52 protein-coding genes and 1 riboswitch (1 of these 53 only partly in view) are annotated in these 56,279 nt (G+C 74.2%); of the genes, 37 read left to right on the top strand and 15 right to left on the bottom strand.

The genetic code is table 11. From position 1 onward, the window contains the following. The 4 genes in view from ACN261_RS26440 to ACN261_RS26425 are tightly spaced (each overlapping or abutting the next) and all read left to right on the top strand, a layout consistent with a single transcriptional unit that may run on beyond the window. Positions 1-585, top strand: the 3' portion of a protein-coding gene (locus ACN261_RS26440; RefSeq protein ID WP_421482362.1) for an ABC transporter permease. It extends 360 nt beyond the left edge of the window; the window shows 585 of its 945 coding nt (coding positions 361-945); the start codon falls outside the window, past its left edge; its stop codon occupies positions 583-585. Next, positions 582-1,532 (top strand): ABC transporter permease, encoded by a 951-nt coding sequence (locus tag ACN261_RS26435; RefSeq protein ID WP_421482360.1) that lies wholly within the window; start codon positions 582-584, stop codon positions 1,530-1,532. Before ACN261_RS26440 ends, ACN261_RS26435 begins: the two co-directional genes overlap by 4 nt. Then, positions 1,529-2,611, top strand: a complete 1,083-nt coding sequence (locus ACN261_RS26430; protein WP_425852691.1) for an ABC transporter ATP-binding protein — start codon at positions 1,529-1,531, stop codon at positions 2,609-2,611. Before ACN261_RS26435 ends, ACN261_RS26430 begins: the two co-directional genes overlap by 4 nt. Further along, positions 2,608-3,645 carry an ABC transporter ATP-binding protein gene (locus tag ACN261_RS26425; protein WP_425852689.1) on the top strand — a complete coding sequence of 346 codons (1,038 nt, stop codon included), beginning with the start codon at positions 2,608-2,610 and terminating at the stop codon, positions 3,643-3,645. The genes ACN261_RS26430 and ACN261_RS26425 overlap by 4 nt, the downstream gene beginning before the upstream one ends. Here the strand turns inward: ACN261_RS26425 and ACN261_RS26420 are convergent. Further along, positions 3,625-6,087 carry an AAA family ATPase gene (locus ACN261_RS26420; RefSeq protein WP_425852687.1) on the bottom strand — a complete coding sequence of 821 codons (2,463 nt, stop codon included), beginning with the start codon at positions 6,085-6,087 and terminating at the stop codon, positions 3,625-3,627. The genes ACN261_RS26425 and ACN261_RS26420 overlap by 21 nt on opposite strands. A 195-nt stretch (positions 6,088-6,282) precedes the next feature. On the opposite strand from ACN261_RS26420, the gene ACN261_RS26415 reads away from it, so the two are divergent. The 5 genes from ACN261_RS26415 to ACN261_RS26395 all read left to right on the top strand — a co-directional run bounded on the left by ACN261_RS26415 (position 6,283) and on the right by ACN261_RS26395 (position 13,672). Further along, the gene (locus ACN261_RS26415; protein WP_421482355.1) at positions 6,283-9,276 is read left to right on the top strand and encodes a helix-turn-helix transcriptional regulator; all 2,994 of its coding nucleotides are present in this window, start codon (positions 6,283-6,285) and stop codon (positions 9,274-9,276) included. A gap of 116 nt (positions 9,277-9,392) precedes the next feature. Beyond that, positions 9,393-10,163, top strand: coding sequence for a DUF5995 family protein (locus ACN261_RS26410; RefSeq protein ID WP_363653681.1), 771 nt, complete (start codon positions 9,393-9,395; stop codon positions 10,161-10,163). A gap of 74 nt (positions 10,164-10,237) precedes the next feature. Next, a complete protein-coding gene (locus ACN261_RS26405) occupies positions 10,238-10,987 on the top strand; it encodes a phosphotransferase (RefSeq protein WP_425852685.1) in 750 nt (249 codons plus the stop codon). A gap of 66 nt (positions 10,988-11,053) precedes the next feature. Further along, entirely contained in the window at positions 11,054-11,464 is a 411-nt protein-coding gene (locus ACN261_RS26400) for a hypothetical protein (RefSeq protein WP_421482353.1), read from the top strand. A 99-nt stretch (positions 11,465-11,563) separates the two neighbouring features. Then, positions 11,564-13,672: an amino acid transporter gene (locus ACN261_RS26395; protein WP_425852682.1), complete on the top strand. Its 2,109-nt coding sequence runs from the start codon at positions 11,564-11,566 to the stop codon at positions 13,670-13,672. Between the two features lie 288 nt (positions 13,673-13,960). Here ACN261_RS26395 and ACN261_RS26390 read toward each other — a convergent pair whose 3' ends face one another. The 4 genes from ACN261_RS26390 to ACN261_RS26375 all read right to left on the bottom strand — a co-directional run bounded on the left by ACN261_RS26390 (position 13,961) and on the right by ACN261_RS26375 (position 17,073). Beyond that, positions 13,961-14,167 carry a hypothetical protein gene (locus tag ACN261_RS26390; RefSeq protein ID WP_145919792.1) on the bottom strand — a complete coding sequence of 69 codons (207 nt, stop codon included), beginning with the start codon at positions 14,165-14,167 and terminating at the stop codon, positions 13,961-13,963. A gap of 194 nt (positions 14,168-14,361) precedes the next feature. After that, positions 14,362-15,645, bottom strand: coding sequence for a hypothetical protein (locus ACN261_RS26385; protein WP_421482350.1), 1,284 nt, complete (start codon positions 15,643-15,645; stop codon positions 14,362-14,364). A 199-nt stretch (positions 15,646-15,844) separates the two neighbouring features. Further along, positions 15,845-16,192, bottom strand: a complete 348-nt coding sequence (locus ACN261_RS26380) for a TcmI family type II polyketide cyclase (RefSeq protein ID WP_421482349.1) — start codon at positions 16,190-16,192, stop codon at positions 15,845-15,847. Beyond that, the gene (locus tag ACN261_RS26375; RefSeq protein ID WP_421482347.1) at positions 16,189-17,073 is read right to left on the bottom strand and encodes an AfsR/SARP family transcriptional regulator; all 885 of its coding nucleotides are present in this window, start codon (positions 17,071-17,073) and stop codon (positions 16,189-16,191) included. The genes ACN261_RS26380 and ACN261_RS26375 overlap by 4 nt, the downstream gene beginning before the upstream one ends. 356 nt (positions 17,074-17,429) lie before the next feature. Here ACN261_RS26375 and ACN261_RS26370 point away from each other — a divergent pair, with 356 nt between their 5' ends. The 17 genes from ACN261_RS26370 to ACN261_RS26290 all read left to right on the top strand — a co-directional run bounded on the left by ACN261_RS26370 (position 17,430) and on the right by ACN261_RS26290 (position 34,386). Beyond that, on the top strand, positions 17,430-18,137 hold the full coding sequence (locus ACN261_RS26370; RefSeq protein WP_421482346.1) for an SRPBCC family protein: 708 nt from the start codon (positions 17,430-17,432) through the stop codon (positions 18,135-18,137). Then, the gene (locus tag ACN261_RS26365) at positions 18,130-18,534 is read left to right on the top strand and encodes a cupin domain-containing protein (RefSeq protein WP_204922925.1); all 405 of its coding nucleotides are present in this window, start codon (positions 18,130-18,132) and stop codon (positions 18,532-18,534) included. The genes ACN261_RS26370 and ACN261_RS26365 overlap by 8 nt, the downstream gene beginning before the upstream one ends. Next, a complete protein-coding gene (locus ACN261_RS26360; protein WP_421482344.1) occupies positions 18,531-19,799 on the top strand; it encodes a beta-ketoacyl-[acyl-carrier-protein] synthase family protein in 1,269 nt (422 codons plus the stop codon). The genes ACN261_RS26365 and ACN261_RS26360 overlap by 4 nt, the downstream gene beginning before the upstream one ends. An 86-nt stretch (positions 19,800-19,885) precedes the next feature. Then, positions 19,886-21,121 (top strand): beta-ketoacyl synthase N-terminal-like domain-containing protein, encoded by a 1,236-nt coding sequence (locus ACN261_RS26355; RefSeq protein ID WP_425853657.1) that lies wholly within the window; start codon positions 19,886-19,888, stop codon positions 21,119-21,121. Between the two features lie 392 nt (positions 21,122-21,513). Continuing rightward, on the top strand, positions 21,514-22,905 hold the full coding sequence (locus ACN261_RS26350; RefSeq protein ID WP_421486835.1) for a class I adenylate-forming enzyme family protein: 1,392 nt from the start codon (positions 21,514-21,516) through the stop codon (positions 22,903-22,905). A 160-nt stretch (positions 22,906-23,065) separates the two neighbouring features. After that, positions 23,066-23,332 (top strand): acyl carrier protein, encoded by a 267-nt coding sequence (locus ACN261_RS26345; protein ID WP_145919799.1) that lies wholly within the window; start codon positions 23,066-23,068, stop codon positions 23,330-23,332. Next, positions 23,332-23,577, top strand: coding sequence for a hypothetical protein (locus tag ACN261_RS26340; protein WP_088647750.1), 246 nt, complete (start codon positions 23,332-23,334; stop codon positions 23,575-23,577). Before ACN261_RS26345 ends, ACN261_RS26340 begins: the two co-directional genes overlap by 1 nt. After that, positions 23,570-24,766: a beta-ketoacyl-[acyl-carrier-protein] synthase family protein gene (locus tag ACN261_RS26335; protein WP_425852677.1), complete on the top strand. Its 1,197-nt coding sequence runs from the start codon at positions 23,570-23,572 to the stop codon at positions 24,764-24,766. The genes ACN261_RS26340 and ACN261_RS26335 overlap by 8 nt, the downstream gene beginning before the upstream one ends. Before the next feature lie 26 nt (positions 24,767-24,792). Next, positions 24,793-25,320 carry a beta-ketoacyl synthase chain length factor gene (locus ACN261_RS26330; RefSeq protein ID WP_425853656.1) on the top strand — a complete coding sequence of 176 codons (528 nt, stop codon included), beginning with the start codon at positions 24,793-24,795 and terminating at the stop codon, positions 25,318-25,320. After that, the gene (locus tag ACN261_RS26325) at positions 25,317-26,933 is read left to right on the top strand and encodes a class I adenylate-forming enzyme family protein (RefSeq protein ID WP_425852674.1); all 1,617 of its coding nucleotides are present in this window, start codon (positions 25,317-25,319) and stop codon (positions 26,931-26,933) included. Before ACN261_RS26330 ends, ACN261_RS26325 begins: the two co-directional genes overlap by 4 nt. Continuing rightward, positions 26,930-28,189 carry a beta-ketoacyl-[acyl-carrier-protein] synthase family protein gene (locus ACN261_RS26320; protein WP_421482339.1) on the top strand — a complete coding sequence of 420 codons (1,260 nt, stop codon included), beginning with the start codon at positions 26,930-26,932 and terminating at the stop codon, positions 28,187-28,189. The genes ACN261_RS26325 and ACN261_RS26320 overlap by 4 nt, the downstream gene beginning before the upstream one ends. 70 nt (positions 28,190-28,259) lie before the next feature. Beyond that, the gene (gene hppD, locus ACN261_RS26315) at positions 28,260-29,369 is read left to right on the top strand and encodes a 4-hydroxyphenylpyruvate dioxygenase (protein ID WP_421482338.1); all 1,110 of its coding nucleotides are present in this window, start codon (positions 28,260-28,262) and stop codon (positions 29,367-29,369) included. Continuing rightward, positions 29,366-30,289 (top strand): phytanoyl-CoA dioxygenase family protein, encoded by a 924-nt coding sequence (locus ACN261_RS26310; protein ID WP_421482337.1) that lies wholly within the window; start codon positions 29,366-29,368, stop codon positions 30,287-30,289. Before hppD ends, ACN261_RS26310 begins: the two co-directional genes overlap by 4 nt. A 3-nt stretch (positions 30,290-30,292) precedes the next feature. Beyond that, positions 30,293-31,090 carry a DUF3050 domain-containing protein gene (locus ACN261_RS26305; RefSeq protein WP_421482336.1) on the top strand — a complete coding sequence of 266 codons (798 nt, stop codon included), beginning with the start codon at positions 30,293-30,295 and terminating at the stop codon, positions 31,088-31,090. Next, positions 31,087-32,055 (top strand): thiamine pyrophosphate-dependent dehydrogenase E1 component subunit alpha, encoded by a 969-nt coding sequence (locus ACN261_RS26300; RefSeq protein ID WP_421482335.1) that lies wholly within the window; start codon positions 31,087-31,089, stop codon positions 32,053-32,055. Before ACN261_RS26305 ends, ACN261_RS26300 begins: the two co-directional genes overlap by 4 nt. Before the next feature lies 1 nt (position 32,056). Beyond that, positions 32,057-33,031 (top strand): alpha-ketoacid dehydrogenase subunit beta, encoded by a 975-nt coding sequence (locus tag ACN261_RS26295; protein ID WP_208566502.1) that lies wholly within the window; start codon positions 32,057-32,059, stop codon positions 33,029-33,031. Further along, entirely contained in the window at positions 33,028-34,386 is a 1,359-nt protein-coding gene (locus ACN261_RS26290; RefSeq protein WP_425852670.1) for a hypothetical protein, read from the top strand. The genes ACN261_RS26295 and ACN261_RS26290 overlap by 4 nt, the downstream gene beginning before the upstream one ends. A 195-nt stretch (positions 34,387-34,581) precedes the next feature. Here ACN261_RS26290 and ACN261_RS26285 read toward each other — a convergent pair whose 3' ends face one another. Then, entirely contained in the window at positions 34,582-35,265 is a 684-nt protein-coding gene (locus tag ACN261_RS26285) for an SGNH/GDSL hydrolase family protein (protein ID WP_363653713.1), read from the bottom strand. Between the two features lie 209 nt (positions 35,266-35,474). After that, on the bottom strand, positions 35,475-36,830 hold the full coding sequence (locus ACN261_RS26280; RefSeq protein WP_425852668.1) for a BTAD domain-containing putative transcriptional regulator: 1,356 nt from the start codon (positions 36,828-36,830) through the stop codon (positions 35,475-35,477). A 276-nt stretch (positions 36,831-37,106) separates the two neighbouring features. Here ACN261_RS26280 and ACN261_RS26275 point away from each other — a divergent pair, with 276 nt between their 5' ends. Beyond that, a complete protein-coding gene (locus ACN261_RS26275; protein ID WP_425852666.1) occupies positions 37,107-37,673 on the top strand; it encodes a hypothetical protein in 567 nt (188 codons plus the stop codon). A 29-nt stretch (positions 37,674-37,702) separates the two neighbouring features. On the opposite strand, the gene ACN261_RS26270 is transcribed toward ACN261_RS26275, so the two are convergent. Both ACN261_RS26270 and ACN261_RS26265 read right to left on the bottom strand, forming a co-directional pair. Further along, the gene (locus tag ACN261_RS26270) at positions 37,703-38,911 is read right to left on the bottom strand and encodes an MFS transporter (protein WP_425853655.1); all 1,209 of its coding nucleotides are present in this window, start codon (positions 38,909-38,911) and stop codon (positions 37,703-37,705) included. 254 nt (positions 38,912-39,165) lie between these two features. Then, positions 39,166-40,719, bottom strand: a complete 1,554-nt coding sequence (locus tag ACN261_RS26265) for a class I adenylate-forming enzyme family protein (protein WP_421482331.1) — start codon at positions 40,717-40,719, stop codon at positions 39,166-39,168. A 357-nt stretch (positions 40,720-41,076) separates the two neighbouring features. On the opposite strand from ACN261_RS26265, the gene ACN261_RS26260 reads away from it, so the two are divergent. The 6 genes from ACN261_RS26260 (at position 41,077) to ACN261_RS26235 (ending at position 47,516) form a co-directional block, all read left to right on the top strand. Next, positions 41,077-42,363 (top strand): SGNH/GDSL hydrolase family protein, encoded by a 1,287-nt coding sequence (locus ACN261_RS26260; protein WP_425853654.1) that lies wholly within the window; start codon positions 41,077-41,079, stop codon positions 42,361-42,363. 61 nt (positions 42,364-42,424) lie between these two features. Further along, a complete protein-coding gene (locus tag ACN261_RS26255; RefSeq protein ID WP_421486831.1) occupies positions 42,425-43,645 on the top strand; it encodes a cytochrome P450 in 1,221 nt (406 codons plus the stop codon). A gap of 12 nt (positions 43,646-43,657) precedes the next feature. Then, positions 43,658-44,641 (top strand): alpha/beta hydrolase, encoded by a 984-nt coding sequence (locus ACN261_RS26250; protein WP_425852664.1) that lies wholly within the window; start codon positions 43,658-43,660, stop codon positions 44,639-44,641. Between the two features lie 119 nt (positions 44,642-44,760). Further along, on the top strand, positions 44,761-45,828 hold the full coding sequence (locus ACN261_RS26245; protein WP_421486830.1) for an alpha-hydroxy acid oxidase: 1,068 nt from the start codon (positions 44,761-44,763) through the stop codon (positions 45,826-45,828). Positions 45,829-45,832: 4 nt separating this feature from the next. Continuing rightward, positions 45,833-47,152, top strand: coding sequence for a PLP-dependent aminotransferase family protein (locus tag ACN261_RS26240; protein WP_421482329.1), 1,320 nt, complete (start codon positions 45,833-45,835; stop codon positions 47,150-47,152). 112 nt (positions 47,153-47,264) lie between these two features. After that, a complete protein-coding gene (locus ACN261_RS26235) occupies positions 47,265-47,516 on the top strand; it encodes a hypothetical protein (protein ID WP_088646644.1) in 252 nt (83 codons plus the stop codon). Positions 47,517-47,594: 78 nt separating this feature from the next. Here the strand turns inward: ACN261_RS26235 and ACN261_RS26230 are convergent, their stop codons facing one another. Next, positions 47,595-49,031, bottom strand: coding sequence for a glycine hydroxymethyltransferase (locus ACN261_RS26230; protein ID WP_421482328.1), 1,437 nt, complete (start codon positions 49,029-49,031; stop codon positions 47,595-47,597). Positions 49,032-49,049: 18 nt separating this feature from the next. Next, positions 49,050-49,139: riboswitch (ZMP/ZTP riboswitch) on the bottom strand. Between the two features lie 131 nt (positions 49,140-49,270). On the opposite strand from ACN261_RS26230, the gene ACN261_RS26225 reads away from it, so the two are divergent. After that, a complete protein-coding gene (locus ACN261_RS26225) occupies positions 49,271-50,077 on the top strand; it encodes an SDR family NAD(P)-dependent oxidoreductase (protein WP_421482327.1) in 807 nt (268 codons plus the stop codon). A gap of 58 nt (positions 50,078-50,135) precedes the next feature. Next, positions 50,136-51,005, top strand: a complete 870-nt coding sequence (locus ACN261_RS26220) for a metallophosphoesterase family protein (protein WP_421482325.1) — start codon at positions 50,136-50,138, stop codon at positions 51,003-51,005. Between the two features lie 9 nt (positions 51,006-51,014). Here the strand turns inward: ACN261_RS26220 and ACN261_RS26215 are convergent, their stop codons facing one another. After that, entirely contained in the window at positions 51,015-51,830 is an 816-nt protein-coding gene (locus tag ACN261_RS26215) for an SDR family NAD(P)-dependent oxidoreductase (RefSeq protein ID WP_425852661.1), read from the bottom strand. A 111-nt stretch (positions 51,831-51,941) separates the two neighbouring features. Between ACN261_RS26215 and ACN261_RS26210 the strand changes: the two genes are divergently transcribed. Continuing rightward, positions 51,942-52,367 (top strand): winged helix-turn-helix transcriptional regulator, encoded by a 426-nt coding sequence (locus ACN261_RS26210; RefSeq protein ID WP_421482323.1) that lies wholly within the window; start codon positions 51,942-51,944, stop codon positions 52,365-52,367. A gap of 116 nt (positions 52,368-52,483) precedes the next feature. Here ACN261_RS26210 and ACN261_RS26205 read toward each other — a convergent pair whose 3' ends face one another. From ACN261_RS26205 to ACN261_RS26195, 3 genes are all read right to left on the bottom strand, one after another. Beyond that, entirely contained in the window at positions 52,484-52,984 is a 501-nt protein-coding gene (locus tag ACN261_RS26205; protein ID WP_421482322.1) for a hemerythrin domain-containing protein, read from the bottom strand. Between the two features lie 89 nt (positions 52,985-53,073). Then, entirely contained in the window at positions 53,074-53,943 is an 870-nt protein-coding gene (locus ACN261_RS26200; protein WP_425852658.1) for an NAD(P)H-hydrate dehydratase, read from the bottom strand. Then, positions 53,927-54,658, bottom strand: a complete 732-nt coding sequence (locus ACN261_RS26195) for a histidine phosphatase family protein (RefSeq protein WP_425852655.1) — start codon at positions 54,656-54,658, stop codon at positions 53,927-53,929. Before ACN261_RS26195 ends, ACN261_RS26200 begins: the two co-directional genes overlap by 17 nt. 228 nt (positions 54,659-54,886) lie before the next feature. On the opposite strand from ACN261_RS26195, the gene ACN261_RS26190 reads away from it, so the two are divergent. Next, complete coding sequence (locus tag ACN261_RS26190; RefSeq protein WP_425852653.1) at positions 54,887-55,429, top strand: hypothetical protein; 543 nt, start codon at positions 54,887-54,889, stop codon at positions 55,427-55,429. 91 nt (positions 55,430-55,520) lie between these two features. Here ACN261_RS26190 and ACN261_RS26185 read toward each other — a convergent pair whose 3' ends face one another. Beyond that, positions 55,521-56,141, bottom strand: a complete 621-nt coding sequence (locus tag ACN261_RS26185) for an L-threonylcarbamoyladenylate synthase (RefSeq protein WP_421482318.1) — start codon at positions 56,139-56,141, stop codon at positions 55,521-55,523. Between the last annotated feature and the right edge of the window lie 138 nt (positions 56,142-56,279).

The raw sequence follows: 56,279 nt of genomic DNA, 5'->3' as shown, positions 1-56,279 counted from the left end.
GCGGTGCGCAGCGGTTCGTTCGTCGACCACGCCGCCCGGGTGTTCAGCCAGTTCGGCGTGTCCGTCCCCGACTTCTGGACGGGCATCATGGGCATCCTGCTCTTCGCCGGGGTGCTCGGCTGGCTGCCCCCGTCGGGGTACGTGGCGCTCACCGACGACCCGGTGGGCTGGGCCTCGCACGTCGCGTTGCCCGCCGCCGCCGTCGGCCTGGTCACCGCCTCCATCCTCACCCGGTTCATCCGTTCCTCGGTGCTGGAGGTGCTCGCCGAGGACTACGTCCGCACCGCCGAGGCCAAGGGGCTGCGCCCCCGGGTGGTGGTCGTGCGGCACGTGCTGCGCAACGCGCTGATCCCGGTGGTCACCGTGGTCGGGGTGCAGTTGGCCAGCCTCGTCGGTGGGGTGATCGTGATCGAGGTGCTGTTCGCCTGGCCGGGCGTCGGCCGGCTCACCTACGACGCCGTCCAGGCCCGGGACTACCCGGTGCTGCAGGGCGCGGTGCTCTTCGTGGCCACCCTGTTCCTGCTGACGAACCTGCTGGTGGACGTCCTCTACGCCCGCCTCGACCCGAGGATCACGCTGCGATGAGCGCCGGGGACCGGGCGACGCCCCCCGCCGCTCCGCCGGTCGACCCGGTCGACGACCGTCCGTCGGTGGCGGCCGTCGAGCCGGGCACCCTGCGCCGTGTGCTGACCGCGCTGTGGCATGACCCGCCGGCCGTCGCCGGCACGGTGGTGCTGCTGGTCCTGCTGGTCGTCGGGCTGGCCGGGCAGTGGCTCGCGCCGGCCGGGACCAACGACGTGGACGTCGAGGAGATGCTGCGCCCGCCCAGCGGCGCGCATCCGTTCGGCACCGACGAGCTGGGCCGTGACGTGCTCAGCCGGGTGCTGGTGGCGGCCCGGGTGTCGTTGCAGGTGGGCCTGGTCAGCGTCGGCATCGCCCTGGCCGTCGGGGTCACCGTCGGCCTGCTCGCCGGCTGGTACGGCGGTTGGACGGACAACGTCCTGATGCGCGGCATGGACGTGCTGTTCGCGTTCCCGGTGCTGCTGCTCGCCGTGGCGATCGTCGCGGTCCTCGGTCCGGGACTGGTCACCGCGATGACCGCCATCGGGGTGGTCTACACCCCGATCTTCGCGCGGGTGACCCGGGCCGGCGTGCTCGCCGTACGGGAGCAGGTGTTCGTCCGGGCCGCCGTCTCCATCGGCACCTCCGACCTGCGTATCCTGCGCCGGCACGTGCTGCCCAACATCGCCGCCCCGCTGATCGTGCAGACCTCGCTGTCGTTGGCCTTCGCGATCCTGTCCGAGGCGGCGCTGTCCTTCCTCGGGCTGGGTGTGCAGCCCCCCGCGCCGGCCTGGGGCCGGATGCTCTACGACGGGCGCGGTTTCGTCACCGACGCCTGGTGGCTGGGGTTCTTCCCCGGCGCGGCGATCTTCCTGACCGTGCTCGCGTTCAACCTGGTGGGTGACGCCCTGCGCGACGTGCTCGACCCCCGTCAGCTCACCGTCAGCGAAGCCCGCAGGAGCATCCGATGAGCGGGCCCGCCGTACCGTCGCCCCGGGTCGGCGGGGACGCGCCGGTGCTGGAGATCAGCGACCTGACGGTCACGCTGGGCACCCGCAACGGCCCGGCCCGCGCGGTCGCGGGCGTCGACTGGTCGGTGGCTCCCGGCGAGACCCTCGCCCTGGTCGGGGAGTCCGGCAGCGGCAAGAGCATGACGGTGCTCGCCGCCACCGGGCTGGCCCCGCGCTTCGCCACCGTCACCGGCCGGGTCCGGCTGCTCGGCCGGGAGCTGACCGGCATGTCGGAGCCGGACCGCCGCCGGTGGCGGGGCCGGCACGTCGGCTTCGTCTTCCAGGACCCGATGACCGCCCTCAATCCGGTGCTGACCGTCGGCCGGCAGGTCGCCGAGGCGTGCGAGGAACACCTCGGGATGAGTCGACGGCAGGCCCGCTCGCGCGCCGTCGAGCTGCTCGACCTGGTCGGGATCCCGGCACCCGGGCGTCGGGTGGACGCCCACCCGCACGAGTTCTCCGGCGGGATGCGGCAACGGGTCGTCATCGCGATGGCCCTGGCCTGCGAACCGGCCCTGCTCATCGCCGACGAGCCGACCACCGCGCTGGACGTCACCACCCAGGCGCAGATCGTCGACCTCGTCGCCGACCTGCGCCGCCGGCTCGGCACCGCGGTCGTCTGGATCACCCACGACCTTCCGGTGGTGGCCGGGATCGCCGACACCGTCGCGGTGATGTACGGGGGCCGGATCGTCGAGCAGGGCCCGGTCGACGCGGTCTTCGTCACCCCGGGGCACCCGTACACCCGGGCCCTGCTGGCGGCCCGGCCCCGGCCCGGCGCGGCGGGGGAGGACCTGGCCGCGATCCCCGGCGCGCCGCCCAGCCCGCTCGACCTGCCGCCCGGGTGCGCGTTCTGGCCCCGCTGCCCGGTGCGCGGGGACGCCCGCTGCGCCCACGAGCTGCCGCCGCTGGTCCCGATCGCCCCCGCCCACCGGGTCCGCACCTTCTGTCCCGCCCCCACCGCCGAGGCCCGGGACGGCGCGGCCGGGACCCGATCCACCGCCGACGACCCGGGCCAGCCCACCCCGGAGGACCGATGAGTACGGGAACGATCGCCGAACTCGACGACCTCACCGTCTGGTTCCCCAGCCCCGGTGGCCCACCGGTGCGGGCGGTGGACGGGGTGTCGCTCACCGTACGGTCGGGCGAGACGCTGGGCCTGGTGGGGGAGTCCGGCAGCGGCAAGTCCACCACCGGCCTGGCGCTGCTGCGGCTGGTGGCCCCGACCGGCGGCCGGGTCGTCGTCGGCGGGCAGGACGTCACCGGCTGGTCGCGTCGCCGCCTGCGCGGGCTGCGCCGCCGGGTGGCCATGGTGTTCCAGGACCCGCAGGCGTCGCTGGACCCGCGCCGCACCGTCGGCGCGAGCATCGCCGAACCGCTCGTCGTGCACCGGCTGGCCCGCTCGGCCGACGCCCGCCGGCACCGGGTCGCCGAACTGCTCGACCTGGTGGGCCTGCGGCCGGAGACGGCCGGCCGGCACCCGCACGAGCTGTCCGGCGGCCAACGCCAGCGGGTCGGCATCGCCCGCGCGTTGGCCGGGGAACCCGACCTGATCGTCCTCGACGAACCGATCGCGTCGCTCGACCTGAGCGTGCAGGCACAGATCATGAACCTGCTGCGACGGCTGCAACGCGACCTCGGACTCACCTACCTGTTCATCGCGCACGACCTGGCCGCGGTGGAGCATCTCAGCGACCGGATCGCGGTGATGTACCTGGGCCGGATCGTGGAGACCGGCACCCCGGCGCAGCTCTGGCGGGAACCGGCGCACCCCTACACGGCGGCGCTGCTGTCGGCGGTTCCGGTGGCCGACCCCCGGGTGGAACGGCACCGGCGGCGGATCATCCTCACCGGTGACGTGCCCAGCCCGACCGGTCCGCCGAGCGGCTGCCGGTTCCGTACCCGCTGCCCCCAGGCCCGTCCCGCCTGCGCCGAGACCGATCCGCCGCCGGTCGAGGTGGGTCCCGGCCACCGGGCCGCGTGCCTGTTCGCCGGGGAGGCGGTACGCGCCATGCGCGCCGACCCGCCCACCCCGGTCACCGACGGCGACGGGTCAGGCGGCGCGCGCCGGTAACGGTACGGCGGGACGCGGCAACCCCTCCCCGCGTCGTCGCCGGCCGGTCACCGGCCCGTGAGCAGCGGCGACACCGGACGGTCGGGCCGGCAGCGGCACGACGACGGCCAGTCGCCGGCCGGCCCCGCCCGGCCGGTCCGGCAGCGCCGCCGGACGTCCGGTCACGGCCGCCGCCCACCCGGGCCGCCCGCCGTTGTCGCCGGACTCCCGGCCCGGCTCGGGGCGCCGGGCGACCCCGGGCAGGGCCGTCGGCTGCCGGAATCCCCGGTCGGGTACCCCGTCACCCGTGGGCAGGCTGCGCAGGAGGTGCCCGCCCACCCCGGCGGCGACAGCAGCCGCCCGACCCGCCCCGGGCCACTGACCGGCGGACCCCACGCGGTGCGTCCCCGCCCGCTGACCGGGCCCGGCGTGGTGGGCCCCGCCGACCCGACCGGCGGACCCGACGCGGTGGACCGGTTCCGCCGCACGGGCGACCCCGGTGTGCCGGCCCGGGGCGGCCCGGTGCCCGGGTGCCACCCGCCCCGGGTCCCCGGCCCGGCGGGGCACCCCGACCGGGCGACGGACCCTGGCCCGTCCGGTCCCGCCGGCCTGCCGGACGGCCCCGGCCCGCGCGGCGGCCACCCCGGCCTGCGCGGCCACCCCGGCCTGTTCAGTAGTCCCGGCCTGCTCGGTACCCCCGGTCAGACCGGCGGATGCGGCCCGGCGGGCGAAGTCGGCGCGGACCGGGCGGGGCAGCCGGTCGGACGCGCAGCGGCGCAGGGCCGGGTCGGCCAACACCAGACCACCCCGGGTCGACGGCTGCAGGAGGCCGGCGTCGGTGAGCCGGCGCAGCGCCCCGGCGACCCGCTCCGGGGCCCAGTCGAGCAGCACCGCCACGGCCGGGGCGGTGACCGGGACGTCGAGCGTCGCGGCGGCCATCAGCACCGCCCGGTGTACGCCGTCGCACCGGTCCAGCCGGGCGGCGGCGCGGCGGCGCAGCGCCTCGGGCAGTGCCGGCTCCGCCCCGGCGTCGGCGGCGGGACCACCGTCCGTGCCGTGGCGGGGCATCGCCTCGACGTAGGCGGTGGCGTGGCCGGGCCGGCCGGCGACCAGCGGCAGCAGCCGGGTGGCTGCCCCGACCGGCTGGCCGGATCGGGCGAGCAGCCGGCGCAGCAACCGGCCGGTGTGGAGGGTGCCCAGCGGGGCCAGTTCGACCAGGTGCCGGCCGGCGGGCGCGGGCAGCGGGTCCGCCCGGTCCGGCCGGTGGGTGGCCAGCACCGCCAGCGGCAGGCCCCGGTCGGTCGCGGCGGCGAACAGCGCGTGCAGGAACCGTCCCAGCTCCGGGGCCGCCCGGTCCAGGTCGTCCACGCCGACCACCACCGGCCGGCGGGCGGCCAGGGCGAGCAGGACCCGGCGTACCGCCGCCGCACCGGCGACCGCCGACCGGTCCGGGGCGTCCAGCAGCGCGGCGAGCGCCGCCACGGTCGGCCCGACCTGGCCCGCCGGGACCAGCCCGTCGACCAGGGCGGCCAGCCGGGGGCGGACCGCGTCCGTCGGGCCGCCGTCGGGCAGCCCCGCCAGGTCCCGCAGCAGCTGCGCGACCGGCCCGAACACCTGCTCCGGGTACGGCGGGCAGTGCGCCACCACCCAGCGCACCGCCCGGCCGTCGACCTCGGGCAGCCGGTGGCGCAGCTCGGCCAGTACCCGGCTGCGGCCGATCCCGTCCGGGCCGGTGAGGGCCACCCACCGTGGACGATGCTCCCGGACCGCCCCGGTGAGCTGGTCCAGGGCGGTGGCGACCTCCCGGCGTCGACCGATCAGCGGGCCGTCGTGGCGGGCCGGCCGGTGGTGGGTCGGGCGGGTGACCCGCCAGACGTCGACAGGCAGCGCCTTGCCGGTGAGGCTGGCCGGGGCGAGGGCGTGCTGGTCGACCAGGCCGGCGGTGGCCCGGTGGGTGGCCGCGCAGACGACCACGCCGCCCGCCGGGGCGTACTCCTGGATGCGGGCGGCGGTGGTGAGGACCGCACCGGAGGCCATGCCGTGCCCGCCGTCACGGGCGGCGGCCAGGTCGACCACGGCCTCGCCGGTGGCGACACCCACCCGGACCCGCAGCGTCACCCCGCCGGGCAACGTCCGCCGGTCCAGCGCGGCCTGGATCTCCAGGGCCGCCCGCACCGCCCGGTAGCCGTCCAACCCGTCGGAGGTACGCGCCCCGAACAGCGCCATCACCGCGTCGCCGACGTACTTCTCCACCGTGCCCTGCCAGCGGCGCAGCACCCCGGCGACGGTGTCGAAGTAGGCGAACTGCACCGCCCGGACATCCTCCGGGTCGAGCCGTTCGGTCACCGCGGTCGACCCGACGATGTCGGCGAAGAGCACGGTCAGCGTGCGTCGTTCCTGCGGCACCGGCCAGGGCGTCGTGGTGGCGTCTTCCCGACCGGTACCGACCGTGGACAGTGGCATCCCACCCACCCCTCTCCCGCGCGGTGCTGCTGTTGTCGACGACGATCGGAGACTGTCACCACCGGGCTGACGGGGGATCTGCCGAACGACGTATGTCGGTCGGTCGCCACCTTTAGTCGCAATATCGACGCGAGAGGTACCAATGCCGGATCCAGCCCGTAGAACGGTGCGGGGACCTGTGACTAGGCTGCGGACATGGCCAGCGATGTGGACACCGCACCGCTCGTCGGCCGCGCCGACCAGCTGGCGGTGCTGCGCGCCGCGCTCCACGACGGGGTCGGCCCCGGGCAGACCGCCGCCGTCTTCGTCACCGGTGAGAGCGGGGTGGGCAAGACCCGGTTGCTCACCGAGGCCGCGGCGCGGCTGCGGGACGCGGGAGCGGTGGTGCTCACCGGCTCCTGCCTGGACATCGGCGACGCCTCTCCGCTGCATCCGGTGCTCCAGGCGTTACGCCGCTTCGACGCCGACCTCACCGCCGGCCAGGCCCGCACCTCCTCGGCGGTGCGTGGTCTGCTGCGGACGTTCGCCGAGGACAGCGGCGGCGCGGACAGCGCCGGGGCGCTGCTGGAACGGGTCTCCCGGGGGCTGAGCCTGATCGCCGAGGGGCGGCCGCTGGTGCTCGTCCTCGACGACCTGCAGTGGGTGGACCGGACCACCCGGCAACTCCTGCTCTATCTGCTCGCCGGCCTGGGCGACCTGCAACTGTCGGTGCTGGCGGCGGTCCGGGCCGAGTCGTTGCAGGGGGCCCACCCGCTGCGCCGGGTGCTCACCGAGCTGCGTCGGCTGCGGTCGGTGCGGGTGCTCGACCTGGGTCCCCTCGACCGCGCCGGCACCGACCTGCTGGCCGCCGAGATCGTCGGCGCGCCGCTCGCGCCGGAGGCCGCCGACCAGGTCTGGCAGCGCAGCGGCGGGAACCCGTTCGTGGTCGAGGAACTGGCCCGTGACCTGCGCGACGGCCGCGACGGGCTGTCCGACACGCTGCGCGAGATCTTCCTGTCCCGGGTGGACGCGCTGCCCCGGCACGCGCACGCCGCGGTGCACGCGGTGGCGGCGGGCGTCGAACCGGTCGAGCACTGGCTGCTGGCCGAGGTGCTCGGCCTGCCCGAGGCGGAACTCATCGACGCGTTGCGGGAGGCGGTCGCCCACCGGTTGCTCGTCGGCGCGGACGACGGCTACCGGCTGCGGCACCGGCTGGTCGCCGAGGTGCTCGCCCACGAGCTGCTGCCGGCGGAACGCGCCGGCCTGCACCGCCGCTACGCCGAGGCGCTCACCCGGGTCCCGGCGGAGCTGCACCAGGCCCGGTTGGCCCACCACTGGCGGCTGGCCGGGGAGCCCGGCCGGGCCCTGCCGGCGGCGATGGCCGCCGCCCGGGAGGCCGAACGGCTGCACGGTTTCGCCGAGGCGCACCGGCACTGGACGGCGGCGTTGCAGTTGGCCGCGACGCCGGTCACCGGGCCGGTGGACGCCCCACCCGAGGTGGACCGGGCGGTGCTGCTGGGGCGGGCCGCCGAGGCCGCCCACAAGAGCGGCGAGCACGCCCGCGCTTTGTCCCTGCTGGCCGAACTGACCGGGGGCGAGCCGCTCGACCCGTCCTGCGCGGTGCGCATCCAACGGGCCCGCTACCTGGCCGCCGCCGGTCGGTCCGCCCCCGCCGAGGCGGAGTACCGCAGCGTGCTGGAGGCCGCCGAGTGCACCGCCCGGGAACGGGCCAACGCCGCCGCCCGGCTGGCCGAGCTGCTGCTGCACCTGGGCCGGTACGCCGACGCCGGGCGACGCGCGCGGGAGGCCCTGGAACTGGCCGCGTCGGTCGACGGCAGCACCACGGAGGTGGTGCTGGCCAGCTCCGCGCTCGGCTTCAGCGAGGCGTTCCTGGAGGACCCGGACGCCGGGTTGGCCGTGGTGCGCCGGGCCCTGGAGACCGCCGAACGCTCCGGCGGCCCGGAGGACGTGGCCTGCGCGTACCTGCACCTGGCGGAGCTGCTGACCGGGCCGCTGAACATCCTGGAGGAGGGGGTGGTGGTGGCCCGCCGGGGTGCCGAGCGGGTCGCCGAGCTGGGCCTGGGCCGCACCTACGAGACCCGGTTGCTGGCGATCGCCACCAACGGGCTGTTCCGGGTCGGCCAGTGGGCGGAGGCGGAGAAGGTCGTCGCGGCGGCGCTGCGGCACCGCCCGTCCGGCGCCGACGCGGTCGAGTTGCTGCTGGCCCGCTGCCGGCTCTCCGTCGGGTACGGCGACGTCGAGGCCTCCGACCGGGACCTGGAGGCGGTGGCGACGATGCTCGCCGGCGGTGGCGCGCCCCGGCACGTCCTGCCGATGCTGATCCTGCGGGCCGGGCTGGCGATGTGGCAGGGCCGGCACGACGTGGCCCGGCAGGCCGTGCAGCGGGGCCTGACCGAGAGCCGCTCCGACGACGTGGTGCTGCTGGGCGCGCTGGCCTGGCACGGGTTGCGCGCGGAGGCGGAGGCGCACGCGAGCCGTACCGTGGCGGTCGACGAGACGGCCGTCCGCCGGCTGCGCGACGCGGTCGACCGGGTGGCGGCCAAGAGCGCGACGGCCGCCGGGCCGGTGCGGGTCAACGCCGACGGTTTCCTGGCGTTGTGCACGGCCGAGCTGAGCCGTCTCGACGGCCGGGGCGACCCGGACGCCTGGGCCCGGTCGGTGGCCGAGTGGGACAAGCGGAACCACCCCTACCCGGCCGCCTACTCCCGCCTGCGGCAGGCCGAGGCGTTGCTGGCCCGGCGCAGCCGCAGCAGCACGGCGACCAGCCTGCTGCGGCAGGCGCACGAGATGGCGTCGAGCCTGGGTGCGGTGCCGCTGACCAGCGAGATCCGGACGCTGGCCGGTCGGGCACGGGTGGAGCTGACCGGTCGGGCCCAGCCCGGCGCGGGGCGGGTCCCGGCGGCCCGCACGGGCGGTTCCCGGTCGTCGGGCACGGGTCGTGGCCGCGTCGTCGCGGCGGCGGAGACCGCCGCCACCCCGCCGGGGGCCGACGAGTTGGCCCTGCTGACCGCGCGGGAACGGGAGGTGCTCGCGGCGGTCGCCGAGGGGCTGACCAACAAGGAGATCGGTCAGCGGCTGTTCATCAGCGAACGCACCATCGGCGTGCACGTGTCGCACATCTTCGACAAGCTCCAGGTGCGGACCAGGGTCCAGGCCAGCGCCATCCACCTGCGTAACCGGGGCGAGTGAGCGTAGGTCCGGCGCGGGCGAATACGTCGTTCTACTGATCCCCGCCGCGGCCGGCGCTGACAGGCTGTGCATCGGAAACGACGGCGCGGCGCTGCCCCGACCACTGTGGAGGAGACATGACGGAACCGGTCTGGGGGCCCGTCCACGCGGACATCGTCGATCTCCTCGCCGACCATCCGGAGGACGTCCCGGCGGTGGTCGATCACCTCACCAAGCTCCAGGACCTGCTGGTGCGGCTGCCGCCGCTGGAGCAGAGCTGCCCGCTCGCCGACTTCAACCGGCTCTACCTGACCATCACCAGCCGGGTGCTGGAGGGGCTCTACGACGACTACTTCGCCGACCCGGTGTTCCTGTCCCGGCTGGACGTGGAGTTCGCCGCCCGCTACTTCGACGCGATGCGGTTGTGGACCGAGTCCAGCCCGACCACCCCGCGCGCCTGGTCGTGCCTGTTCAAGCGGATGCGCGGGCCGGACGCCCGGCCGTTGCCGTCGGCGGCGGCGGGGGTGAACGCGCACATCAACTTCGACCTGCCGTTCGCCCTGGTGACCACGTTCGACCACCTGGAGTCCGAGCCGGTGGACGGCACCGAACAGCACCGCGACTACCTCAAGATCAACGATATCTTCGCCGACAAGATCCCGACGCTGCGGCGGGGTTACCTGGAGCGGTGGCAACTGCTCCTGGACATGCTCAACGGCGACATCGACGACTGGTACCAGGGCGAACTGGTCGAGTACACCAGGGACGTGGCCTGGCGCAACGCGCAGAAGATCTGGCGTTGCCGGCACGACCCGCAGGCCCGAGACTGCGAGCGCACCCGGCTGGACGACAATGCCGCGGCGCTCGGCCGGCTGCTGCTGTCACCGCTGGGGGCGTTCCTGCAGTAGCAGCCGGGACGGGGGGTCCCCGCGCCCCGGGAAACCGGGGCGCGGGGACGCGTCCGTTCCATCAGGATGACCGGATGAGTCCGATCGAGGAGCCGCTGCCCGGCAACGTCACCACCGGCGTGGTGCGGGTCGGTGACACCGTCCGCCGGCCGGTCGGCCCGTGGACCGACGCCGTCGACGCCCTGCTGACCCACCTGCACGCCGTCGGCTTCGACGGCGCGCCCCGGCCGCTGGGCCGCGACGGGCAGGGCCGGCAGGTGCTGGAGTACGTGCCCGGGGAACTGGGCCACCCCTCGGGCCTGTACCCGACCGCGGAGCTGCCCTCGATCGGCCGGCTGCTGGCCGACCTGCACCGCGCCACCGCCGACTTCGTGCCACCCGAGGCGGCCCACTGGCAGGTGCCGATCCGCCCCGACGGCACGGACCTGATCTGCCACCACGACCCGGCGCCGTGGAACCTGGTCCGGGCCCCGCGCGGCTGGGTGCTGATCGACTGGGACGGCGCGGGCCCCGGCACCCGCCGCTGGGAGGTGGCGTACGCCGCGCAGGCCATGGCCGGGATGCGCCCCGACCGGCCGGTGCCCGAGTCGGCCCGCCGGCTGCGCGCCCTGGTAGACGGGTACGACCTGCCGGCGGCGCACCGTCCCGCGCTCGCCGCGACCCTGGGCCCCCGGGCGCGGGCGATGTACGACCTGCTGCGCGACGGCGCCCGGCGCGGCATCCAGCCCTGGGCCCGCATCCACGCCGAGGACGGCCCCTACTGGCGGGCCGTCGCCGAGCACCTGTCGGCCCACGTCGACGACTGGACCCGCGCCCTGGCGTGACCCCGCCGACGGGCGTGCACCCGGCCGAGGGGGTGTCGGACGGCCCGCCCGGGGTACCCGTCGGTCATGCCCGCACACCGGTTCGCGTTCCGCTTCGACCCGGCCTTCCGGGTGCCGTTGGCGCTGCTCGGCATCCGACCGCAGACCTGCGTCGTGCTGCTCGACGACGCGGAACTGGTGATCCGGTTCGGCCGGTGGCGGCTGCGGACCGGCCGGGCGAACGTGGTCGACGCCCAGCGCGGCGGCCCGTACCGCTGGTGGCGGGCCGTCGGGCCGCACCTGTCCCTGGCCGACCGGGGGGTCACCTTCGGCACCGGCACCACGGCCGGGGTGTGCCTGCGGTTCGGTACGCCGGTGCCGGGGCTGGCCCCCGGCCGGTGGCTGCGCCACCCGGCGGCCACCGTGACGGTGACCGACCCGGACGCCCTGCTGGCGGCCCTGCGCCGCACCCCGGCCGACGACCACCGTTTCGGCTGACGCCCGGCTTGCGCTGACGCCCGGCTTCCCCTGTTCCGGCCGGCCGGACCGCCTCCAGCGCCTACCGTCGGGGACAGGGGACACGAGGGCGGTCGGCGGATGGCGGACGGGCGGGACGGGACCCGGGGGCGGCGGACCCGGGAACGACGGGGGAGCGCGCCGCCGCCGGGGCACGGGCGAAAGTTGCGCGAGGCCCGGGACGCCGGCCAGGGGGAGCGCACCCGACCCGGGCCGGTGGGCCTGCCAGAGTGCGTGAACAGTCACGCCCGGCCGGCCCGGCCCGCCGGTGCGCTGCGCCGGTGGCTGTTCGCGTACCGGGTGCAGCCGGTCGGCCCGGAGAGTGAGGAGGGCAGCCAGCGTCGGCACCCCTGGTGGCAGGTGATGTGCCTGACCGGCGTCGACTACTTCTCGACCCTGTCCTACCTGCCGGGCATCGCGGCGCTGGCCGCCGGGGCGCTCTCCCCGTTGGCCACCCTGCTGATCGTGGCGCTGACCCTGCTCGGGATGCTGCCGATGTACCGGCGGGTGGCCCGGGAGAGCCCGCACGGGCAGGGCTCGGTGGCGATGCTGGAGCGGCTGCTGCCGTTCTGGCGGGGCAAGATCTTCGTCCTGGTGCTGCTCGGTTTCGTCGCCACCTCGTGGATCATCACGATCACCCTCTCCGCCGCCGACGCCACGGTGCACCTGCTGGAGAACCCGTACCTGCCGTCGTCGGCGCCGCACGGCGACGGGCTGGCGGTGCTGGTGACGGTGGCGCTGCTGCTCGTCCTCGGCGGGGTGTTCCTGCTCGGGTTCAGCGAGGCGGTGCTGGTGGCCGTACCCCTGGTGGTGGTCTTCCTCGGTCTCAACGCGGTGATCGTGGCCGACGGCCTGGCCGGGATCGCCGCCGACCCGGGCGTCGTGCGGAACTGGACGGCGGCCCTGACCGCCGGGGGGTCCGGGGTGGGCGACCTGCTCGGCCCGGCGGTGCTGGCCTTCCCGCTGCTGGTCCTGGGCCTGTCCGGCTTCGAGACCGGGGTGAGCATGATGCCCCTGGTACGCGGGGCGGGCGAGGACCGCGAGCAGCGGCTGGCCGCGCGGATCCGCAACACCCGCCGACTGCTCACCGCCGCCGCGCTGATCATGTCGGTGTACCTGCTGACCACCGCCTTCGTCACCACCGTGCTGATCCCGCCCCGGGAGTTCCAGCCCGGCGGGGCGGCGAACGGCCGGGCGTTGGCCTGGCTGGCCCACGCCCGGCTGGGGGAGGGGTTCGGCACGCTCTACGACGTCAGCAGCGTGCTGATCCTCTGGTTCGCCGGGGCGTCGGCGATGGCCGGCCTGATCAACATCGTGCCGCGCTACCTGCCGTCGTACGGGATGGCGCCGGAGTGGGGCCGGGCGGTCCGGCCGGTGGTGCTGGTCTACACCCTGATCAGCATCGTCATCACCGTCGCCTTCCGGGCCGACGTCAACGCCCAGGCCGGCGCGTACGCCACCGGCATCCTGGCGATGATGGTCTCCGGCGCGGTGGCGGTGACCATCGCGACCGTCCGGGCCCGGCACCGGTTCGCCGCGTCCGGCTTCGCGGTGCTCACCGCCGTGCTGCTGTACGCGCTGGTCGAGAACGTCATCGAGAAGCCTGACGGGCTCGCCATCTCCGGCATGTTCATCGCCGGCATCGTGGCGGTGTCGCTGGTCTCCCGGATCACCCGGACCACCGAGCTGCGCACCGAACGGATCGAGTTCGACGGGCCGGCCCGCCGGTTCGTCACCGAGTCGCTGGCCCACGACGGCCGGCTGCACCTGATCGCCAACAAACGCGACACCGGCGCGCTCAAGGAGTACCGGGTCAAGGAACGGGCGCAGCGGAGCATGAATCCGGTGCCGGGCGCGTCCGACGTGCTCTTCCTGGAGATCGACGTGGTGGACCCGTCGGAGTTCAGCCAGGTGCTGTGGGTGCACGGGGTCGAGGTGGGCGGCTTCCGGGTGCTGCGGGCCAGCAGCCCGGCGGTGCCGAACGCGATCGCCGCCATCCTGTTGGCGCTGCGCGACGGCACGGGGGTCCGCCCGCACGCCCACTTCGAGTGGTCCGAGGGCAACCCCATCGCCCACCTGCTGCGCTACCTGATCCTCGGCCGGGGCGACACCCCACCCGTGGTCCGCGAGATCATCCGCAAGAGCGAACCCGACCCCTCCCGCCGCCCCGGCATCCACGTAGGCGCCTAACCCACCCCCCAACCCCTCCCACCCCCCTCCCCGCCCCTCCCGCCCCACCCCCGCTCTCCCGCGTGATCAAGAGGTTTGCGTCACCGGAGCGCGCATTTCTGACCACAACCTCTTGATCACCGCACGGCGACCGTCGATGGGTGGGCGGGGGGAGTGCTGCGGGGTGGGTTCCTAGGATGGTTGGGGAGTGTGGGGTGGTGGGCGCGTCGCGGAACGAGGTGGGTGATCTGGAGCGGACATGACGCGGCCCGCGCCCCGAGGGGTGGGCGCGGGCCGGGGAGATGCGGCTTACTTGGACGGCTCGGGGAGCTTGCAGTCGATCTTCGGGTTGGCGCCGATGTAGTTGAGCGGCCCGGCCACGATGGTCACCAGGATGGTGCCGGCCTCGGCACAGTTGGTGTCGTCGTTCCCGTAATAGCCGCGCTGACCAGCGGCGATGGCGCCGATGACCAGCCAGATGACGACGATGACTCCGAGGATCGACGAACCGCGCATGGGGGTGCCTCCCGGCTTGTGTGATGTTCGAGGTGACGCCCATGTACCCAACGGCCGGGACCGGGTAAACGGTATTCCGGAACGGTCAGCGCGATGATGCCCAATTCACCGACGGCCGGCCGCCGCGTACCCCGGACGACGGGGGCCGGCGGCCACGCCTCGCACGTGTCCACCGGCCCCGTCGGTTCCCCAGGTCAGTCCTGACTGTCGCCGCCGGTCGGCGTCGGCAGCACCCGCTCGGCCTCGGCGCCCGCACCGGCCAGCACCTGCGCCTGCTGCGGCCAGGTGGCCAGGCTCGCGGTGGCACGCAGCCCGGCGGCGCGGATCGTCTCCCGCAGGCTCGTCTCGTCCAGCGCGGCGAGCTGCCGGTAGCTGCGGATGCCGGCAGCCTGGAGCGCGGCGGCCATCTTCGGGCCGACCCCCTGGATACGCCGGAAGTCGTCCGCCGGCTCGTCCTGCGCCGCCGCGACCGCCGCGACCGGGGCACCCGCCGAATCCGGGACACCGTCCACGGCCGGGGTGCTGTCCGCGATCGCGGGGCTGTCGGCCTCGGGGGTGCGCTGTGCCGGGATCACCGGCCCGGCGGCGACCGGGGCGTCGTCCACGTCGGCCGTACGCGGGGCGGTGTCCTCGGGCGTCCCGGCCGGCTCCGGGTCCGCCGGGGTCGGTTCCGGCAGGTCGGCCGCCGCGCTGTCCGGGGCGTCCTCGGCGGTGGCCCGCGGCGCGGGGACCGGCGCGGTGGTCTCGTCGGTGACGCTGCTCGCGGGCGCGTCGTCCGGGGTGGTACGGCCGGTCAGGTCGACCGTGGTGGGCTCGTCCGCGAGGTCCGGCAGCGGGACGGTCCGGTCGGCGGCGACCGTGCTGGAGGTGCCGTTGACGGCGACGTCCTCGACGGCGGAACCGCCGGACCCGGAGGTAGCGGAGGAGCCGGCGGCGGACGCGGAGAAGGTGGCTGCCTCGGCGGCAGAGGACTCGGACGAGACAGTCGACTCGGCGGCGACCGAGGACTCGGCGAGGGCAGGGGATTCGGCGAGGGCAGGGGATTCGGCGGAGGCAGGGGACCCGGCGGCAGTGGACCCGGACGAGGCGGACGACTCGGAGAGGGTGGCGGAGTCGGCAGGGACCGTGGTGTCAGGGGCGGCCGTCAGGTCGGGGGCGGCGGAGGATCCGGCCGAGCCGGCAACAGCGGCCGACCCGGTGGTGGCCGGGGCGAGGTGGTCGGGGTCCGGCGCGACGTGCGGGGCGGGTTCGTCGACGACGGCGGCGGGTGCCGGGGAGTCGTCGACCGTGGCGGCCGGACGCGGGGCGTCGATCGTGGCGGCGGCCTTCTCCTCGGGGGTGAGCCCGACGACCGGGTCACCCTCCACGATGGGCGCGGCGGTGGTCGGCTTCTGCCGTCCCCACAGCGCCCAGCCTCCGGCCAGGCCCACCAGCAGGGCCAGGATCACGACGAGCCACTGCCCGACAGTCGACGGCACGGCTACCTCCCTATTGCGTATGTCGTTGAAGTCGCGAGGAAAACGCGAGAACCCGCCGCAGCTTTGCACACGCGAATGTCGGACGACAGGGAGGACCACACCTCGTTGCGCAGGTGGAATGCCCGGTGTCGGGCGGTATCGACGTCACGACAGGGTGTCGTCGTCGGACGCCGGTGACGGCCTGCGCCGCACCGGCGGTTCAGCGCAGCGGCTCCGGGCTGGGCGCGTCGGTGACGTCCCAGCTGTAGAAACAGCCGGCCGGCGCGTCCCGGGGCGACCGCCAGGTGGGCAGGTACGCCGACGTGTGGGCCGACAATCGTTCGTTGGTCCGCTGGTACAGCGGGTGCTGGCGGGCGGTGACCAGGGTGTCGACGTCCACCTCGGTGGTCTCCATCAGGTGTACGCACAGGTCGTGCAGGCGGTACAGGGAGCGGTGGCGCAGCCCGGTGAGTCCGGGTAGTTCGGTCGCGTCGGCTTCGGCGAAGATCTGGGCGACCCGCCCCTCCGCGCCGGGAATGATCCTGCTGACGATCACCAGACGGCTCATCGGACCCCTCTCGCCGGTGGCGCGCCCCGATCCGTCCAGGGCTCACGGTGGGTCCACCCTGGCGGTGGGGATGTCACCTGGTCGTCACGCCGTCCGGCCGGCTCGTGACGGCGGGCGGTCGGGGTGCGGCGGGTGGCCTGCCGGATCGGGGCGAGGGTCTCGTCGACCAGGGCGCACATCGCGGGGGAGGGTTCCAGACGCAGTTCCCGCATGAGCAGGTCCCGGTAGACGTAGAAGGCGTGCACCGCCTCGAACGCGTTGCCCTCGGCGAGGTGGATGCGTACCACCAGGCGGTGCGGGGTCTCCCGCAGCGGTTCGGCGGCCATCGCCTCCAGGGCGGCCTGTAACGCCTCGCCGTGCCGGCCCGCGTCGAGGTGGTCGACGGCGAGTTGTTCGAGCATGTGCAGCCGGAGTTGGCGTAGCCGTTCCCGGTCCAGCAGCACCCAGTCGTCGTACCAGCCGGGGAGCAGGTCGCGGCTGCCGGCGGCGAGCGCGTCGGCGGCGGCGCGCGGGTCGCCCCCGTCGCGGATGCGGGCGGCGGTGGCGACCAGGCCGTCCACGTCGAGCCGGACCGCCGGGTCGAGGCGGACGGTGTCCCCGCTGACCAGCAGCGGGCAGCAGGGGTCCTGGCGCAGCCGCCACAGGGCGGTCCGCAGGGACGACAGCGCCCGTTCCTCGGGCACCTCGGGCCAGAGCAGCCCGGCGAGGTTGCTGCGGGTGGCGCCGGGGCGCAGCCCGATCAGGGCGATGACGCGTTGCAGCCCCCGGGGGACCACCACGGGGGTGTCGCCGTGCAGCAGCCGGAACCCGCCGAGCAGGTGCAGACGTACCGGCGGGTCGGCCGGGACGTCGCTGGTCGGCGTGCTGGCATGACCGGTCACGGGCGCACCCCCCTGCACGGAAACCTGGGTCCAGATCGTCCGGTGTCCCGACGCGGTCCCCCGCGACGCCGTGGCCGGTTCACTGCGCGGCCGAGCCCGGCCGGCCGGCACGAACATTACCAATATGATTACTCTCGGTCAACGAAAGTGTAGGCATGGTGACCGGGGTCGAATCGCCTCTGATCTGCGAACCTCCATCATGATGGACAGCTCGCGCATAGCCGGTACACAGCCTGCGTCAACGCAACGTCACCACGAAGCGGGGCTGTTGCGGGCTGCGGTGTGACGCCCGGGTGACGGGTCCGGCGGAGGGTGGCGGCTACCGGGGTGAGTCGCCCGGTGGAGGAGGACCCGAGATGACCGTCACCCACGGCCGACCGCTGACCAGCGAGATCACCGAGATCCTGGTGACCCGCTGCGGTCTCGACGCCGACGCCGCTGCCCGCGCGCCCGCCGCCAGCCTGGAGGAGCTGGGCATGGACTCGCTGGCGCTGCTGGAACTGTCCGCCGTGGTCGCCGACCGCTGGCGGGTACGCATCCCCGAACAGGCCGGGCAGCTCAGCATCGCCGGCGTCGCCGACCTGGTGGCCGACGCCGGCCCGGCCGGGCACACCGAGAACAGCATCCTCATCGCCGCCCCGCTGGCGCTGGTGTGGGAGATCACCAACGACGTGGCGCGCTGGACGGACCTGTTCACCGAGTACGCGGTGGTGGAGATCCTGCACCGGGAGGGGGACACGGTGCGGTTCCGGCTCACCATGCACCCCGACGAGAACGGCGTGGCGTGGAGCTGGGTCAGCGAACGTACCGCCGACCCGACGACCTGGCAGGTGCGGGCCCGGAGGGTGGAGACCGGCCCGTTCGAGTACATGCGCATCCACTGGTACTACGACACCGAACCGGAGGGCACCCGGATGACCTGGGTGCAGGACTTCGCGATGAAGCCGACCGCCCCGGTGGACGACGTGGCGATGACCGAGCGGATCAACACCAACAGCCGGGTGCAACTGGCCGTGATCAAGGAGCGGATCGAGCGGGCGTACGCGGGAGGCGGCGATGAGTGAGGTCACCACCGGCCTGGTCGCCGCCCGGGACGTACCGGCCGACCGGCGGCGCGGCGGGGAGCTGCGGGTGCTGCTGGGCCCGCGCACCGTCGGCAGCACCTCGGGGTTCATGGGGGTGGTGACGGTGGCCCCCGGTGACCGGGTGGCCGAGCACTACCACCCGTACAGCGAGGAGTTCCTCTATCTCGTGCGCGGCGCGATCACCGTCGACCTGGACGACGAGCCGGTGCCGCTGGCCGCCGGGGAGGCGCTGTTCGTGCCGCGCAACGTGCGGCACCGGTTGCGCAACACCGGCGACGTCGCCGCCGAGGTGGTCTTCCACCTCGGCCCGCTCGCGCCCCGCCCGGAACTCGGCCACGTGGACACCGAACTGGTCGAGCAGCGGGGACCGTCGTGACCGGCCGGCGGGTGGTGGTGACCGGTGTCGGGGTGGTCGCCCCGGGCGGGGTCACCCGGGACAGGTTCTGGAAGACCCTCACCGAGGGGCGGACGGCCACCCGGCGGATCAGCTTCTTCGACCCGTCGCCGTACCGGTCGCAGATCGCCGCCGAGTGCGACTTCGACCCGGACGCCGCCGGGCTCACCCCGGCGCAGCGGCAACGCTCCGACCGGTACGTGCAGTTCGCGCTGGCCTGCGCGGCGGAGGCGCTGGCCGACAGCGGCCTGGAGCTGACCGACGCCGAGCGGGACGTCGCCGGGGTGGTGCTGGGCACCGCCGTCGGCGGCACCACCGCCCTGGAGCAGGAGTACGTCCGGGTCAGCGACGCGGGCCGGCACTGGCTGGTCGACCACGCCCTCGGTGGGCCGTACCTGTACCAGGCGCTGGTGCCGAGCAGCCTGGCCGCCGACGTGGCCTGCCGGCACGGGCTGCGCGGCCCGGCGCAGGTGGTCTCCACCGGCTGCACCTCCGGCATCGACGCCATCGGCTACGCCCACCAGCTCGTCGTCGACGGGGAGGCGGACGTCGTGCTGGCCGGCGCGGCCGACTCGCCGATCTCCCCGGTCACCGTCGCCTCGTTCGACGCGATCCGGGCGACCAGCCCGGACAACGACGACCCGGGGCACGCCAGCCGCCCGTTCGACGCGCACCGGCAGGGTTTCGTGCTCGCCGAGGGGGCGGCGGTGCTGGTGCTGGAGGAGTGGGAGCACGCCCGGCGGCGCGGCGCGCACGTCTACTGCGAGGTCGCCGGCTACGCCGGCCGCAGCAACGGCTTCCACATGACCGGGCTGCGGCCCGACGGGGTGGAGATGGGGTTGGCCATCGCGGCGGCGCTGCGGCAGGCCCGCCTCGACCCGTCGGCGGTCTCCTACGTCAGCGCGCACGGCTCGGGCACCCGGCAGAACGACAGGCACGAGACGGCGGCGTTCAAGCGGTCGCTGGGTCCCACGGCATACCAGGTGCCGGTGAGTTCGATCAAGTCGATGGTCGGGCACTCGTTGGGCGCGATCGGCGCCATCGAGATGGCCGCCTGCGCCCTGGCCATCGAGTACGGCGTGGTGCCGCCGACGGCCAACTGGACCACCCGGGACCCGGAGTGTGACCTGGACTACGTGCCGAACGTGGCCCGGGAGACCCCGGTGGACGTGGCGCTGTCGGTGGGCAGCGGGTTCGGCGGCTTCCAGTCCGCGATGCTGTTCCGTCGGCTGGCGGTGACGCGGTGACGCTCCCCGCCCCTGCCGGCAACCCCGCCCCCGCCGTCACCCCCGCCCCTGCCGGCAACCCCGCCCCCGGTGAGCGGGCGCGGGCGGTGGTGACCGGGATCGGGGTGGTCGCGCCCAGCGGCATCGGCGTCGACGCGCACTGGCGGACGGTGACCGGAGGTATCCGGCGGACCGGGCCGATCACCCTGTTCGACCCGACCGGCTACCCCACCCGGGTCGGTGGCGAGGTTCCCGGCTTCCATCCGGCGGCCTACGTGGACACCCGGCAGCTCGTGCAGACCGACCGCTGGACCCAGCTCGGGTTCGCCGCGACCGCGTTGGCGCTCGCCGACGCCGGCCTGCCCGCCCGCGCCCCCGACCCGTACGCCTGGGCGGTCACCCTGGCCAGCTCGTCGGGGGGGAACCTGTTCGGGCAGCGGGAGCTGCAACGGCTCTGGGGCGGGCCGAGCCGCACCGTCGGGGCGTACCAGTCGATCGCCTGGTTCTATGCGGCCAGCGTCGGGCAGTTGTCCATCCACCACCAGTTCAAGGGGCCGTCGGGGGTGCTGGTCGCCGAGGCCGCCGGAGGGCTGGACAGCCTGGCGCACGCGGTGCGCACCATCCGGCGGGGCACGTCGGTGGTGATCGCCGGGGCGACCGAGTGCCCGCTGAGCCCGTACGCGCTGGCCTGTCAGCTCCGCTCCGGGCTGCTCAGCGCCGTCGACGAGCCGGCGGCGGCGTACCGGCCGTTCGACCGGGCGGCCGGCGGGTACGTGCCCGCCGAGGGCGGTGCGGTCTTCGTGGTGGAGGAACGGGAGCACGCCCTGGCCCGGGGTGCCCGGGTCTACGGGGAGGTGACCGGTTGGGCGGCCACCCACGACGCGGTGCACACCGGCCCGGACACGGCCGGCGACCCGGCGACGTACGCGCGGGCGATGCGGCTGGCGTTGGCCCGCTCCGGCAGCACGCCAGACGAGGTGGACCTGGTCGTGCCCGACGCGCTGGGGGTGCCCCGGTACGACCGCAGCGAGGCGACGGCGCTGCGGACGGTCTTCGGTGACCGGCCGCCGCCGGTGAGCACCCACAAGTCGTTGACCGGCCGGGCCCACCAGGGTGGGTCGGCGCTGGACGTGGCGACCGCGCTGCTCGCCTTCCACCACGACACGCTGCCCGCCTCGGCCGGTCCGGTCGAGCCGGCCCCCGGCTGCGAGTTGGGCTTCCTGCGTGCCCCGCGCCGGCCCGAGCACGGGGTGGCGTTGGTCTGCGCGCGTGGCTTCGACGGCTTCAACAGTGCCCTGGTGCTCCGGGGTGCCGCCCCGACGCCGAGGAGCGCCACCGACTGACCACTGTGCGTGACGCCCGTGTGGTGTGCCCGGCCGGCAGGGAGCTGCCCGCCGGGCACGCCCCTGTCCGCGTCCGGCCGGTCGTGGCGGCAGGGCGTCGACCGTCCATCGTGACCGGTGCTGACCTGGGCCGGGGCCCCGCCGGGTGGCCCGGGTCCCCATCGGAGCGTCGGGCACGGCGAAGCCGCCGGTGGTGTCGCGGACCGGCGTACGCGCCCGATCCTGCCCGGCCGATCGAGCGGCGGCAATCCGGCCGGCCGCCTTTTATGATCTAGCCATTCGCATCTAGTAATGGTCTTCCGGGCTGTCGTAGGGTGCCGTGAGCACGCCAAGAGACAACATTTATGGGCGCATTCGCCCGATTCTATGCTGGACGGTGGCCGGCGGTGACCATGTATCGCCCGACGGAAGATCCTGCGGCGCAAGACCCCGGTTGGGTGGACGACGTGTTGTTCGCCGGCCCTCCGACCGACGTTTGTCTCCGGCTGCCCGAGCCGGTGGACCGGGGCACCCTGCACCGCCTGGTCGTCGCGGCACAGGACCGGCTGCGCGAGGCGGGACTGCGCCCCGGCGGGGCCGTCGCGCTGCGCCTGCCGCCGTCGGTGTCCTATGTGGTCAACCTCCTGGCGACCTGGCGCAGCGGCGGTCAGGCGGTGCTGCTCGACCACCGGCTCACCGACCACGAGGTCGACCGGGCGCTGCGCCGGCTCACCCCGCAGGTGGTCGTCGCCCCGGCCCGGACCGGTGGTGGCGCGCTGAAGGTCTTCCTCGACGTCACCGAGAGCGTCACCCCGTACGCCGACCGACCGGCGGTCAGCGGGCACGCCGTGATCCAGCTCAGCTCCGGCTCCACCGGACCGTCCAAGGTGATCGGACGCACCGCCGCCGACCTGGTCGCCGAGGTGCACCGCTACACCCGCATCGACGGGGTGGCGCTGCCCGGCGAGCGGATCATCCTGCTGCCGTCCATGGTGCACGTGCTCGGCCTCGTCGGCGGACTGCTCTACGGCCTGCACGCCCACGTCGAGCTGGTCCCGCCGGAGCGGCTCGGCGGCGACGCCGTGCTGGCCGCGATCGCCGCCCAGGACACCCCGGCCACCGTGCTCGGCGTCCCGTTCCACATCGGCCTGCTCGCCTTCACCCGACCTGACCGGCCGCTGCCCCAGTTCAAGCGGATGACCACCGGCGGGGAACTGGTCCCGCCGGCCGTCGTGCGGGCGTTCACCGACCGGCACGGCGTGCCCCTGGGCAACATGTACGGGATGACCGAGGTCGGCGTCATCGGCACCGACCTGTACGGGCGGCACCGGCCCGCCATCACCCCCGCCCCCGGCATCGAGGTCCGCGAGTCCGACGGTGAGCTGCTGATCAGCTGCCCCGCGTCGCCGTACGTCGGGCTCAGCGACCCCACCCGCTGGGCCGACGGTTGGCTGCGTACCCGCGACGCCGGCACCGTCGACCCGGACTCCGGTCTGGTCACCGTCCGGGGCCGGCTCGACTCGCAGGTCTCCGTGGGGGGCCTCAAGGTCGACCTCACCGAGGTCGAGGCCACCCTCACCGGCCTGCCCGGGGTGGCCGCCGCCGTGGTCGCCTACGACGACGGGATCACCGCCTACGTACAGCCCGACGGCCCGCTGTCCGAGGAGGAGCTGGACAAGCTGCTCGCGGAGCGGCTGGCCGGCTACAAGCGTCCCCGCACCCTGCACCTGGTGGCGCAACTGCCGCGTACCACCACCGGCAAACTGGTCCGCTCGCTGGACGTGCTGCGGGCGGCGGTGCCATGACCGGTCCGCTCCACCCCGCCCCCGGCCGGTCCCCGTCGACCGCCGCCGGGGCGCCACCACCGCGTCACCACCGGCCGACCGTCGGCGGTACGCCCGAACCACTTCCGCACGGTGCCCCGACCGGGCACCGGCGACCCGCCCATCGAGAGAGGTAACCGTCATGCGAGACGAGGTCCGCACCTTCGTCATCGACCAGCTCCAGGACATGAACTACGACGTCGACGGGATCGACGACGACACCACCCTCGGCCCGTCCGGGGTGGACCTGGAGTCGCTCGCCCTGTCCGACCTGTCCGTCCGGGTGGAGGACCGCTACGGGCTGCGGTTCGCCGACGACGAGTCGGAGAAGCTGGCCCTGATGACGGTGGGGGAGTTCACCACCATGGTCGCCGACCGGGTCGCCGGGGCGACCACCGACAACCGCTGATGTCCGGTCAGCCCGACCTGGGGCGAGCTGACCTGGTGAGCATGCTCGCCGAACTGACCGGCAAACCCGTCGACCAGGTCCCGCACCGGGTCGGCTCGATGGAACTGGCCTGGCTGGTGCACCTCGTCGAACAGCGCTACGACACCCGGATGGACCTCACCGACGACCAGCTCGCCGGCATCCGCACCCTCGACGACGCCCTGGCCGTGTTCCACACCTGCCTCACCGCCTCCGCTGATGGTTGAGCGGAGCACCGTCACGATCTCCGGCACCTACGCCCTCAGCGCCTTCGGCAGGGGCGTGGACGCCCTGCTGGCCGGGGTCCTGTCCGGGGTGCCGGCGTTCCGACCGGTCCGCCGGTTCGACACCACCGGCCGCCGGGTGACCGTCGCGGCCACCCGCCCCGACGTGGCGACCCTGCCGCAGGAGCTGGCCGACGCCGTCGACGCCGCCTGCCGGGCGGCCGGGCTGGACCCGGCGCAGCGCCGGGCGTCGGCACTGCTCCTGGCCACCCACGGCGGGCCGGCGACCCTGCCCGGCCCGTACACCGACGACCGACCGGTCGCCGACACCGCCGACCCGTGGTGGGCCGGTGGCGAACGCGACGACGCCGGCCCCGCCTGGCCGGAGCTGCCCGCCCTGGCCGACCGGCTGGCCCGGCGGTGCGGGCTCGGCGGCCCGACCCGGGTCTACACCACCGCCTGCGTCTCGGCCAGCAACGCGGTCGCCGACGCCGCCGTCATGATCAGCCGGGGGGACACCGAGCGGGTCGTGGTGGCCGCCGGCTACCTGGTGGAACCGGACCAGTACGCGCTCTTCGACGCCGGCCGGGCGCTCGCCGCCGACGGGGCGGTCCGCCCGTTCAGCGCCGGTCGGCAGGGCCTGCTCCTCGGCGACGGGGTGGCCGCGGTGGTGCTGGAGTCCGCCGCCGCGCTGCACGGCCGCGGCGGTGAGCCGGTGGCGACGCTGGCCGGCTGGGGCCGGGCCGGCGACGCCCACCACCCCTGCCAACCCGATCCGCAGGGGGGCGGGCTGGCCCGGGCGATCGGTGCGGCGCTGGGCCGCGCCGGCCTGCCCGCCGGGGCGGTCGGCTACGTCAACGCCAACGCCACCGGCACCGGGTTCAGCGACGCCTCCGAGGCGGCGGCGCTGCGGCTGGCCCTGGGCGAGTGGGCCGGGCAGGTGCCGGTCAGCTCCACCAAGGCGCTGCACGGGCACGCGCTGGAGGCGTCCGGTCTGCTCGAACTGGTGGTCACCGTGGCGGCGCTGGGGCACGGGAAGCTGCCGGTCAACGCCGGCTGGCTCGGCCCCGACCCGGCCTGCCCGCTGGACGTGGTCACCGCCGCGCCCCGCCCGGTGACCAGCCGGTACGCCCTCAGCCTCAACGCCGCCTTCGGCGGTGCGAACACCGCCCTGCTGGTGGGTGCGCCGTGACCGGCACGCGCGGCCCGGGACCCGGGATCGTCCCGGGCCGTCCGGCCGGTCACGGCGCACCCCGGGTGCTGGCGCAGGCACGCTGGCCGGAACCGGGCGACGGGCCGCCATCGCCGCTGCCCGGGTTCCTGCACTCGCCGTTCGCGCCGCTGGTCGCGGCGGTGGCCGGCCGGTGCCTGGACCGCCGGCCCGGCGGTCCGCCGGCGGCCGGCACCCGGTGCGCGGTGGTGCTGGTCAGCGCCGCCGGTGACCGGCCCAGCGCCACGCACGTGCGCTCGACCGTCGCCGCCGGGGGGCGGGTCGGTCCACTGTTCTTCTTCCAGTCGGTGCCCAACAGCGTCGCCGGGCAGGTCGCCGCCCGGTGGGGGCTGACCGGGCCGGTGGTGTGCATGAGCCCGACGGGTGACCCCCGGGCCGACGCCGTCGCCGAAGGGGAACTGCTGCTGTACGACGGCGACGCCGACGAGGCGTTGCTGGTCCTGATCGACGAGGCACCCGACGCGACGCCCACCGGCGCGGTCGCGGTGCTGCTGGGGGGAGGAGACAGTCAATGAGGACGAAGGGACTGCGGGGGGTGCTCGCCGCCGATGCGCAGCTCGGCGCGGGAAACGTGCTGGCCCGGGTGCTGGCCCACGGCGCTGACCCACAGGGGCCGGGGCTGACCTTCGACACCCCGGTCGACGGGCACCCCGCCGAGCAGCCGCTCACCCTGGGGCAGCTCGACGAGCGGGTCGCCGCGCGGGCGGCCTGGCTGCACGCCCGGGGGGTGCAGCCCCGCGACCCGGTGGCCGTCTGGGCCACCGCCGCCGCCGACATGGTGCTGAGCTTCCTGGCGCTGACCCGGCTCGGCGCGATCCCCGCGCTGATGAACGGCAAGCTGCGCCCCGAGATCGCCGCCGAGTACATCCGCCGGCTGCGCGGCGTCGGGGTGCTCGCCGACGCCGCGCACACCGACCTGCTGGCCGGGCACGACCTGGGCGTACCCCTGCTCGGCACCCCGGCGGAGGGCGGCACCGGCGACCCGGCGCAGGCCCCGGCCGACTACCGGCACCACCCCGACGACCCGATCGTCATCACCCACACCTCCGGCACCACCGGGGTGCCCAAGGCGGTGCTGCACTCGCACGCCAGCCTCTTCGCCGCCACCCGGCACCTGCTGTCCATGCCGCAGGCGCAGGGCACCCGCCGCATCCTCAACGCGCTGCCCGCCCCGCACACCGCGACGGTGCTCATGGTCAACCAGGCGCTCGGCAACCGGGCGGAGATGTTCCTGCTCTCCGAGCAGGGCGGCGAACGGGTCCTCGACGCCATCCAGCGGTGGCGGCCCGACGGGGTCTTCGGCTTCTCGATGACCTGGGCCGAGCTGGCCCGCTTCGACCTCAGCGGGTACGACCTGGACTCGGTGCGGTTGTGGTTCAACACCGGCGACTGCTCGCACGAGCCGCACGTCCGCCGGCTCGTCGCGGTCGGCTCACGGGACGTGGTCACCCGGCAGGGCGTCACCCGGGTCCCCGGTTCCGTCTTCATCGACGGCCTCGGCTCCAGCGAGATGGGGCACTCGATGTTCCACATCACGCACACCACCGACACCGACCGGTACGGCCGCTGCGTTGGCCGGCCCTACCATTTCGCCAGGGTGGCCGTCCTCGACGCCGAGGGCAACGAACTGCCCCCCGGCCAGGTGGGTCTCCTCGGCATCGACTCGCCGTCGCTGTTCCGGGGCTACTGGAACGACTCGGTGACCAGCTACCGGTTCCGGCTGCGCGGCTGGTACCTCACCGGTGACCTGGTCCACGCCGACGCCGACGGCCGCTACTACCACCTGGACCGGGCGGTCGACGCGGTGACGCTGCCCGACGGGCGGCGCTACTTCACCGCGTTGTCCGAGGAACGCGTCCTCGCCGCCTGCCCCGACGTCACCGACTGCACGGTGCTGATCGTCGCCGACGGTGACACGGTCACCACCGACGTGCTGCTGGAGCTGGCCGCCGGGGCCGACCCGACGGTCGACCGCACCGACACGATCCGGGCCGCCCTCGGCGCGGACGTGGGGGCGACCCTGCGCCGGGTGGTGCCGGTGAGCGCCGACGACATCCCGGTCACCGTCACCGGCAAGGTCCGCAAGGTGGCGCTGCGGGAACGCTACCTCGCCGAGTCGTCGTCATGACCGTCGTCATCACCGGCATGGGCCTGTTCAGCCCCGTCGGGCGGGGCGTAGCCGACACCTTCACCGCGTTGACCACCGGCCGGTCCGGGCTGGGTCGCCCGCCCGAGGGGCACCCGGCCCGGGAGTCGCTGGAGGTCGCCGGGGTGCTCCCGCCGATCGACCCGCGGACGGTCGCCACCGGCCCGGAGACCAAGGTGCTCGACCGGGTCGTGCTGTTCGCCCTGCTCACCGCCGCCGACGCGCTCGCCGACGCGGGCATCACGGTGGGTCGGGACGTCGACCCGGCGCGGATCGGCGTCGTCGTCGGCGGGGTCGGTGGCATGTCCACCCTGGAGCAGCAGGTGATCGCCCGCACCGAGCGGGGCCGGGCGGCGGTCAGCCCGTACCTGCTGACCGGCATCCTGCCGAACATGGCCTCGGCGCGGATCGCCATCGCCCACGGCATCCGCGGCTACAGCTCCTCGGTCGGCACGGCCTGCGCCTCCGGGGCCCAGGCGGTCGCCGACGCGGCCCGGCTGATCCGGGCCGGCGAGGCCGACGTGGTGCTCTGCGGGGCCAGCGAGGCGCCGCTCTTCCCGACCTTCGCCGACACCTTCGGCAACGCCCGCGCACTGGCCCGGGGCTGGGCCGACCCGACCGAGGCGAGCCGCCCGTTCGACAGGCGACGCAACGGGTTCGTGCTCGCCGAGGGTGCCGCCCTGCTGGTGCTGGAACGGGCGGAGCACGCCGCCGCCCGCGGCGTGCGCACCTACGCGGAGGTGGCCGGCTACGGCAGCACCACCGACGCGCACCACCCGACGATGCCCCGGCCCGACGGGGAGGGGGCGGCCGACTGCATGCGCGCCGCCCTCGCCCGGGCCGACGTCCCGCCGGCCGAGGTCGGCTACGTCAACGCCCACGGCACCGGCACCAAACTCGGTGACATCGCCGAGAGCACCGCGCTGGGCAAGGTCTTCGGGGTCGGCGGGGTGCCGGTCAGCTCCACCAAGGCGCTCACCGGGCACCTGCTCGGCGCGTCCGGCGTGGTGGAGGCGGCGGCCTGCGCGTTGGCACTGCGGGCCGGCCTGCTGCCGCCGACGTACCACCTGGACGACCCGGACCCGGACTGCCCGGCGGACCACGTCCGCGACGTGCCCCGGGCGAGCCGGGCCGAATTCGCGCTCACCAACTCCTTCGGATTCGGCGGGCAGAACGTCAGCCTGCTGCTGCGGCGCACCACCGGGGCTGGCGCCCGGCCCGCCGAGCCGGGGAGGTGATCGACGCTGCGACCCGGGCCGCACGCGCCCGGACGGCAGTCACGGGGGGACATGGGGAAGGGCTGGAGAGATGGATATTCGTGGAATAGACCACATTGAAATGTACGTGGGGGACGCCCGGCAGGCGGCCTTCTACTTCGGTACCGCCGTCGGTTTCACCCTGCTCGGGCAGGGCGGGCCGGAGACCGGGCTGGTCGGGCAGCGGTCCCTGCTGCTGGGGCAGGCCGACATCCGGATGGTGCTGACCACCGGCCTCACCGCCGAGCATCCGGCCTCGGGGTACGTGGCCCGGCACGGTGACGGGATCGCGGTCGTGGCGGTGGAGGTCGGCGACGCCGCCGGGGCGTACGCGGAGCTGGTCGCCCGGGGTGCGACGCCGGTGACCCCGCCGCGCACCTGGACCGGGGCGGACGCCGAGGTGGTGACCGCCGAGGTGGGCGGCTTCGGTGACGTGCTGCACCGGCTGGTGGAACGCCGGGGCGACCGGGCCGACTTCCTGCCCGGTGCGATCGAGGCGACCCCGGCCGGCGGGACCGACGACCGGCTGCTCGCCGAGATCGACCACCTGGCGGTCTGCGTGCCGCCCGGTCAGCTCGACGACACCGTGACGCTCTACGAGCGGGTCTTCGGCTTCGCGCAGATCTTCGAGGAGCACATCGAGGTCGCCGGTCAGGCGATGAACTCCAAGGTGGTGCAGGACGCCTCCGGGCGGGTCACCCTGGTGCTGCTGGAACCGGACGCCGGGCGGCGTCCCGGCCAGATCGACAAGTTCCTCAGTGAGCACCACGGGGCCGGGGTGCAGCACCTGGGGCTGCGCACCGACGACATCGTCGGCGCGGTCGGCGCGCTCGGCGCCCGCGGGGTGCGCTTCGCCGGCACCCCGGCGGCCTACTACGACGACCTGGAGCAGCGGGTCGGCAAGATCGACGCGCCGCTGGACCGGCTGCGGGACCTCAGCATCCTGGTCGACGCCGACCACGGCGGGCAGCTGCTGCAGATCTTCACCGAGTCGATGCACGTGCGGCGCACCCTCTTCCTCGAACTCATCGAGCGGCGAGGGGCACGCACCTTCGGCAGCGGCAACATCCGGGCCCTCTACGAGGCCAAGGAACGGGAGCTGGCCGTGGCGGGGGCGACCCCCGCCGTCGCGGCCGGCACGGCACGAGGAGCAGGTGCATGACCACGACACATCCGACGTTGACCGCCGAGGAGGAGGCGCTGCTCCCCTCGGCGGAGGACGTGCGCCACTACGCCGAGCACGGCTGGTACCTGTCCAAGAAGCTGCTCACCGACGACGAGGTGGACGCCCTGACCGCGGCCACCGACCGCTACTACGACGGCGAGCGGGACCGCACCCTGCCGGTGCGCCCGCCGAAGCTCGCCTACTGGGACCCGTCGAAGGGGCCGGTGCAGCGACACAACGACTACGTCCACTACGAGCACGACGGGATCGCCGCGATCCTGCGCAAGCCGCTGATCGGCGCGGTCGCCGCCCGGCTGGCCCGGGCCGACGAGATCCGGATCTTCCAGTCCACGCTGATCTACAAGCCGCCGATCTCCGGTGAGCCGTCCAACATCGTGCCCTGGCACTTCGACAAGCACTACTGGTCGTCCTCGTCGTCGGAGCGGATGCTGACCGCGTTCATCCCGTTCCACGACTGCGGCGAGGAGATGGGCACCATCACCATGGTCGACGGCTCCCACCGGTGGTCGGAGATCGGCGCGGACGACACCGTCGTACGGCACTTCGCCGAGCGGGACCGCGACCAGCTCGAGGAGATGCTGGCCGAGAACGCGGCGCACAACGGCGCACAGATCCGCAAGATCCCCATGGTGATCCCCAAGGGGCACATGAGTTTCCACCACTGCCGCACCTACCACGGCAGCGGTGCCAACGTCAGCGGACGCCCGCGCCGGGCGATCTCGCTGCACCTGCAGGACGGCGACAACGCCCACCGGGAGTTCCCGCTCTCGGACGGCAGCCTCGCCGCCTACAACCACGACGTGCTGGTCCGCCGCACCCCCGAGGGTCGGCCGGACTACGCCGACCCCGACTACTGCCCGGTCATCTGGCGCGACCGCGCCCAGCAGGAAGGCTAGAACATGTCACGGTACGACTGGGGCAAGACACACCCGGGCATCGAGCGGTTGGAGCAGGCGGTGACCGACCGCCGCGACGTGGTGGTCAAGCACCCCCTCTACGCCAACCTGGACACCCACGAGGCGCTGGTCACCTTCATGGAGCACCACGTCTTCGCGGTCTGGGACTTCATGTCCCTGCTGAAGTCGCTGCAGCGGCAGCTGACCTGCGTGACGGTGCCGTGGATCCCCACCGGGCCGACCGGCAGCCGCCGGCTGATCAACGACATCGTCATGGTCGAGGAGAGCGACGAACTCGGCGAGGGCTACATCAGCCACTTCGAGCTGTACGTGCGGGGGATGGGCGAGGCGGGCGCGGACACCACCGCCGTCGACCGGCTGGTCGACCTGTTGCGCGGCGGCACGTCGGTGACCGACGCACTGGTCGAGGCCGGGGTGCCCGAGGCGTCGCGGGCCTTCGCCGCCACCACCTGGAAGATCATCGAGTCGACCCCGGTGCACTGCCAGGCCGCCGCGTTCGCCTTCGGTCGGGAGGACCTGATCCCCGACATGTTCACCCAGGTCGTCGCGGTCAACGAGCGCAGCAACCGGCTGCACACCTTCGTCGACTACCTGGAGCGGCACATCGAGGTCGACGGCGAGCAGCACACCCCGATGGCGATGCAGATGCTCGCCGACCTGTGCGGCGACGACGACGTCAAGTGGCAGGAGTGCGCCGACACGGTCAACCTGGCGCTGGCCGCCCGTGCCCAGCTCTGGGACGACATCCTCGCCGCCGTCAAGGAGGGCCGCGACCGGTGACCGACGCCGACCCGGCCCGGCTCTACCGCACCGTACGGCTCATCCGCCGGTTCGAGGAGCGGGCCATCGCCCTGGTCCGCTCCGGGCACATCGTCGGCGGCATCCACCCCTACCTCGGTCAGGAGGGGATCGCCGCCGGCGTGTGCGCCGCGCTCGACGCGGGGGACCTGGTCACCGGCACCCACCGGGGGCACGGCCACGTGCTCGCCAAGGGTGCCGACCCGGCCCGGATGATGGCCGAACTGTGCGGCCGGGAAACCGGACTGAACCGGGGCCGGGGCGGCTCGATGCACGCCGCGGACCTCTCCCTCGGGGTGCTCGGCGCCAACGCGATCGTCGGGGCGTCCCCGGCGATCCTCACCGGCGCGGTGTGGGCCCACCGGCAGCGCGGGAACCCCGTGCTGGGGGCGAGCTTCTTCGGTGACGGTGCCGTCAACGAGGGGATGCTGCTGGAGGCGTTCAACCTGGCCGCGCTCTGGCGGGTGCCGGTGCTGCTGGTCTGCGAGAACAACGGCTACGCCACCACCATGCCGGTGGCCGGTGCGGTCGCCGGCACCATCACCGGGCGGGCCGAGGCGTTCGGCATCCGGGCCACCGTCGTCGACGGGCAGGACCCGGAGGCGGTCCGGCAGGTCACCGCCGCCGCCGTCGCGCGGATGCGCGACGGCGGCGGGCCGGAGCTGGTCGAGGCCCGCACCTACCGGTTCGACGCCCACCACACCTTCGAACACGCGGTACGCCTGCAGTACCGCACACCGCAGGAGGTGGCCGACGGCCGGTCCCGGGACCCGGTGGAGATCCAGGGTGCCCGGCTGTCCCCGGCCGACCGGGAGACGGTCGACGCCGAGGTGGAGGCGACCCTCGACGCGGCCGTCGCGTTCGCCCTGGCCGGCCCCGAACCGGACCCGGCCGGTGCGCTGGACCACCTGTACGCCAGTGGGCTGACCGCCCGGGGAGGCTCCTGAGATGCCGCGGCTGTCGTACCGCAAGGCGCTGACCCGGGCGCTGACCGACGAGATGACCCGGGACGAGTCGGTGTTCCTGCTCGGCGAGGACATCCGGGTGGGCGCGTCCAACGTCACCCCGGGCCTGCTCAAGCGGTTCGGGCCGGACCGGGTGCTGGACACCCCGCTGTCGGAGCAGGCGTTCACCAGCTTCGCCACCGGGGCGGCGCTGGCCGGGCTGCGGCCGGTGGTGGAGTTCCAGATCCCGTCCCTGCTGTTCCTGGTCTTCGAGCAGATCGTCAACCACGCGCACAAGTTCCCGATGATGACCGGCGGGCAGTGCTCGGTGCCGGTCACCTACCTGGTGCCCGGCTCCGGTTCCCGCACCGGCTGGGCGGGGCAGCACTCCGACCACCCGTACTCGCTGTTCGCGCACGTCGGGATCGTCACCGTGGTGCCGGCCACCCCGGCCGACGCGTACGGGCTGCTGGCCTCGGCGATCCGGCACGACGACCCGGTGGTGGTCTTCGCCCCGGCCGCCGCGCTGGAGGTCCGCGACGACGTCGACTTCGCCACCCTCGCCCCGGTGCCGCTGGGGCGTGGGGTGGTCCGCCGGGCCGGCGACGACGTCACCGTGGTCGCCGTCGGGCACCTGGTGCACGACGCGCTGGCCGTCGCCGAGGAGTTGGCCGACCAGGTGTCGGTGGAGGTGTTCGACCCGCGCACGATCTACCCGTTCGACCTCGACGGCCTGCTCGACTCGGTGTCCCGCACCGGCCGGCTGGTGGTCGTCGACGACTCCAACCGGTCCTGCGGCATCGCCGCCGAGATCATCACCTCGGTGCTGGAGCGGGTGCCGCTGGTCGCGCCGCCGCGCCGGGTCACCCGGCCGGACGGCGCGGTGCTGCCCTTCGCGCCGGTGCTCGACCGGGCCGTTCAGCCGGGCCGGGAGCAACTCACCGCCGCCATCCAACTGACCATGAAGGACAGATCATGACCGATCCGAACTACCCCTGGCCCGAGCCCGGTCAGGCGTGGCGCGAGCTGCCGGAGACGGCCCGTACGGCGATGGTGTCCAGCGGGGCCGCCGCCTGGCGGGAGATCTTCTACGGTTGCGCGACGTACAACAAGCAGTGGCGGCTGGCCCGGCCCCCGGTCATGCCGGCGGACGCGTTCCGCGAGCTGAACGAGGTCTGCGACCGGATCGCCCAGCTCATCCTGGACGCCTGCCGGCGGCGGGCCCGCACCGCCGGGGAACTGCGCGGGCTGCTCGGGGTGCCCGAGGGGGCGACCCGGCTGCTCGACGAGTCCGAGGAGCTGTCCGAGGAGCTGCTCGCCGCCTACCGGCCCGACGTGCTGATCTCCGGTGGGGTGCCGAGGATCGTCGAGTACAACATCGACAGCAGCCTGGGCGGCGGTTTCGACGCCGACACGGTGGTCCGCCGGTACGCGGCGCTCTACCGGGAGCAGGGCATCCTCGACGGGCTGCCGGTGCGGCCGGCCCCGTCCCTGCTGGACCAGCGGTTCGTGGCGATCCGCGACGGGCTGTCCCTGCCCGACGGGGCCCGGGTGGCGCTGCTGCTCGACTTCGACGCCGACTACCCCGGCCTGGAGACCCCTGACGACTTCATCAAGATCCTCTCTCCGCTGGTCGACCAGGCCCGCCGGTTCGGCATCGACCTGGTGATCGCCCCGGTCAGCACGGCCACCCTGGACGACGCGAAGCGGCTGGTCGTCGGCGGCGCGCCGGTCGACGCGCTGTTCCGCCTCTTCGTGCCCAACCGGGTCACCCCGAGCAGCGGCCTGGACGCGGTGGCCGGGGCGCTGCACGCCGGCACCCTGCCGATGTTCGTCAGCACCGCCGCCTGGCTGCTCGGCAACAAGATCAACTTTGCCTGGCTCTACGAGGACCTGGACCTGCTCTCCGCCGACGACCAGGCCCTGATCCGCCGGTACGTGCCGCACACCGTGGCGTTCACCGCCGCCGAACTGGACCGGGCCCTGGCCGACCGGGAGAACCTGGTGGTCAAGCCGGCCGACGGCTCGGCCGGCCACGGGGTGCTCATCGGCCGCGAGATGGGCGACGCGGAGTGGGCCGAGGGCCTGCGCGCCGCCCTCGACCGGGGTGGCGACATCCTGCAGCGGTACTGGCCCGCCGACCGGGTGGAGATGGACTTCGTCCAGATCGAGACCGGCGAGACGGTCACCGCCGAGGTGCCCTACAGCATCGCCCCGTACCTGTTCGGCCGTACCGGCTCGGGGGCGCTGGCCCGGGTCGGCTTCCCCGGGTGCGACGAGGTCCTCAACCTGGCCCGGGGCGTCCTGCTCACCGGCATCCTCCTCACCGACTGACCCCGCCCCGCCCTCCCGCCCCCGCCTCCCGCCCTCCCCGCTCCCGCCTCCCGCCCGCCCCGGTGATCAAGAGGTTCGCGTCAACATTCCGCTGGCGGATGACGCGAACCTCTTGATCACCCGGCTCCGGGCGGGTGGCCGGCCACCCGGCCGGAGCCGGGTGGGTGGGCGCAGGGCCGGCCGGTGGGGTGGGTGTCAGGGGTGGTTGCCGAGGTGGACGCCGAGGCGGCGGATGGTCTCGGCGGCGGCGATGGCGTCGCTGCGGGCGCTGCCGTGCCGGCCGTCGCTGCTGTACATCGACGGGTCGGTGCCGGCCGGATGATCGGTCAGGTGCACGTGCAGCGCCCCCAACCGGTCGGCCAGCCGGCCGGTACGCGAGGAGAGCAGCCGCATCCGGGCGCCCAGTCCGGGCCGCAGCGCCGCCGGGACCGCCGGGCTGTGCGACACGTCGAACATGCCCACTGTGATCACGTCGGCCCCGGCGTCGCGCAGTGCCCCGACGATCGCGGTCAACTCGGTGTCCACCGCGTCCGGGTCGAACGCCGTCCGGAAGGCGTCGTTGCCGCCGCAGACCACCAGCGCCAGATCGGGGGAGAAGGCCAACGCCCGATCGAGCTGCCCGGCCCGGACCTGTTGCGCCCGCAGCCCGCGCCGACCCAGGTTCAGGTACGCCAAGCCGGGCCGTACCGCCGACAGTTCGGCGGCGATCCGGTCGGCCCACTGCACGTCCGGGTAGCCCTCGACCGGCTCGCACATGCCCTCGGCGACGCTGTCGCCGACCACCACGAACCGGTGCCACGGATGGTCACGGAGCAGCGCGGCACTCTCCCCCTCGCGCAGGCAGTACGGATCGGTGGCCTCGGTCAACGTCGATGACATGGCCGGGAATGTAGCCGACCGTGCGGATGTCGTCGATCACACCGACCCCTCGGATCGCCTGGTGGTCGTCCAGCTGCGCCGACCAGCGCCGGCACCGCATCGGCCGGGATCCCCGCCGTCGCCTCCCACGACGATCCACGCTGGTGCGGACCCGGGTGTCCGGCAACGCAGTGGCGACGCGGATGACACCAGCGCCGACCCGGGGCGTCTCAGCTGCCCCGGCAGGGCGCCTCGGCGGCCGTCCGGCCACAGGTGGCCAGGCTGCACCAGCGCCGCATCCCGGTGTCGTCGAGAAAGAGCCATCCGCAGCGTGGGTCCGGGCAGGCCCGGACGGTGAGCCGGCGCGGATCGGCGAGCAGTTCCGCGGCGCTCCACGCCGCCGCGTGCACCGGCAGCCGCAACCCGGTCGCCGGACCGGGCCACCACCGTCCCCGTCCGTCGGTCTCCCGGCGGAACACCAGCGTCCGGGCGGCCTGCTCGGCGTACCGGGCCACCGCGTCGAAGGCCGGTCCGTCGGCCGGGTCGGTGAGGCAGGCGTACAGCCGGGCCCGCAGCGTACGCACCTCGTCCAGGACCACCGCCGCGCCGGCCGGATCACGGCGGCCCAGCTCGATCAGCCGGCCCACGGTCGGGTCGTCGACCAGGCCGGCGTGCCCGGTCCACACCGCGAGCGTGCGGTAGCCGCGCAGCCATTCGGCCCCCGGCACCGGCGGTTCGTGTCGCCAACCGGCGAACGTGTTGCAGAGCTCCAGCGCCGGGTGCCCGCCGACGCCCCACGGCAACGCCTCGCCGCGCACCCGTACCTCGTAGACCGGCCGGTCCGCCCGGTCCAGCCGGTGGTCGGCCCGGAGGATTCCCCGGTGCACCTCCCGCAGCCGGGCCCCCGGTTCGACCCCGATCTCCTCGACCAGGGTGCGCCGGGTGTGCCGGTACAGCACCAACGCGTCCGTCTGTCGGCCACCGCGGTACAGCGCGGTCATCAACGTCGCCACCAGTTCCTCCCGGCTCGGATGCCGGGCCACCAGCGGGGTCAGCTCGATGACCACCCGGGTGTGCTGGCCGAGCGCGAGCCGGGCCGCCGCCCGCAGTTCGACGCCGGTCAGCCGCAGGTCCTCGATCGGACCGGCCAGCCGGTCGCGTAGCTCGTCGTCGGCGGTGTCGGCGAGCAACGGCCCGTGCGGCAGGGCCAGCGCCCGGTCGAGCAGTCGCACCCGCTCGGCCGGGTCGGTGCTGCCACCTGCCCGGTGCACCAGCCGGGCGAGTTCGGCCACGTCCACGGTGTGCCCGTCGTCGTGCACCAGGTAGCCGTCACCGCCGGTGGCGATCCGCACCCGGTACGGCCTCAGCGCGGCCCGCAACCGTCCGATGTAGGTGTGCACCGCGCTGCGGGCCGAGGCCGGCGGCCGGTCCGGCCAGAGCAGGTCGATGAGACGGTCGGTGCCGACCAGGTGTCCCGCGTCGAGCAGGAGGAGCCCGAGGAGGCACCGCTCCTGGCGGCGGACCCCGAGATCGACGACGATGCCCTCCTGGCGGGCCTGGAACGGGCCGAGCAGACGGAACTCCATGCCGCTGAGACCACCTGGCCGGCCCGATCGGTTGCCGCCGCCGTGGTCACCGACGCCCGGGACGACCACCGGTCACGGATCGTCCCCGGTGTTCCCGCCGTCGGCGTCGGCGACGTCGCCCGCCATCCGCGCACCGGGAGCGGTTCGGTGATCGTCCGGCTCGTCGGGGCAACCGTGGACGGTGTCCGGTGAGCCCGTGGTCAGCGGCCCGGCAGAAGGGGATCGTGCTCCTCCGCCGCCCCTGCCGGACAGGTCAGCCGGTGGTGAGGACGGTCGGTGACCCTGGACCGGACGACGACGAGGAGAACGGGAGTGCCCATGCGCTGGACGACGAGACTCGGTGCCGCCCTGACCGCGGTGACGCTGGCGGGGACCGTGCCGACCGCTGCGGCGGCGGCCGGCGGTCGCCCCACCGGGGGCTGGGTGCCGGCCCCGCAGGAGGAGTTCACCCTGCCGGCCGGGGCCCGCTGCGCGTTCGGCATCCGGGTGGCGGCCGAGGTCGACGAGGTCCGCAAGCTGGTGCTGACGACCGACCCGGACGGTTCGCCACGCCGGGAGCTGTACACCGGCGCGCTGATCGAGACGGTGACCAACACCGACACCGGGGCCGTCACCCGGGTGGACGCCAGCGGCACCTCCCTGGTCAGCTACGCCGTCGACGGCGCGATGACCTGGTACGTGACCGGCCCGGTGCTGCTCGGGTTCCGGGACGACGCCGGCTCGTTGCCGAAGGGGTTGTGGCTGATCGACGGTCAGTTCGTCGTCCGGTTCACCGCCGACTACGACAAGACCGTCACCATGCTGCACGGCACCACCCACAACGTCTGCGACGACCTGGACTGACGGTGGGGCTGGCCGTGGCGACCTGACCGTCAGACCTTGTCGACGGCCGTCGGTGGGGGTGCCGGCCGGCCCATCCGCAACGGCCCGGCGACCAGCGGCGTCACGGTCAGCACCGCGCACACCACCGCCATCACCAGCAGCGCCGGTCGCAGCCCGAGGGCCGCCACCGACCAGCCGCCGACCAGCGCCCCCACCGGCAACCCGACGAACGCCAGCGAGCCGGAGATCCCCAGCACCCGGGTCTGCAACGCGTCCGGTACCCGTTCGTAGAGGGCCGCGCCGAGCAGCGGGTTGACCGCCGCGATGCCGATCCCGGACAGGAACGTCACCACCAGCACCACCGCCAGGTGGTCGGTCAGCGCGAGCACCAGCAGCCGGGGCGCACCGCTCAGCGCCGCCCCGGCCGCGAAGATCAGGGTCCGGGGCAGCCGGGGGCCGAGCATCGTGAAGACCACGTTGCCGAGCAGCGCGCCACCGCCGAACACCCCGAGCACCAGCCCGAACCCGGCCGGGTCGCCGAACTCGTCGCGGACCCACAGCGGCACCCACACGGCCGTGTTGGCGGCGGCGAACATGTTCAACGCGGAGACCACCACCAGCATGGTCAGCAGCACCCGGTCGGTGCGCAGGTAGCCGAAGCCGGTGCGCAACGCCTGGAAGTAGCCCTCTCGGGGCGCGGCGGGCGCGCCGCTCACGGGCGGGCGTACCAGCATCCCGACCAGCAGCGCGCAGACCGCGAAGGTGCCCGCGTCGATCCAGATCGCCCGGGTCACCCCGACCCAGTCGATGAGCAGACCGCCGATGACCGTGCCGAACAGCGCCACCCCGCGCGCCAGCCCGTCGTAGGCGGAGGTGAGGCGGATCAGCTCCACCCCGGCGCGCTGCGCGGCGGGCCGGAACATGACGTGCTTGACCCGGTCGCCGATGCCACGCAGTCCGCCGGCCACCGCGACGAGGGCGACTAGGGCCCCGAAGCCGAGCCACGGGGCCAGCGCCACCACCGCGATCACGGCTGCGCTCGCCGCGTCCACCGTGATCGAGGTACGCCGGACCCCGAACCGGTCCGCCCACGGCGTCGCCAACGAGCTGGACAGCATGTACGGCAGGAACTCGGCCGCCGCGACGATGCCCATCTTGGCCGGGCTGCCGGTGGTGGTGAGCACCAGCCAGGGGATCGCGATCACCGAGATCCGGCTGCCCAGGTTGGAGATCAGGTCGGCGGCGACCAGGGTGACCAGTTCCCGCCGGGCGGCCCGCCGCTCGGGACCCGGCGGTGCGGCGAGCGACCCGCCTTCACCTGCCCCGGCACCTCCCGCTCCGGTGTCACCCGAAGCGGCGTCGGCCTGACCGGTGGCCGGTCCGGCACCGGGCGGGCCGCCGGCCGGCTGCCGGCCGGACACCCCGCCGGGAGCCCCGGTGGCGGCGTCGGGGCCGTCGGCCGGCCACCCGTCGGCGCCGGTGGCTGTCCGGGGGCCGGTGTCGGCGTCGGCGGTCACGACGGGCTGCCGACCGGATCGGCGGCAGCGCCGGCGGCGTACCGTTCGCGCAGCGCCCGCTTGTCCACCTTCGCCGACCGGTTCAGTGGCAGCGCGTCGACGAACTCCACCGCACCCGGCGCCCAGGTGTCGCTCAGTTCGGTGGTGACCAGGTCGATCAGCTCCGCCCCGGTCACCGTCGCCCCCGGCGTCGGCACCACGTACGCGTACGGCAGCTCCCCGGCGACCGGGTCGGGCACCCCGATCACCGCCGCCGCGCGGACCTGCGGATGCCCGGCGAGGACGTCCTCGATCGGCCGGGAGTAGATCGGCCAGCTGCGCTGCCGGGTGAGGATGCGGTCCTGCAACCGGTCGACCAGGTAGAGGAACCCGTCGTCGTCGAGGTGGCCGATGTCGCGGGTGCGTACCCAGTCGTCGACGAGCGTGTCGGCGGTCAGCTCGGGCTGGCCGTGGTAGCCGTGGAAGCTCAGTTTCGTCCGCACCCACACCTCACCGTCGGTGCCGGCCGGCAGCACCCGCCCGTCGGCGTCGCGGATCTCCACCGTCACGTCCCCGTACGGCCGGCCGCAGGAACCCAGCCGCTCCGGGTGCGCCGGGTCCTCGGTCAGGCCGGGCTGGGCGCAGATCACCACCGCCTCGCTGAGGCCGTACACGATGCGCAGGCACGGGCCGAACCGGGCGATGGCCTGGCGCAGCCGGGCGGGTGCGGCGGGTCCCGCGCCCACGTTGAACATGAACATGGCGGAGAAGTCCGCGCCGGGCAGGGCCGGATGGTCGAGCACCTCGTAGAGCATCGGCGGGGTGACGAACGTGGAGGTGAGCCGCTCGGCGTCCACGGTGGCGATGAACGCGGCCGGGTCCCACTGCTGACGCAGGAAGAGCACCCCGCCGGTGAACAGGTTGAACAGGGTGGTGATCTGCCCGCTGGCCAGCCACATCGGCGAGTGCGACAGGTGCCGCAACAGCGGGAACCCGGCAGCACGGAAATCCGCCGCCAGGGCCAGCACCTGCCGGTAGAAGCTCTCCCGGTGGTGCACCAGCTTCGGGGTGCCGGTGGTGCCGCTGGTCTGCAGGAACGACTCCGGCGTCGGCACCCGCGCGGGCAGCTCGACCGGCGGGGCGTCGGCGGTCAGCTCGATGCCCAGCCGCAGCACCGGCACCCCGGGCAGCGAGGCGGCGATCCGGTCGCCCAGCCCGTCCGGGGCGTACGCGTGGTGCACGAACACGTCGGGGCGGGCCAGCCGGACGAACTCGTCGATCTCCCGCCGGGAGGTGACCGGGGCGATCCACATGCTCCGGCAGCCGAGCAGGTGCAGGGCGAGCTGCAGCAGCGGGCCCTCCACCGCGTTGCCGAGCATCACCAGCACCGCCGCGCCGGGGCGTACCCCGTGGCTGGTCAGGGCGTACGCCAGCCCGCGTACCTCGGCGGCGACCTGCGGGTAGGTCAGCCGGCGGCCGTCGCCGACCAGGGCCTCCCGGTCGTCGAACCCGGCGAACAGCGCCAGCGCGTCGTGCACGTAGGTGGTGGATCGGTCGACCCCGTCGGTCATCGCACAGCCCCCAGCTCGATGCGGCGGGTCGCCGGCGGCCCGGTGGGACCCGCCGTGGCGACCGGCCGGGTTGGCGTCCGAGCAGGTCACAGCCCGGCCCGCGACGGGGGTGCGCGCCATGGGCGACCGCACCGCCGCCGCTAGCGAGCCTAGGCCGGTGGCCTCGCCCGGTGACAGAGCCGAACGGCGGGTGACCGGCCATCATGTACTTTTGATCATGTCTATCGGGTTGATTGACGCCTGTCAGACGTCGCGGCTAGGTTTCTGGACCATCGTCCGGGCGGTGCCGTCAATGGGCGCCGGCCCTGGGCGGCCCAACATGGAGGTTCAATGTCGACCCCGAAGAGATGGCAGGTCATAGCGTCCGCGGCCGTGTTGCTGGTCGTGGGCGCCCCGGCGGTGGTGGCCAGCGCCGGTCCGTCCGACTCCGACACCGGCGGGGCAGCCGCCCGGGCGCAGTGGGCGGGTACGTGGGCCGCGGCGGTCACCCGCGGCAACACCGTCGGGCTGACCAACACCGGCCTGAACAACCAGAGCATCCGGATGACCGTGCGCACCACCGTGGGTGGGGAGCGGCTGCGGGTCCGGCTGAGCAACCTATACGGTGAGCAGGCGGTGCAGGTGGGGCACGCCACCGTCGCCCGCCCGAACACCGCCACCCTGACCGACCGGTCGGACATCCTGCCCGGCAGCGTGCGGGAGCTGAAGTTCGGCGGTTCCACCTCGGCGACCATGAACAAGGGTGCCGAACTGCTCAGCGACCCGTTGACCTACGCGGTCGGCGAGCAGGAGGACCTGGTCGTCACCCTGCACTTCCCGGTGCTCACCGGGCCGGTCACGTTCCACGGCCAGTCCAAGGTCACCACCTTCATCGGGGCGAACGACCTGACCACCGCGGCCGACGGCGCCGGCTTCACCATCCGCCCGGACTGCTGCTGGATGTTCCTGTCCGGCATCGACGTGCTGCGCCAGCAGAGCCCCGGCGCGGTGGTGGTGCTCAGCGACTCGATCGGTGACGCCAACGGCAGCACCGTCAACGCCAACAAGCGCTGGCCGGAACTGCTCGCCGGGCGGCTGGTCGCCGCCCGTCCCGAGGTGCGTACCCCGGGGGTGCTCAACCTGAGCCTGGCCGGCAACCGGCTCAACCACGAGGGCACCGAGCCCGGCGCGGGCGGCTTCCCCGGCTACTACGAGCTGGGTCCGAACGCGCTGGCCCGGCTCAACGAGGACGTCTTCCCGCAGACCGGCGTGAAGACCCTGGTGACCCACCTCGGCATCAACGACATCTGGATGTCCGACGACTCCGCCGACCGGATCATCGCCTCGCTGCAGCAGATCAACAAGCAGGCCAAGGCGCGCGGCCTGCGCAGCCTCGCGGTCACCCTCACCCCGTACGAGGGGCACGGCAACCCGGGGGTGTGGACGCCCGAGAAGGAGACCACCCGGCAGGCGGTGAACACCTGGCTGCGCGGCCCGGGAGCGGCCGAGTTCGACGGGCTGCTCGACTTCGACGCGGTGCTGCGCGACCCGGCCCAGCCGAGCCGGCTGCTGCCCGCGTACGACGCCGGTGACCACATCCACCCGAACGACGCCGGAAACCAGGCGTTGGCGGACGCCGTACCCCTTCGACTGCTCGGTCTGTGACACCGGTGGGGCGGCGGGGAGGACCCGTCGCCCCCCGGTCATTTCCTGGGGAGGAAGCACCATCGTGGACGTCGACGAGATCCTGTCCGGTCTCTACAGCGAGGCCGGCCGGCAGGACCCCTATCCGTGGTACGCGGCCCTGCACGAACACGGGCCGATCAGCGTCATCCCGAACCGTCCGGAGCACAGCACGGTCAGCGCCGTGGCCGTCGGCTACGACCTGGTCGACCAGGTGCTGCGCGACCCGGAGTGGTACAAGCAACCCCCACCGGGCTGGGAGGAGCAGGAGATCCTGCGGACCTTCCAGTCGTCGATGATGTTCGTCAACCCGCCCGACCACGGCCGGATGCGGGGCGTGTTCTCCCGTACCTTTACCCCGCGCCGGCTCGGCGCGCTGGAACCGGTGATCGTCCGGGTGGTCGACACCCTGCTGGACCGGATGGCCGACACCGGGGCCGACGGCTCCGAGATCGACTTCGTCGCGGACTTCGCCTACCCGGTGCCGGCACTGGTGATGGCCGAGTTCATCGGCCTGCCCGAGAGCGAGCTGGCCTGGTACCGGCAACGGGTCGACTGGATCGACGAGTTCCTCGACGTGGCCGGCAAGACCCCGCAGCGGCTGGCGCTGGCCAACCAGGCCGCCGAGGAGCTGCGGGCACTCTACCGGGACCTGATCGGGCACCGCCGCCGCCAGCCGGGTGAGGATCTGATCTCCGGTCTGGTCGAGGCGCTGGACTCCGGCGAGGTCGACCTGACCGAGGAGGAGTTGATCAGCAACCTGATCGTGCTGTTCAACGCCAGCTTCGTCACCACCGTCTACATGTTCAGCAACGGCCTGCCGGTGCTGCTGGAGCACCCCGACACGGTGGCCGCGCTGCCCGGCGACGAGACCCTGGCCCAGGGCTGCGTCGACGAGGTGCTGCGGCTGCAGAGCCCGGTGCACTTCCTGGCCCGCGCCGCGCCCCGGGACACCGTGCTGGGCGGCGTGCCGGTCGCCCGGGACGAGAACGTCCTGCTGATCATCGCCGGGGCCAACCGGGACCCGCACCGCTTCCCCGGGCCGGACCGGTTCGACCCGCGCCGCGACGGCCCCCCGTCGCTGGCCTTCGGCGTCGGCCCGCACTTCTGCCTCGGCGCGGCCGTGTCCCGCCTGGAGGGTCGGCTCGGCCTGCCCCGGCTCTTCGCGCGGTTCCCCCGGCTCGCGGTCAGCCAGCCGGCCGACTACAGCGGGAGCCTGTTCCTGCGCGGCATCGACAAGCTCTTCGTCACCACCGGCGGATAGGAGCCCCATCCCATGTCCCTCGACCCCCAGGTGGTGGCCTACCGGGCCGCGCGGGCCGCCGCCGGCACGCCACCGCTGTACACCCAGACCCTCGCCGAGGCCCGCGCCGCCGACCTGGCCGCGATCCGGGCCGGTGGTGGTGACGTCGAGCCGGTCCACGAGGTACGCGACACGACCGTCCCCGGCCCCGGCGGGGACCTGCGGGTCCGGGTGCACCGGCCGGCCGGCGACGGCCCGCTGCCCACCCTGGTCTACTTCTTCGGCGGTGGCTGGACGCTGGGCAGCGTGGAGACCGCCGACGGGATCTGCCGCCGGCTCGCCAACGCCACCCCCTGCCAGGTGGTGACGGTCGGCTACCGGCTCGCCCCGGAGCACCCGTTCCCGGCGGCCGTGCTGGACTGCCACGCCGCCACCCGGTGGCTGGCCGGGCACGCCGCCGAGTTGGGCGTGGACCCGGACCGGCTGGTGGTGGGCGGCGACAGCGCCGGGGGCAACCTGGCGGCGGCGGTGACCCTGCTGGCCCGCGCCGAGGGCGGCCCCCGGCTGGCCGGGCAGTTGCTGGTCTACCCGAACACCGACCAGCGGGCCGCCCCCCGCCCCGCCGCCGACCAGGATCCGCTGCTGTTCAACAGGCATTCCGTGGACTGGTACCGGGGTCACTACCTGGCCGACCCGGCGGACGCCACCGACCCGCTGGCCTCGCCGCTGCTCGCCGACGACCTGTCCGGCCTGCCGCCGGCCCTGGTGGTCACCGCCGAGCACGACCCGTTGCGCGACGAGGGACAGCGGTACGCGCAGCGGCTGCGGGAGTCCGGCGTGCCGGTGCGGGCCACCTGCTATCCCGGCATGATCCACGGGTTCTTCGCCATGCCCGGGGTCTTCGACGCCGGCCGGCGCGCCCAGGACGAGGCCGCCGCCTTCCTGCGGGAGGTCTTCGGGCTGCCCACCCCGCCGGCCGACGCCCCCGTCACCGCCACGGTGGGGGACGAGCGGTGACCGTGCTCCCCCCTCCCGCCGGCCCGCCGGCCACCGTCGGACCGGACGCCGGGCCTCCGGACACCGCGCCGCCGGCCACCGTCGGGACGGGTGGGGACGGCGACCGGCCGCCGGTCAGCCTGGCCGACTTCGCCGAGCTGGCCCGGCGGACGCTCCCGCCCGGCGTCTGGGACTTCGTCGGCGGGGGCAGCGGGGTGGAGACCACGCTGGCCGCCAACCGGGCCGCCCTCGACCGGGTCGCCGTGCTGCCCCGGGTGCTGACCGGGGTGGAACGCCCGCGCACCCACGCGCCGCTGCTCGGCCGCGATCAGGCGATGCCGGTGGCGGTCGCGCCGATGGCGTACCAGCGGTTGCTGCACCCGGACGGCGAGCCGGCGCTGGCGGCGGCGGCCGGCGCGGCCGGGGTGCCCTACGTGCTGAGCACGCTGAGCAGCACCCCGGTCGAGGAGGTCACCGCCGCCACCGCCGGGCCGGTCTGGTTCCAGCTCTACTGGCTGCGTGACCGGGGGCTGGTCGCCGACCTGCTCGACCGGGCGCACACCGCCGGCTGTGCGGCGTTGATGGTCACCGTCGACGTGCCGGTGCTCGGCCGGCGGCTACGCGACGTGCGCAACGGCTTCGCGTTGCCGCCAGAGGTGACCGCCGCCAACCTGCCCGCCGGCCGGGACGACCTGGCCCATGCCGGCACCCCCGGCGTGTCGGCCATCGCCGCGCACACCGAGGCCGTCTTCGCTCCCGCCCTGACCTGGGCGGATCTGGCCTGGCTGCGGGAACGCACCCGGCTGCCGCTGCTGGTCAAGGGGGTCCTCGACCCGCGTGACGCGGTCCGCGCCGCCGACGTCGGGGTGGACGCCGTGGTGGTCTCCAACCACGGCGGCCGGCAGCTCGACGGGGCGCCGGCCACCGCCACCATGCTGCCCGAGGTGGTCGCGGCCGTCGGCGAGCGGATCGAGGTGCTGCTGGACAGCGGGGTACGGTCCGGCACGGACGTGCTGCGCGCGCTCGCCCTCGGCGCGTCCGGGGTGCTGCTGGGCCGCCCGATGCTGTGGGCGCTGGCGGCCGGCGGGCGGGCCGGCGCGCAGGCCGCTCTCGACCTGCTCGCCGTCGAGTTGCGCGACGCGTTGACCCTGACCGGCTGTGCCGACCCGGCGCAGGCCCGGCGGCTGCGTACCCTGACCGGAGGCTGACCCGTTGGAGCATCTGGTGGACCTGGACCTGGCGACCCTGCACCCGGCGGTCGACGACCCGGCGCTGAACTCGATGAACTTCCTCAACGAGGTGTCCCAGCACTGGCCCGACGCGGTGTCGCTGGCGGCCGGGCGGCCCTACGAGGAGTTCTTCGACGACGACGCGCCGGGGCGCTGGCTGGACCGGTTCCGCCGGCACCTCGCCGACGACCTCGGGCAGACGCCCGAGCAGGTCCGTCGCACCCTGTTCCAGTACGGCCGGACCAAGGGGATCATCCACCACCTGATCGCCCGCAACCTCGCCGTCGACGAGGACGTCCACGTCGACGACGAGGCGGTGGTGGTGACCGTCGGCTGCCAGGAGGCGATGCTGCTGGTGCTGCGGGCATTGCGGGCCGGCCCGACCGACGTGCTGCTCGCCGTCGCCCCGACGTACGTGGGGTTGACCGGGGCGGCCCGGCTGGTGGACCTGCCGGTGCGGCCGGTGGCCGGTGGTCCGGCCGGGGTGGACCTGGCCGACCTGCGGGCGCAGGCGCACCGGGCCCGGGACGAGGGGTTACGGCCCCGGGCCTGCTACGTGATGCCCGACTTCGCCAACCCCTCCGGCACCAGCATCGGCCTGGCCGACCGGCAACGGCTGCTCGACCTGGCCGCCGAGGAGGACCTGCTGCTCATCGAGGACAACCCGTACGGGCTGTTCCCGGCGGGGGACGCCGACCGGGTGCCGACGCTCAAGGCGTTGGACACCCGACGGCGGGTGGTCTATCTCGGCTCGTTCGCCAAGACGGTGCTGCCCGGGGCGCGGATCGGCTACCTGGTGGCCGACCAGCGGGTCGGTGGGGTCGACGGTGCGGTGGGGTTGTTCGCCGACCAGCTTGCCAAGATCAAGAGCATGGTCTCGGTGAACACGTCGCCGCTGGCCCAGGCCGTCATCGGTGGGGCGCTGCTGGAGCACGGCTGTTCGCTGGTCGCCGCGAACCGGCGGGAACGGGCGGCGTACACCCGCAACCGGGACCATCTCCTCGCCGGCCTGCGGCGGCGTTTCCCGGCCGGGTCGCCGGTGCGCTGGAACTCCCCGGCCGGGGGGTTCTTCGTCGTGGTCACCGTCCCCTTCCCGGTGGACGACGCGCTGCTGCGCCGTTCCGCCGAGCGGTACGGGGTGCTCTGGACCCCGATGGCGCACTTCTACGACGACGGCCGCCCGGTCGACGCGTTGCGGCTGTCGGTCAGCGCCGTCACCCCGGCGCAGATCGACCTCGGTCTGGACCGGCTGGCCGCACTGATCACCGACGAGTTGACCCGTACCGCGGTCCCGGCCGGCTGACCGCCGCGTCCGCGGGCGGTGTCTGTCCGGTGGCACCCGACCCCCACCCGGTGTCGCCGAACCGCCACCCCCCGTGCTGTGCGGCGGTCGGAGCGGTGGCCATAATGGACGCATGGTCGCTTGGGAGTACGCCCTGTTGGTCCGCCGCTACCAGGGACAGGGACGCCAGTTCCACGTCTCGTTCGTCTGGTACGGCCCGGACGGCTCACGCACCGACGTCACGGCGTACGGCGACACCGCGATCGCCCACCTCAACCGGGTCGGCCGGGAAGGCTGGGAGCTGGTCTCCGCCGCCGAGGACGTCAACAACATCCAGGGCAGCACCGAGGTCCACCGCTACCACCTCAAGCGTCCCCTCACCTGATCCCGGCACCCGTCGGCTCCCCGTCGGTCGGGGGGTTCCGCCACCGGAACCCCCCGACCGGACGTGGAGCGGGCCGGGTCAGCCCAGGTCGACGGTGGGGTAGAGGGGGAAGCCGGCGAGCAGGTCGGTGGCCTGCTTGCCGACCGAGTCGGCGACCGCCGGGTCGAGCACGTACTTGGCCTTCGACGGGGTGCCGTCGGCGTTGGCACCCGGCGTGGTCTGGCTGAGCACGGTGTGGATCAGCTCGGCGGTGGCGTCCATCTCGGCGGTGCCGAGGCCCCGGGTGGTCAGCGCCGGGGTGCCGATCCGGATGCCTGAGGTGTACCAGGCGCCGTTGCGGTCCTGCGGGACGGCGTTGCGGTTGGTGACGATGCCCGAGTCGAGCAGCGCCTGCTCGGCCTGCCGGCCGGTCAGGCCGTAGCCGGAGACGTCGAGCAGCACCAGGTGGTTGTCGGTGCCGCCGGTGACCAGGGTGGTGCCCCGGCGCAGCAGCCCCTCGGCGAGGGCCTGGGCGTTGTCGACGATCCGCTGCGCGTAGTCGGCGAAGTCGGGCCGCCGCGCCTCGGCCAGCGCGACCGCCTTGGCCGCCATCACGTGCGGCAGCGGACCGCCGAGCACCATCGGGCAGCCCCGGTCGACCTGGTCGGCCAGCTCCGGGCCGCAGAGCACCATGCCGCCGCGCGGGCCGCGCAGCGACTTGTGGGTGGTGGTGGTGACGATGTGCGCGTGCGGCACCGGGTCGAAGTCGCCGGTGAAGACCTTCCCGGCGACCAGACCGGCGAAATGCGCCATGTCGACCATGAAGGTCGCGCCGACCGAGTCGGCGATCTCCCGCATGATCCGGAAGTTCACCTTCCGGGGGTACGCCGAGTAGCCGGCGACCAGGATCAGCGGCTTGAACTCCCGGGCGGCCTCGGCGACCCGGTCGTAGTCGATCAGACCGGTGGCCGGGTCGGTGCCGTAGCTGCGCTGGTCGAACATCTTGCCGGAGATGTTCGGCCGGAAACCGTGGGTGAGGTGGCCGCCGGCGTCCAGCGACATGCCCAGCATCCGCTGGTTGCCCAGCTCGCGGCGCAGCGCGAACCAGTCCTCCTCGGTCAGGTCGTTGACCTGGCGTACCTGGGCCTTCTGCAAGGCGGGGGACTCGACCCGGTCGGCCAGGATCGCCCAGAAGGCGACCAGGTTGGCGTCGATGCCCGAGTGCGGCTGTACGTACGCGTGGCTGGCCCCGAACAGTTCCTTGGCGTGCTCGGCGGCGAGCGCCTCGACGGTGTCGACGTTCTGGCAGCCGGCGTAGAAACGACGGCCGACGGTGCCCTCGGCGTACTTGTCGCTGAACCAGTTGCCCATGGTCAGCAGGGTCGCCGGGGAGGCGTAGTTCTCGCTGGCGATCAGCTTCAGCGACTCACGCTGGTCGGTCAGCTCCGCGCCGATGGCGTCGGCCACCCGGGGTTCGACCGCCCGGATCACCTCGAGTGCGCTGCGGAAGGCGGTGGACTCGGCGTTGGGCGACATGCGACCTCCAGGTGACGTGCGGAAGGCCCAGGCGCTCGGCGTGCGTCCTCATGACGGGGCCGCTTCCCGATGGTGCTCCATCCCCACGCGCCAGTCACGGCCCGCCGACGATCCTACCGGGTGGCCGCTGGGGGCGTCCGGAGCACCTCCGGCGGGCAGGGTTGGCCGGCCCGATCCGGGGCAATGCAGGCAGCAGGGACATCCGGGCGGCGGAACCCACCGAGGACAGGAGCGGGCAGATGAGCGCACCCACCACCGGACGACCGCTGGCCGTCGTGACCGGGGCCTCCAGCGGCATCGGGTACGAGCTGGCCGGCGAGTTCGTCCGACACGGGTACGACGTGGTGATCGCCGCCGAGGACGCCGGCATCACCGAGGCGGCCGACCACCTGCGCCGCGACGGTCAAGCCGAGATCCGGCCCGTCCAGGTCGACCTGGCGACCTTCGACGGGGTGACGGCGCTGGTCGAGGCGGTGGACGCGACCGGCCGGCCGGTCGACGCGCTGGCGGTCAACGCCGGCCGCGGCGCGGGCGGGGCCTTCGTCGGCGACACCGACCTGCGCGACGAGCTGAACATCATCGACGTCAACGTGACCTCGACCGTGCACCTGGCCAAGCGGATGCTGCCGGGGATGGTCGAACGGGGTGCCGGCCGGGTGCTGTTCACCTCGTCGATCGCGGCCACCATGCCCGGCCCCTACCAGGCGGTCTACAACGCCTCCAAGTCCTTCGTGCAGTCCTTCGCCGAGGCGCTGCGCAACGAGCTGAAGGAGACCGGGGTGACGGTGACCGCGCTGATGCCCGGCCCGACCGAGACGAAGTTCTTCGATCGTGCCGAGATGGGCGACACGAAGGTCGGCGCGGACGACAAGGACGACCCGGCGACGGTGGCCGCGCAGGGCTTCGCGGCGATGATGAAGGGCGAGGAGAAGGTGGTCGCCGGTTCGCTGAAGAACAAGGTCCAGGCGGCGGCGGCCCGGCTCACGCCGGACCGGCTCAAGGCCGAGCAGCACCGTCGGATGGCCGAACCCGGCTCCGCCGACTGACGACGACGGTGCTCCCCGCGCGCACCGCGCCGGGTGACCTTCTGCGTACGATCGGCGGATGCTGGGGGAGGACACCGAGGGCAGTCTGGTCGCGATCAGCGACCTGCACGTCGGGTACAAGGAGAATCGTGCCCTGGTCGAGGCGCTACGGCCCGCCTCGCCACGGGACTGGCTGATCGTCGCCGGTGACGTGGCGGACACCGTCGCCGACATCGAGTGGGCGCTCGGCACGCTCGCCGGGCGCTTCGACACCGTCATCTGGGCGCCGGGCAACCACGAACTGTGGACCCCGCCGGCCGACCCGGTGACCCTGCGCGGGGTGGAGCGCTACGAGCTGCTGGTACGGCGGTGCCGGGAGCTGGGCGTGGTCACCCCCGAGGACGACTACCGGGTGTGGCGGGGGCCGGGCGGCCCGGCGCTGGTGGCACCCCTGTTCCTGCTCTACGACTACAGCTGGCGACCGCCGGGGTTCGACACCCGGGAGGCGGCGCTGGCCGAGGCGTACCGGACCGGGATCGTCTGCACCGACGAGTTCATGCTGCACCCCGACCCGTACCCGAGCCGGCAGGAGTGGTGCGCGGCGCGGCTGGCGGAGACCGCCCGCCGCCTGGACGCCCGCGACCCGCAGTTGCCCACCGTGCTGGTCAACCACTGGCCGCTGGACCGCCACCCGACCGAGGTGCTGCGCTATCCGATCTTCGCGCAGTGGTGCGGGACGGAGGCGACCGCCGACTGGCACCGCCGGTTCGCCGCCACCACCGTGGTCTACGGGCACCTGCACATCCCCCGTACCACCTGGAAGGACGGGGTGCGGTTCGAGGAGGTCTCGGTGGGCTACCCCCGGGAGTGGCGTCAGCGCAGCGTGCCCCCCGGGCGGGTACGGCAGATCCTGCCCGCGCCCACCGGCACGCCGGCACCCCTCTGGTGAGCCACCGGCTCAGCCGGCGTGCAGGCGGGTGAGCAGCGCGTCGGTCACCGTGCCGAGGCGGCGGGCGGCGGCCGGATCGAGCGTCGTGGTCGACAGCGGAACGGGTCTGCCCCGGTCGCTGGCGGTCAGGGCGTCCGACGGTGGATCGTCGATCCATTCCACGACGGGACGGATCGACTTCCCGACCGGCCTGGCGACGACCGACGCCGCCCGGATCACCCCACGGATCGCCGCCGGCATGGTGGACAGGTCACCGCTGCGGGTGAAGCCGGGGTGGTAGAGCACGTACCGTGCCCGGGAGCCGGAGCGCTGCGCGAAGTCCACCCCGAGCAGGTCGTTCGCCCGCCCTGCCTGCAACTGCGCGTCGACCATGCCGTACCTCCGGGTGAGCTGGAGGTCGTCCCAGTGGATCGACCCCCTGGTGGTGCCGACGCCCGCCACGTTGACGATGACCGGCCGTCCGGCGGCGTCGAGCTGTTCGCGTAGACCGTGGCTGAGCAGGTAGCGGCTCAGGTAGTACAGCGCGAAGGTCTGCTCCAGGCCCTCGTCGGTGACCACCCGCCGGGGCGACTGCCGGTTGGCGAACAGGGCCAGTGCGTCCACCCTCGGCCACCGACCCCTGATGGTGTCGATGACCCGACGGGTCTGCGCCACCGAGCGCAGATCCGCCTGGAGGAAGTGCACCCGGCCGGAGAGCGCCCGCACGGCCCGCCCCTTCGCCGGGTTGCTGCCGATCGCGACGACCTCGTCGCCACGGCGGATCCGGGCCTCCAGTGTCGCCCGGCCCATGCCGTCGGTGCCGCCGCTGATGACGATGACCCGCATGCCGCCCCTCTCTCCCGCCCGGTGGCCCCCGTTCGGCACCGGACGTCGACCGTGGACCACGACCGGCACAATCCTTCGCGCAGGCCGGCGACAGCGGAAGAAGGCAGTCTCATGTCCGTACCGAACACGGATGTTCGTTCCCTGGTCGCGGCGGCCCTGCCGACGCCCGTCCCGGCCGACGAGTACGACGGCTGTCCGGTCACCGGGCTGCTGCGGCTGCTCAGTGACAAGTGGTCGATGCTGGTGCTGGTCCTGCTGGGCCGTCAGCCGTACCGCTTCAACGAGCTGCACCGGGCCATCGGCGGGATCAGCCAACGCATGCTGACCCGCACCCTGCGCGGCCTGGAGTCGGCCGGCCTGGTCCTGCGCGAGGTCCATCCCACCGTCCCGCCCAGCGTCGAGTACCGGCTCACCCCGCTCGGACGGAGCCTGCTCGGCCCGCTGTCCGGCCTCGCCGACTGGGCGGTCCGCCACGAGCCCGAACTCGCCGCCGCCCGCCGCCCGGTCACCGCCACGACGTCGTCCGGACCGCGCTGACCTGCCCCACGTGGACCGCCACCACAGGCACCCGCGCGGACCGCACCGGCCGACGCGGCGAGGGGCCCGACCGGATGGTCGGGCCCCTCGGACGTGACGCGGGTCGAACGTGCGGGTCAGGCGGTGGTGGCGTGCCGGGCGCTCCTGACCGCCTTCGGGTCGCTGGGGGAGCGGGGGGCGTCCGGGCGCAGCGCGATCATCCGCTCGCCGATCTCCTGGAGCGGGTTGCGGCCGAGCGCCTCCCGCACCTTCGGGAACCACTCCTGCTCCTCCTCCTCGATGTGGTGCTCGACGTTCTCGATCAGCACCGTGGTCTTGGCGACGAAGTGGTCGTCGGAGGCGTCCATCGCGGACAGTTCGGCGCAGAGCACGTCGGCGACGTGGTGCTCCTCGTACGACTCCAGGATGTCGTCCTCCAGGTCCGGCAGGAGCTTGCGGATCTCCGGGTACATCACCTCGTTCTCGAGGTAGGTGTGGGTGGTCAGGGCCGCCACGATCTCGTCGACCAGGGTGCGGCGGCGGCTGGCCGGCCCCTCCTGCGCCTTCTCGAACTCGCGGAAGAGGCGGCGCATCTCCTTGTGGTCCTCTTTGAGCAGGACGATGGCGTCGGTGGACACCGGTAGACCTCCTTGATCGGCTGACGACAATCCCGGTACCCCGGGACGAACTGCGCAAACGGATCGCGGCGGGCGAACGTCCGACCCGCTCAGACAGTGGCGATCGTGTGCGGGATCTCGTCGAGCAGTTCCCGGGCCAGGAACCCGATCCGGCCGAACCGGGGCACCAGCCGCTGTCCGCTCACCGCGTGCACCCACGCCGCCCAGCAGGCCGCCTGGGCCGGCTCCGCACCCCGGGAGAGCAGCCCGGCGAGCAGCCCCGCCCGCACGTCACCGCTGCCCGAGGTGCCCAGCCCGGCGTCGCCGCTCTCCTCCCGCCAGCACCGGCCGTCGGGGGTGGCGATGTGGCCGTACAGGGAGACCACCGCCTCGTACCGGCGGGCCAGCTCGCGGGACTCGGCGTCCAGGTCGTCGCCGGGGTCGCGGCCGAGCAGGTGCCGGGCCTCGGTGAGGTTCGGGGTCAGCACCACCTTCCGGTCCGCGCCGACCAGCAGGTCCGGTTCGTGGCTGAGCGCGCCCAGCGCGTACGCGTCGAAGACCAGTGCGGTGTGCGGCCCGGCCGCCGACAGCACCAGGCGCAGCAGGGCGCGGGTCTGGTCGATGTCGTTGAGGCCCGGCCCGACGGTGACCACGTCGGCCTGCTCGACCAGCGCGCCGAGCCGGTCGCCCGGGTCCCCGGCGACCGCGCCGTCGGCGGTCTCCGGCAGGCCGACCACCATCGCCTCGGGCACCTGGATGCTCAACGCGGCGGCGGTGGACTCGGCGGCGGCCAGTTGCAGCACCCCGGCACCGGCGCGCAGCGCGGCCACGCCGGCCAGCAGCACCGCGCCCGGGGTGAACCGGGAACCGCCGACGACCAGGACGGTGCCCCGGTTGTCCTTGCCGCCGGTCGGCACCGGCAGCGCCCATTCCCGCAGCAGTCCCGGGGTGATGACCCGGGTGTCAGACCGGTTCGGCATGGATCTCGTCCTCCGTGGTGGGTGGTGCGCCCTGCGCGTGCAGGTGGGTGACGTCGTTGAAAATCTGCGGAACGAGCCGGCCGGTGGCGTCGGCCGACCAGCCGGTCACCGAGCAGTTGGCGATCACGTGCTCCCGGGTCAACCCCATCAGCTCCGCCTCGGTGAGCCCCTCCACCAGGTAGCGGAGCAGGAAGACCAGGGCGTCGTGCCCGAACAGCAGCACCCGCCGCCCCTGGTGGTCGCGGCGCAGGTCGCCGAGGAGGGTACGCAGCCGTAGCGCCACGTCGGTCCAGGATTCGCCGCCCGGCGGCCGGTAGTAGAACTTGCCGAGCCGCTGCCGCCGGGCCGCCTCGTCGGGGAACCGGCGGACCACCCCGTGCCCGGTCAACCCGTCGAGGATGCCCAGCTCCCGGTCGCGCAACCGCTCGTCGACGCTGGCCGGGATCCCGGTGCCGGCCAGCGCCAGTTCCGCCGTCCGCGCCGCCCGCAGGTACGGCGAGACGACCGCGACGTCGGGACGCTGTCGCGCGGGCAGGCCGGCCAGCCACCGGGCGGTCGCCCGCGCCTGCTCCTCACCGGTGTCCGACAGTGGCACGTCGGCGTCGCGGTGGGTCAGGTCGATCAGCTCGGCGCCGGCCGCCTCGGCCGTCGACGCGGCGACGTTCGCGGTGCTCTCCCCGTGCCGGACGATCCACAGCGCCCCCAGTTCCGCCATGTCCCCATGCCTACCCCCACCCCACCCCCGGTAACCCCGCCCTCCGCCGCCGGCCCGGCCTGGCCGCGCCTCCCGCCCGCCCCTGCCGCGCCCGGCCGGCCGGCCTTTGTCAGCGAAGTAGCGGTATCCACGCCCCGGGATACCGCTGTTGCGGCGACATGGAGTCGATCATGTGGGGACAGTCGGTCCGGGGAAGGATCGTCGCCGGGGGATGGGTACCCTGCCCGCGTGGACGGTGGGGCGGACGGCGAACGGTTGGCGGCATCGCTCACCGCATGGCTGGACCGGCTCGAATTCGTCGACCTGGGCGTCGACGAGGTGACCGCGCGGATCATCGACGCCGTGCTGGCCTGGGCCGCCGAGCAGGGCTGGCGGTCCTACCGTCGGGCGGCGAGCGTGCTGCCGCTGCCCCCACCGATGACCGACCGCCACTCGGTGCTGGACGTCGCGTGTGCCCGGCGCGACGGGCCGCCCGTGGTGATCGAGGTCGACCACACCGACCGGCGGCGTACCTGGGAGAAGCTCACGGCGGAGGCGGCCGCCGGCCGGGTCGCCCTGTGGGTGCGCTGGGGTCCGGGGCGGTTCGCCCTGCCGCCGGCCCCGATCCACCTGGTCACCTGCGAGGTGTCCCGGCACGCCGGCGCTCCGGGCGCGGGCCGCCGGCACAGCCGGACGACGGGTCCCGCCCGGCCGGCACCGGTCCACTCGGCCCGTGACGTCGACCCGGTCGTGGAGCCGCTGCCGCTGCCGCCGGCCGAATCCGGTTCCTGACCGGCCGACGGCTGGCCGCACCCCCGCCGTACCCTGTCGCGTGACGGGCAGCAGAGCAGGGGGGTACCCGGCCGGTCGGGGGTGGCTGGACCTACTCGAAGCGGGTCGGGTCGCCCGCGCCGTAGCGGACGATCTCCGGCTCGTCGGTGGAGAAGTCGATCACGGTGGTGGGCAGGGTGCCGCACTCGCCGGAGTCGATCACCGCGTCGATCGCGTGGTCGAGTCGTTCCTTGATCTCCCAACCCTGGGTCATCGGTTCGGTCTCCCCGGGCAGCAGCAGGGTGCTCGACACCAGCGGCTCACCCAGCGCCGCCAGCAGCGCCTGCGCGACCGGATGGTCGGGGATGCGTACCCCGACGGTCTTCTTCTTGGGGTGCAGCAGCCGACGCGGCACCTCCTTGGTGGCGGGCAGGATGAAGGTGTAGCTGCCCGGGGTGGCCGCCTTCAGCGACCGGAACACCGCATTGTTGATCTGCACGAACTGGCCGAGCTGCGCGAAGTCGCGACACACCAGCGTGAAGTGGTGCTTGCTGTCCAGGTGCCGGATCTCCCGGATCCGGTCGAGACCGTCCCGGTTGCCCAACTGGCAGCCGAGCGCGAAACACGAGTCCGTCGGGTAGGCGACCAGGCCGTCGCCGCGCAGCAGGTCGACCACCCGGCTGATCGTCCGGGGCTGCGGGTTCTCCGGGTGTACGTCGAGATAGATCGCCATGGCGGCGAGCCTAGCGGGGGAGCGGCGGCGGTCGCCGATGAGCCCGGAGCACGTCACGCGCCCACGTCAGCATGTGGCATCCGCCGTCGCGGCACTGGAAGCACCGGCGCGGGGGTGGCGGCCCGTCCGGGGCCTCGG

Source organism: Micromonospora sp. WMMD723, assembly GCF_049863385.1.
Taxonomy (GTDB): domain Bacteria; phylum Actinomycetota; class Actinomycetes; order Mycobacteriales; family Micromonosporaceae; genus Micromonospora; species Micromonospora wenchangensis.
This window is presented reverse-complemented; position numbering and strand designations above follow the sequence as displayed.

Bases quoted from the DNA above. Each gene is read 5' to 3' on its own strand.
- ACN261_RS26435 (WP_421482360.1), top strand. From the start codon at position 582: ATGAGCGCCGGGGACCGGGCGACGCCCCCCGCCGCTCCGCCGGTCGAC.
- ACN261_RS26430 (WP_425852691.1), top strand. From the start codon at position 1,529: ATGAGCGGGCCCGCCGTACCGTCGCCCCGGGTCGGCGGGGACGCGCCG.
- ACN261_RS26425 (WP_425852689.1), top strand. From the start codon at position 2,608: ATGAGTACGGGAACGATCGCCGAACTCGACGACCTCACCGTCTGGTTC.
- ACN261_RS26420 (WP_425852687.1), bottom strand. From the start codon at position 6,087: ATGCCACTGTCCACGGTCGGTACCGGTCGGGAAGACGCCACCACGACG.
- ACN261_RS26415 (WP_421482355.1), top strand. From the start codon at position 6,283: ATGGCCAGCGATGTGGACACCGCACCGCTCGTCGGCCGCGCCGACCAG.
- ACN261_RS26410 (WP_363653681.1), top strand. From the start codon at position 9,393: ATGACGGAACCGGTCTGGGGGCCCGTCCACGCGGACATCGTCGATCTC.
- ACN261_RS26405 (WP_425852685.1), top strand. From the start codon at position 10,238: ATGAGTCCGATCGAGGAGCCGCTGCCCGGCAACGTCACCACCGGCGTG.
- ACN261_RS26400 (WP_421482353.1), top strand. From the start codon at position 11,054: ATGCCCGCACACCGGTTCGCGTTCCGCTTCGACCCGGCCTTCCGGGTG.
- ACN261_RS26395 (WP_425852682.1), top strand. From the start codon at position 11,564: ATGGCGGACGGGCGGGACGGGACCCGGGGGCGGCGGACCCGGGAACGA.
- ACN261_RS26390 (WP_145919792.1), bottom strand. From the start codon at position 14,167: ATGCGCGGTTCGTCGATCCTCGGAGTCATCGTCGTCATCTGGCTGGTC.
- ACN261_RS26380 (WP_421482349.1), bottom strand. From the start codon at position 16,192: ATGAGCCGTCTGGTGATCGTCAGCAGGATCATTCCCGGCGCGGAGGGG.
- ACN261_RS26370 (WP_421482346.1), top strand. From the start codon at position 17,430: ATGACCGTCACCCACGGCCGACCGCTGACCAGCGAGATCACCGAGATC.
- ACN261_RS26365 (WP_204922925.1), top strand. From the start codon at position 18,130: ATGAGTGAGGTCACCACCGGCCTGGTCGCCGCCCGGGACGTACCGGCC.
- ACN261_RS26350 (WP_421486835.1), top strand. From the start codon at position 21,514: ATGTATCGCCCGACGGAAGATCCTGCGGCGCAAGACCCCGGTTGGGTG.
- ACN261_RS26345 (WP_145919799.1), top strand. From the start codon at position 23,066: ATGCGAGACGAGGTCCGCACCTTCGTCATCGACCAGCTCCAGGACATG.
- ACN261_RS26340 (WP_088647750.1), top strand. From the start codon at position 23,332: ATGTCCGGTCAGCCCGACCTGGGGCGAGCTGACCTGGTGAGCATGCTC.
- ACN261_RS26335 (WP_425852677.1), top strand. From the start codon at position 23,570: ATGGTTGAGCGGAGCACCGTCACGATCTCCGGCACCTACGCCCTCAGC.
- ACN261_RS26325 (WP_425852674.1), top strand. From the start codon at position 25,317: ATGAGGACGAAGGGACTGCGGGGGGTGCTCGCCGCCGATGCGCAGCTC.
- ACN261_RS26320 (WP_421482339.1), top strand. From the start codon at position 26,930: ATGACCGTCGTCATCACCGGCATGGGCCTGTTCAGCCCCGTCGGGCGG.
- hppD (WP_421482338.1), top strand. From the start codon at position 28,260: ATGGATATTCGTGGAATAGACCACATTGAAATGTACGTGGGGGACGCC.
- ACN261_RS26310 (WP_421482337.1), top strand. From the start codon at position 29,366: ATGACCACGACACATCCGACGTTGACCGCCGAGGAGGAGGCGCTGCTC.
- ACN261_RS26305 (WP_421482336.1), top strand. From the start codon at position 30,293: ATGTCACGGTACGACTGGGGCAAGACACACCCGGGCATCGAGCGGTTG.
- ACN261_RS26295 (WP_208566502.1), top strand. From the start codon at position 32,057: ATGCCGCGGCTGTCGTACCGCAAGGCGCTGACCCGGGCGCTGACCGAC.
- ACN261_RS26290 (WP_425852670.1), top strand. From the start codon at position 33,028: ATGACCGATCCGAACTACCCCTGGCCCGAGCCCGGTCAGGCGTGGCGC.
- ACN261_RS26285 (WP_363653713.1), bottom strand. From the start codon at position 35,265: ATGTCATCGACGTTGACCGAGGCCACCGATCCGTACTGCCTGCGCGAG.
- ACN261_RS26280 (WP_425852668.1), bottom strand. From the start codon at position 36,830: ATGGAGTTCCGTCTGCTCGGCCCGTTCCAGGCCCGCCAGGAGGGCATC.
- ACN261_RS26265 (WP_421482331.1), bottom strand. From the start codon at position 40,719: ATGACCGACGGGGTCGACCGATCCACCACCTACGTGCACGACGCGCTG.
- ACN261_RS26250 (WP_425852664.1), top strand. From the start codon at position 43,658: ATGTCCCTCGACCCCCAGGTGGTGGCCTACCGGGCCGCGCGGGCCGCC.
- ACN261_RS26235 (WP_088646644.1), top strand. From the start codon at position 47,265: ATGGTCGCTTGGGAGTACGCCCTGTTGGTCCGCCGCTACCAGGGACAG.
- ACN261_RS26230 (WP_421482328.1), bottom strand. From the start codon at position 49,031: ATGTCGCCCAACGCCGAGTCCACCGCCTTCCGCAGCGCACTCGAGGTG.
- ACN261_RS26225 (WP_421482327.1), top strand. From the start codon at position 49,271: ATGAGCGCACCCACCACCGGACGACCGCTGGCCGTCGTGACCGGGGCC.
- ACN261_RS26220 (WP_421482325.1), top strand. From the start codon at position 50,136: ATGCTGGGGGAGGACACCGAGGGCAGTCTGGTCGCGATCAGCGACCTG.
- ACN261_RS26215 (WP_425852661.1), bottom strand. From the start codon at position 51,830: ATGCGGGTCATCGTCATCAGCGGCGGCACCGACGGCATGGGCCGGGCG.
- ACN261_RS26210 (WP_421482323.1), top strand. From the start codon at position 51,942: ATGTCCGTACCGAACACGGATGTTCGTTCCCTGGTCGCGGCGGCCCTG.
- ACN261_RS26200 (WP_425852658.1), bottom strand. From the start codon at position 53,943: ATGCCGAACCGGTCTGACACCCGGGTCATCACCCCGGGACTGCTGCGG.
- ACN261_RS26195 (WP_425852655.1), bottom strand. From the start codon at position 54,658: ATGGCGGAACTGGGGGCGCTGTGGATCGTCCGGCACGGGGAGAGCACC.
- ACN261_RS26185 (WP_421482318.1), bottom strand. From the start codon at position 56,141: ATGGCGATCTATCTCGACGTACACCCGGAGAACCCGCAGCCCCGGACG.